51 protein-coding genes and 1 tRNA gene (2 of these 52 running past the window's edge) are annotated in these 57,671 nt (G+C 42.9%); 19 read left to right on the forward strand and 33 right to left on the reverse strand.

All coding sequences use genetic code 11. The features are described 5' to 3' along the window. On the reverse strand, nucleotides 1-860 hold the 5' portion of the coding sequence (gene tyrS / locus ACROAE_RS02465; RefSeq protein WP_432399340.1) for a tyrosine--tRNA ligase. It extends 337 nt beyond the left edge of the window; 860 of the gene's 1,197 nt are visible here — the first part of the coding sequence; its start codon is at nucleotides 858-860; the stop codon falls past the left edge of the window. Nucleotides 861-985: 125 nt separating this feature from the next. On the opposite strand from tyrS, the gene ACROAE_RS02470 reads away from it, so the two are divergent. The 4 genes from ACROAE_RS02470 (at nucleotide 986) to ACROAE_RS02485 (ending at nucleotide 4,651) form a co-directional block, all read left to right on the forward strand. Beyond that, on the forward strand, nucleotides 986-2,527 hold the full coding sequence (locus ACROAE_RS02470) for a peptidoglycan DD-metalloendopeptidase family protein (protein ID WP_432399341.1): 1,542 nt from the start codon (nucleotides 986-988) through the stop codon (nucleotides 2,525-2,527). A 41-nt stretch (nucleotides 2,528-2,568) separates the two neighbouring features. Then, nucleotides 2,569-3,684: an anhydro-N-acetylmuramic acid kinase gene (locus ACROAE_RS02475; RefSeq protein WP_432399342.1), complete on the forward strand. Its 1,116-nt coding sequence runs from the start codon at nucleotides 2,569-2,571 to the stop codon at nucleotides 3,682-3,684. Nucleotides 3,685-3,776: 92 nt separating this feature from the next. After that, nucleotides 3,777-4,163 carry a DUF2750 domain-containing protein gene (locus ACROAE_RS02480; RefSeq protein WP_432399343.1) on the forward strand — a complete coding sequence of 129 codons (387 nt, stop codon included), beginning with the start codon at nucleotides 3,777-3,779 and terminating at the stop codon, nucleotides 4,161-4,163. Nucleotides 4,164-4,189: 26 nt separating this feature from the next. Continuing rightward, on the forward strand, nucleotides 4,190-4,651 hold the full coding sequence (locus tag ACROAE_RS02485) for a hypothetical protein (protein ID WP_432399344.1): 462 nt from the start codon (nucleotides 4,190-4,192) through the stop codon (nucleotides 4,649-4,651). A 90-nt stretch (nucleotides 4,652-4,741) separates the two neighbouring features. Here the strand turns inward: ACROAE_RS02485 and erpA are convergent, their stop codons facing one another. Both erpA and ACROAE_RS02495 read right to left on the reverse strand, forming a co-directional pair. Further along, entirely contained in the window at nucleotides 4,742-5,092 is a 351-nt protein-coding gene (gene erpA, locus ACROAE_RS02490) for an iron-sulfur cluster insertion protein ErpA (RefSeq protein ID WP_160053015.1), read from the reverse strand. 24 nt (nucleotides 5,093-5,116) lie between these two features. Then, nucleotides 5,117-5,887 carry a DUF6776 family protein gene (locus ACROAE_RS02495; protein ID WP_432399345.1) on the reverse strand — a complete coding sequence of 257 codons (771 nt, stop codon included), beginning with the start codon at nucleotides 5,885-5,887 and terminating at the stop codon, nucleotides 5,117-5,119. Nucleotides 5,888-5,939: 52 nt separating this feature from the next. Here ACROAE_RS02495 and ACROAE_RS02500 point away from each other — a divergent pair, with 52 nt between their 5' ends. The 4 genes from ACROAE_RS02500 (at nucleotide 5,940) to nhaD (ending at nucleotide 11,822) form a co-directional block, all read left to right on the forward strand. Next, on the forward strand, nucleotides 5,940-7,679 hold the full coding sequence (locus tag ACROAE_RS02500; protein WP_432399346.1) for a chloride channel protein: 1,740 nt from the start codon (nucleotides 5,940-5,942) through the stop codon (nucleotides 7,677-7,679). Nucleotides 7,680-7,919: 240 nt separating this feature from the next. After that, nucleotides 7,920-8,939 carry an aspartate carbamoyltransferase gene (locus tag ACROAE_RS02505; RefSeq protein ID WP_432399347.1) on the forward strand — a complete coding sequence of 340 codons (1,020 nt, stop codon included), beginning with the start codon at nucleotides 7,920-7,922 and terminating at the stop codon, nucleotides 8,937-8,939. A 26-nt stretch (nucleotides 8,940-8,965) separates the two neighbouring features. Then, nucleotides 8,966-10,252, forward strand: a complete 1,287-nt coding sequence (gene hemL / locus ACROAE_RS02510; RefSeq protein WP_432399348.1) for a glutamate-1-semialdehyde 2,1-aminomutase — start codon at nucleotides 8,966-8,968, stop codon at nucleotides 10,250-10,252. A gap of 322 nt (nucleotides 10,253-10,574) precedes the next feature. After that, nucleotides 10,575-11,822, forward strand: a complete 1,248-nt coding sequence (gene nhaD, locus ACROAE_RS02515) for a sodium:proton antiporter NhaD (protein ID WP_432399349.1) — start codon at nucleotides 10,575-10,577, stop codon at nucleotides 11,820-11,822. A gap of 120 nt (nucleotides 11,823-11,942) precedes the next feature. On the opposite strand, the gene ACROAE_RS02520 is transcribed toward nhaD, so the two are convergent. Both ACROAE_RS02520 and ACROAE_RS02525 read right to left on the reverse strand, forming a co-directional pair. After that, nucleotides 11,943-13,040 (reverse strand): general secretion pathway protein GspB, encoded by a 1,098-nt coding sequence (locus ACROAE_RS02520; protein WP_432399350.1) that lies wholly within the window; start codon nucleotides 13,038-13,040, stop codon nucleotides 11,943-11,945. After that, nucleotides 13,040-14,692, reverse strand: a complete 1,653-nt coding sequence (locus tag ACROAE_RS02525; protein ID WP_432399351.1) for an AAA family ATPase — start codon at nucleotides 14,690-14,692, stop codon at nucleotides 13,040-13,042. The genes ACROAE_RS02520 and ACROAE_RS02525 overlap by 1 nt, the downstream gene beginning before the upstream one ends. Before the next feature lie 130 nt (nucleotides 14,693-14,822). On the opposite strand from ACROAE_RS02525, the gene ACROAE_RS02530 reads away from it, so the two are divergent. Then, a complete protein-coding gene (locus tag ACROAE_RS02530) occupies nucleotides 14,823-16,055 on the forward strand; it encodes a multifunctional CCA addition/repair protein (RefSeq protein ID WP_432399352.1) in 1,233 nt (410 codons plus the stop codon). A 279-nt stretch (nucleotides 16,056-16,334) separates the two neighbouring features. Further along, nucleotides 16,335-16,601, forward strand: a complete 267-nt coding sequence (locus tag ACROAE_RS02535) for an Lpp/OprI family alanine-zipper lipoprotein (RefSeq protein ID WP_124017059.1) — start codon at nucleotides 16,335-16,337, stop codon at nucleotides 16,599-16,601. 476 nt (nucleotides 16,602-17,077) lie between these two features. On the opposite strand, the gene ACROAE_RS02540 is transcribed toward ACROAE_RS02535, so the two are convergent. From ACROAE_RS02540 to folB, 4 genes are all read right to left on the reverse strand, one after another. Next, nucleotides 17,078-17,914 carry a putative RNA methyltransferase gene (locus tag ACROAE_RS02540; RefSeq protein WP_432399353.1) on the reverse strand — a complete coding sequence of 279 codons (837 nt, stop codon included), beginning with the start codon at nucleotides 17,912-17,914 and terminating at the stop codon, nucleotides 17,078-17,080. A 103-nt stretch (nucleotides 17,915-18,017) separates the two neighbouring features. Next, the gene (locus ACROAE_RS02545; protein WP_432399354.1) at nucleotides 18,018-18,815 is read right to left on the reverse strand and encodes an undecaprenyl-diphosphate phosphatase; all 798 of its coding nucleotides are present in this window, start codon (nucleotides 18,813-18,815) and stop codon (nucleotides 18,018-18,020) included. Between the two features lie 25 nt (nucleotides 18,816-18,840). Beyond that, nucleotides 18,841-19,365 (reverse strand): 2-amino-4-hydroxy-6-hydroxymethyldihydropteridine diphosphokinase, encoded by a 525-nt coding sequence (gene folK / locus ACROAE_RS02550; RefSeq protein ID WP_432399355.1) that lies wholly within the window; start codon nucleotides 19,363-19,365, stop codon nucleotides 18,841-18,843. A 39-nt stretch (nucleotides 19,366-19,404) separates the two neighbouring features. Beyond that, the gene (gene folB, locus ACROAE_RS02555; RefSeq protein WP_432399356.1) at nucleotides 19,405-19,758 is read right to left on the reverse strand and encodes a dihydroneopterin aldolase; all 354 of its coding nucleotides are present in this window, start codon (nucleotides 19,756-19,758) and stop codon (nucleotides 19,405-19,407) included. Nucleotides 19,759-20,024: 266 nt separating this feature from the next. Here folB and plsY point away from each other — a divergent pair, with 266 nt between their 5' ends. Further along, nucleotides 20,025-20,654, forward strand: coding sequence for a glycerol-3-phosphate 1-O-acyltransferase PlsY (gene plsY, locus ACROAE_RS02560; protein ID WP_432399357.1), 630 nt, complete (start codon nucleotides 20,025-20,027; stop codon nucleotides 20,652-20,654). A gap of 24 nt (nucleotides 20,655-20,678) precedes the next feature. Here the strand turns inward: plsY and tsaD are convergent, their stop codons facing one another. Continuing rightward, a complete protein-coding gene (gene tsaD, locus ACROAE_RS02565) occupies nucleotides 20,679-21,695 on the reverse strand; it encodes a tRNA (adenosine(37)-N6)-threonylcarbamoyltransferase complex transferase subunit TsaD (RefSeq protein ID WP_432399358.1) in 1,017 nt (338 codons plus the stop codon). A gap of 333 nt (nucleotides 21,696-22,028) precedes the next feature. Between tsaD and rpsU the strand changes: the two genes are divergently transcribed. From rpsU to ACROAE_RS02590, 5 genes are all read left to right on the forward strand, one after another. Continuing rightward, a complete protein-coding gene (gene rpsU, locus ACROAE_RS02570; protein ID WP_006080725.1) occupies nucleotides 22,029-22,244 on the forward strand; it encodes a 30S ribosomal protein S21 in 216 nt (71 codons plus the stop codon). A gap of 7 nt (nucleotides 22,245-22,251) precedes the next feature. Beyond that, nucleotides 22,252-22,695: a GatB/YqeY domain-containing protein gene (locus ACROAE_RS02575; RefSeq protein WP_432399359.1), complete on the forward strand. Its 444-nt coding sequence runs from the start codon at nucleotides 22,252-22,254 to the stop codon at nucleotides 22,693-22,695. Between the two features lie 88 nt (nucleotides 22,696-22,783). Further along, on the forward strand, nucleotides 22,784-24,511 hold the full coding sequence (gene dnaG, locus ACROAE_RS02580; protein WP_432399360.1) for a DNA primase: 1,728 nt from the start codon (nucleotides 22,784-22,786) through the stop codon (nucleotides 24,509-24,511). 150 nt (nucleotides 24,512-24,661) lie between these two features. Further along, a complete protein-coding gene (rpoD, locus tag ACROAE_RS02585) occupies nucleotides 24,662-26,500 on the forward strand; it encodes an RNA polymerase sigma factor RpoD (protein ID WP_432399361.1) in 1,839 nt (612 codons plus the stop codon). A gap of 329 nt (nucleotides 26,501-26,829) precedes the next feature. Beyond that, nucleotides 26,830-26,906 (forward strand) — tRNA-Ile (locus ACROAE_RS02590). A gap of 156 nt (nucleotides 26,907-27,062) precedes the next feature. On the opposite strand, the gene ACROAE_RS02595 is transcribed toward ACROAE_RS02590, so the two are convergent. The 14 genes from ACROAE_RS02595 to ACROAE_RS02660 form a co-directional block, all read right to left on the reverse strand. Further along, entirely contained in the window at nucleotides 27,063-27,785 is a 723-nt protein-coding gene (locus tag ACROAE_RS02595; protein WP_432399362.1) for a DUF599 domain-containing protein, read from the reverse strand. Between the two features lie 338 nt (nucleotides 27,786-28,123). Further along, the gene (locus ACROAE_RS02600; protein ID WP_432399363.1) at nucleotides 28,124-28,783 is read right to left on the reverse strand and encodes an RluA family pseudouridine synthase; all 660 of its coding nucleotides are present in this window, start codon (nucleotides 28,781-28,783) and stop codon (nucleotides 28,124-28,126) included. 89 nt (nucleotides 28,784-28,872) lie between these two features. Next, nucleotides 28,873-30,990, reverse strand: a complete 2,118-nt coding sequence (locus tag ACROAE_RS02605) for a methyl-accepting chemotaxis protein (RefSeq protein WP_432399364.1) — start codon at nucleotides 30,988-30,990, stop codon at nucleotides 28,873-28,875. Between the two features lie 124 nt (nucleotides 30,991-31,114). Next, nucleotides 31,115-32,392 carry a 4-aminobutyrate--2-oxoglutarate transaminase gene (gene gabT / locus ACROAE_RS02610; protein ID WP_432399365.1) on the reverse strand — a complete coding sequence of 426 codons (1,278 nt, stop codon included), beginning with the start codon at nucleotides 32,390-32,392 and terminating at the stop codon, nucleotides 31,115-31,117. A gap of 11 nt (nucleotides 32,393-32,403) precedes the next feature. Continuing rightward, the gene (gene gabD, locus ACROAE_RS02615; protein WP_432399366.1) at nucleotides 32,404-33,852 is read right to left on the reverse strand and encodes an NADP-dependent succinate-semialdehyde dehydrogenase; all 1,449 of its coding nucleotides are present in this window, start codon (nucleotides 33,850-33,852) and stop codon (nucleotides 32,404-32,406) included. 70 nt (nucleotides 33,853-33,922) lie between these two features. Then, nucleotides 33,923-35,209, reverse strand: coding sequence for an NAD(P)/FAD-dependent oxidoreductase (locus tag ACROAE_RS02620; protein ID WP_432399367.1), 1,287 nt, complete (start codon nucleotides 35,207-35,209; stop codon nucleotides 33,923-33,925). A 187-nt stretch (nucleotides 35,210-35,396) separates the two neighbouring features. Next, complete coding sequence (locus ACROAE_RS02625) at nucleotides 35,397-36,212, reverse strand: ABC transporter permease subunit (RefSeq protein WP_432399368.1); 816 nt, start codon at nucleotides 36,210-36,212, stop codon at nucleotides 35,397-35,399. Next, nucleotides 36,209-37,108 (reverse strand): ABC transporter permease subunit, encoded by a 900-nt coding sequence (locus ACROAE_RS02630; RefSeq protein WP_432399369.1) that lies wholly within the window; start codon nucleotides 37,106-37,108, stop codon nucleotides 36,209-36,211. The genes ACROAE_RS02625 and ACROAE_RS02630 overlap by 4 nt, the downstream gene beginning before the upstream one ends. Beyond that, nucleotides 37,105-38,241 (reverse strand): polyamine ABC transporter ATP-binding protein, encoded by a 1,137-nt coding sequence (gene potA / locus ACROAE_RS02635; protein ID WP_432399370.1) that lies wholly within the window; start codon nucleotides 38,239-38,241, stop codon nucleotides 37,105-37,107. Before potA ends, ACROAE_RS02630 begins: the two co-directional genes overlap by 4 nt. A 152-nt stretch (nucleotides 38,242-38,393) precedes the next feature. Next, nucleotides 38,394-39,494, reverse strand: coding sequence for a polyamine ABC transporter substrate-binding protein (locus tag ACROAE_RS02640; RefSeq protein ID WP_432399371.1), 1,101 nt, complete (start codon nucleotides 39,492-39,494; stop codon nucleotides 38,394-38,396). 259 nt (nucleotides 39,495-39,753) lie between these two features. Further along, entirely contained in the window at nucleotides 39,754-41,139 is a 1,386-nt protein-coding gene (locus ACROAE_RS02645) for an aspartate aminotransferase family protein (RefSeq protein WP_432399372.1), read from the reverse strand. 132 nt (nucleotides 41,140-41,271) lie between these two features. Next, on the reverse strand, nucleotides 41,272-42,627 hold the full coding sequence (locus ACROAE_RS02650; protein WP_432399373.1) for a glutamine synthetase family protein: 1,356 nt from the start codon (nucleotides 42,625-42,627) through the stop codon (nucleotides 41,272-41,274). Nucleotides 42,628-42,629: 2 nt separating this feature from the next. Beyond that, on the reverse strand, nucleotides 42,630-43,394 hold the full coding sequence (locus ACROAE_RS02655; RefSeq protein ID WP_432399374.1) for a gamma-glutamyl-gamma-aminobutyrate hydrolase family protein: 765 nt from the start codon (nucleotides 43,392-43,394) through the stop codon (nucleotides 42,630-42,632). Between the two features lie 549 nt (nucleotides 43,395-43,943). Next, on the reverse strand, nucleotides 43,944-44,492 hold the full coding sequence (locus ACROAE_RS02660) for a cupin domain-containing protein (protein WP_432399375.1): 549 nt from the start codon (nucleotides 44,490-44,492) through the stop codon (nucleotides 43,944-43,946). 229 nt (nucleotides 44,493-44,721) lie between these two features. Between ACROAE_RS02660 and ACROAE_RS02665 the strand changes: the two genes are divergently transcribed. Then, nucleotides 44,722-46,029 (forward strand): NAD(P)/FAD-dependent oxidoreductase, encoded by a 1,308-nt coding sequence (locus tag ACROAE_RS02665; RefSeq protein WP_432399376.1) that lies wholly within the window; start codon nucleotides 44,722-44,724, stop codon nucleotides 46,027-46,029. 1,790 nt (nucleotides 46,030-47,819) lie between these two features. On the opposite strand, the gene ACROAE_RS02670 is transcribed toward ACROAE_RS02665, so the two are convergent. Further along, nucleotides 47,820-48,260 carry a PACE efflux transporter gene (locus ACROAE_RS02670; protein ID WP_432399377.1) on the reverse strand — a complete coding sequence of 147 codons (441 nt, stop codon included), beginning with the start codon at nucleotides 48,258-48,260 and terminating at the stop codon, nucleotides 47,820-47,822. 142 nt (nucleotides 48,261-48,402) lie between these two features. Between ACROAE_RS02670 and ACROAE_RS02675 the strand changes: the two genes are divergently transcribed. After that, nucleotides 48,403-49,317: a LysR family transcriptional regulator gene (locus ACROAE_RS02675; protein ID WP_432399378.1), complete on the forward strand. Its 915-nt coding sequence runs from the start codon at nucleotides 48,403-48,405 to the stop codon at nucleotides 49,315-49,317. Between the two features lie 113 nt (nucleotides 49,318-49,430). Here ACROAE_RS02675 and ACROAE_RS02680 read toward each other — a convergent pair whose 3' ends face one another. The 8 genes from ACROAE_RS02680 to ACROAE_RS02715 form a co-directional block, all read right to left on the reverse strand. Further along, the gene (locus tag ACROAE_RS02680) at nucleotides 49,431-49,784 is read right to left on the reverse strand and encodes a 2OG-Fe(II) oxygenase (RefSeq protein ID WP_432399379.1); all 354 of its coding nucleotides are present in this window, start codon (nucleotides 49,782-49,784) and stop codon (nucleotides 49,431-49,433) included. A 507-nt stretch (nucleotides 49,785-50,291) separates the two neighbouring features. Further along, nucleotides 50,292-50,693, reverse strand: coding sequence for a hypothetical protein (locus tag ACROAE_RS02685; protein ID WP_432399380.1), 402 nt, complete (start codon nucleotides 50,691-50,693; stop codon nucleotides 50,292-50,294). A gap of 216 nt (nucleotides 50,694-50,909) precedes the next feature. Beyond that, nucleotides 50,910-51,329 carry a hypothetical protein gene (locus ACROAE_RS02690; protein ID WP_432399381.1) on the reverse strand — a complete coding sequence of 140 codons (420 nt, stop codon included), beginning with the start codon at nucleotides 51,327-51,329 and terminating at the stop codon, nucleotides 50,910-50,912. A gap of 295 nt (nucleotides 51,330-51,624) precedes the next feature. Continuing rightward, a complete protein-coding gene (locus ACROAE_RS02695) occupies nucleotides 51,625-52,182 on the reverse strand; it encodes a hypothetical protein (RefSeq protein WP_432399382.1) in 558 nt (185 codons plus the stop codon). A 134-nt stretch (nucleotides 52,183-52,316) separates the two neighbouring features. Next, on the reverse strand, nucleotides 52,317-52,580 hold the full coding sequence (locus ACROAE_RS02700) for a hypothetical protein (RefSeq protein WP_432399383.1): 264 nt from the start codon (nucleotides 52,578-52,580) through the stop codon (nucleotides 52,317-52,319). A 1,070-nt stretch (nucleotides 52,581-53,650) separates the two neighbouring features. Then, nucleotides 53,651-54,484 carry a sulfurtransferase gene (locus tag ACROAE_RS02705; RefSeq protein ID WP_432399384.1) on the reverse strand — a complete coding sequence of 278 codons (834 nt, stop codon included), beginning with the start codon at nucleotides 54,482-54,484 and terminating at the stop codon, nucleotides 53,651-53,653. Nucleotides 54,485-54,541: 57 nt separating this feature from the next. Continuing rightward, the gene (locus ACROAE_RS02710) at nucleotides 54,542-54,949 is read right to left on the reverse strand and encodes a VanZ family protein (protein WP_432399385.1); all 408 of its coding nucleotides are present in this window, start codon (nucleotides 54,947-54,949) and stop codon (nucleotides 54,542-54,544) included. Nucleotides 54,950-55,099: 150 nt separating this feature from the next. After that, nucleotides 55,100-56,596: an aldehyde dehydrogenase gene (locus ACROAE_RS02715; RefSeq protein WP_432399386.1), complete on the reverse strand. Its 1,497-nt coding sequence runs from the start codon at nucleotides 56,594-56,596 to the stop codon at nucleotides 55,100-55,102. A gap of 304 nt (nucleotides 56,597-56,900) precedes the next feature. On the opposite strand from ACROAE_RS02715, the gene ACROAE_RS02720 reads away from it, so the two are divergent. After that, nucleotides 56,901-57,671: the 5' portion of an aspartate aminotransferase family protein gene (locus ACROAE_RS02720; protein ID WP_432399387.1), read on the forward strand. The gene runs 582 nt beyond the window's last position; the window shows 771 of its 1,353 coding nt (coding positions 1-771); it begins with the start codon at nucleotides 56,901-56,903; its stop codon lies beyond the right edge, outside the window.

Here is a 57,671-nt window from a genome sequence, read left to right on the forward strand (position 1 = left end):
ATGTCGCGTGGATTAGTGCCGTTTTCAACGTCTAACTTAAACTGTGCAAGTTCTTCAAGAGGACGGAAAGATAACAGCTCAAGGTAGCGCCACATTAAATCATCTGAAATCGACATAATTTTGCCGAACATTTCATTAGCAGGCTCACTCACGCCTATATAGTTGTGCGCCGACTTAGACATTTTCTTAACGCCGTCGAGTCCTTCAAGCAGTGGCATCATGATCACAGTTTGTGGTTTTTGCCCTTCTGCTTTTTGCAGCTCACGCCCCATCAATAGATTAAACTTTTGATCTGTACCGCCTAATTCAACATCGGCCTTTAACGCAACAGAGTCGTAGCCTTGCAGTAATGGGTACATAAATTCGTGGATAGCAATGGCCTGGCCAGATGAATAACGCTTTTTAAAATCGTCACGTTCCATCATACGAGCAACGGTTTGTTGCGATGCTAGACGGATCATCCCAGCGGCGCCTAATGGTTCTAACCAGCTAGAGTTAAACTCGATACGTGTTTTAGCCGGGTCTAAAATTTTATAAACCTGCTCTTTATAGGTTTCAGCGTTAGCAAGCACTTGCTCACGAGTTAATGGAGGACGGGTACTGTTTTTACCGCTAGGATCACCGACCATGCCCGTAAAATCGCCAATCAAGAAAATCACTTCGTGACCGAGTTCTTGAAAAGTGCGCATTTTGTTTAAAATAACCGTGTGACCTAAGTGAATATCTGGAGCGGTAGGATCAGCACCTAGTTTGATGCGTAATGGGCGCCCTTCTTTCAGTTTCTCAAGCAAATCCGCTTCAAGTAATATCTCATCGGTACCGCGCTTAATCTCTGCCAATACTTGATCTAAATTCGCCATCTCTACTGCAACTCCCAGGGCTTGCACAAAAAATAAAGAGGTCTATGTTACTTGTTAGCCACGGCAAATGAAAGAGTGTACACTTAGCAGATAACAACACTAGAGAGAAATTGGTACCTGAGTCAATGGCAAAGCTTCTAACTTTATTCACATTGTTGCCAAAAGCACATCAAATCACACTGTCATTATTAGTGATGTTAACCACTATTATTCTGATGTTTCCATCGGAAGATGCTCAAGCATCTAAACAAACCCAATTAGTGAGCAAATCAACAGATAAAAACACCACAGAAAACGATACTCGTTATTCTGCACCGCTGGCCTTTAGAACGCCTACAGCCCCTACAGATGACAAAGATGTTGAGCAAGAAGAGATTGCCGACAATATCTTTGATAACAGTACATTATCACCACAAAATGTGAACGAACATGAGGCGGTATCTGAAACCGCTGACGACGAGGCATTTGCACAACACCTCGCGATGCTGCAAACCCGCCCAGAGGGCGTCGATGGAGTACTCAATGATATTGATAACCAACTCGCCAAGCAAAAAGCAAAAATAAAACAGCAAGCGAGCAACGATGATTACACCGTTGAATATTATGAAGTCGCAAAAGGTGACACTTTAGGGGGGTTATTCAGCCGTGCTGGGTTAACCGCTAAAGATGTGTATGACATTACTCAACTGCCTTTAGCGAAAAAGAATTTGCTTACCATTATGCCGGGTGAAGAAATTGCCATCAGCAAAAATGATTTAGGTGAGTTAAAAGAACTGAGCTACCGCATGGATAAAGTGTCTACTTTAGTGATCAGTCATAACAATGATCGATACAAAGAAGTGGTAAACACCAAAGAAGTGCAAAGTCGTACCTCGTTTATTACCGCCACCATTAAAAGCAATTTTTGGAATGCCGCCGCAGACGCAGGCTTGTCAGGAAATCACATAATGGAACTGGCCAACATTTTTGGCTGGGATGTCGACTTTGCTTTAGATATTCGCAAAGGCGATCATTTTTCATTATTGTTTGACCAAGAATATGCCGACGGCCAATTTTTACGTAACGGCAATATCTTAGCTGCTGAGTTTATTAACCAGGGCGAACGATATACTGCAGTGCGTTATACCGACGGTGAATATTATTCAGAAAATGGCAACAGCATGCGTAAAGCGTTTTTACGCTCGCCAGTCGACTTTAAGTATGTCAGTTCTAACTTCAACCCACGCCGTTTACACCCGGTAACAGGTCAAATCAAGGCCCATCGTGGTGTTGATTATGTTGCAGCAATCGGCACACCGATTAAAGCCGCCGGTAAAGGCAAAGTGATTGAGTCTGGGTATAACCAATTTAATGGTAACTATGTGTTCATTAAACACAACGAAACCTACACCACCAAATATTTGCATTTAACCAAACGCAAAGTAAATCGTGGTGAAACGGTAAAGCAAGGTCAAGTGATTGGTACTTTAGGTAAAACAGGTCGAGTAACTGGCGCCCATTTACATTATGAGTTTATTGTTAACGGTGTACATCGCAATCCACGCACCATAGATTTACCTAAATCAATGCCCATTAACCGCAGCGAAAAAGGCAAGTTTTCGTCTTTAAGTAAACAGTTAATGGCGCAATTAAAATCAAATCAACAGCAGCAATTGGCAAGCAATTAATTTGCTTGCCTTGCTCGCGACTTCAGTACAGAGAGTATTTCATGTCTAAGCCAGAATATTTTATCGGCCTGATGTCGGGCACCAGCATGGACGGCGTCGATGCCGTGTTAGTTGATTTTACAGCTGAGCAACCCAAATTAATTGCCGGCCATACTGAAGCAATTCCGGGCCATTTGTTAAAAGGCTTACAGCACTTATGCCAAGCTGCAACCGATGATGAAATAAATCGCTTAGGTCGCCTTGATCGCAGTGTCGGTAAATTATTTGCCCAAGCCGTGAATAACTTACTGGCAAAAACCGATATCACCGCAGAGCAAGTTATCGCAATAGGATCGCATGGACAAACTGTGCGTCACATGCCTAATTTAGAAATGGGCTTTACCCTGCAAATTGGTGACCCCAATACCATCGCTGTTGAAACCAACATCGATGTCATTGCCGATTTTAGACGCAAAGATATTGCGCTGGGTGGCCAAGGTGCACCGCTAGTACCCGCATTTCATCAGCAAGTCTTTGCTAAACAAGGGCAAACGCGAGTCATTTTAAATATAGGTGGTATCGCTAACATTACTTACTTGCCAGGCAACAGCGACGATGTTCTCGGTTTTGATACCGGCCCAGGCAATACCCTAATTGATTACTTTGTTAACCAGAGTTTAGGCCACGCATTTGATGAAAATGGCGCGTGGGCAGCCTCAGGTGAAACTCATCCAGAATTTCTTAAACAGCTGTTATCACATTCTTATTTTTCTTTATCTGCGCCTAAGAGCACAGGCAGAGAACTGTTTAACCAGGCATGGCTTGAGCAACAATTAGCAGATTATAGCCACTTAGACCAGGAAGATATCCAATCAACCTTACTCGACCTAACCTGCCACAGCATTGCCAATGATATTAATAAGCTGTCGACGACTGGCGAGTTGTTTGTTTGTGGCGGCGGCGCATTGAATACCGAGTTAATGCAACGCTTAGCGCGATTAGTCCCAGGCTATAAAATGGACACCACTGCGGGTTTAGGCGTAGATGCCAAATGGGTTGAGGGCATTGCCTTTGCCTGGCTAGCTATGCGTCATCACAACGACTTACCAGCAAACTTACCGGCAGTCACTGGCGCATCGCGCGCTGCCGTACTGGGTGGTCGTTTTAGAGCAAGATAACTTTTTCAATGCGGGCCTCAATGTTATGATGACCGCAAATTTGCCAAATCGATTGGGTTTAGCAAAGCCTTTACTAATTAATGAGAGTCAATATGAGCAACAAAGTTAAAAGTGTATCTGAGTTAATGAATCTTACGCCAGAAGGCCGTTACGATTATATGGTTGAGCAAGTTAAAACAGAACAAACCATATGGACTCTGCAAGATCAAGATGGTTGCGTCATGCTAACCACCGAAGATGAAGATTGCATCCCGATGTGGCCATCGGAAGAAACTGCCGCACTTTGGGCGGTTGACGAATGGAATGAGTGCGAACCATTGGCGATTCCATTGTCAGAATTCCAAGAACGCTGGGTGAGCGGTATGGAAGATGACGATTTATTTATTGCGGTATTCCCCGTTCAAGAAGACTTAGGCGTGGTTGTTCCACCCTATGAAGTTAACGAACGTTTAACGCCAAAGTCGCAAGCTAAGCATTAATCAGCACACAAATTGAATAGAGCATAATGACCCAAGAATCAACTCAGCCAGTCACCACTACTGATGCGGCCAAACCAAGCATACCAAAGCGACTAGTCGCGTTAATGTTGGTTTATGTCATTACCTCGGTTGGCGGTCTAATTGCTGCTCAATCAATGTCAGAACTCAGTGCGATGTTATGCGTATTAACACTGATGTTAGTGCTCGGCATTATGGGCCGGCAAAAAGCGGCTTTGTATTTATTGCGGGTTTACAGTCTGCTTCAACTCATGCTTTGCAGTATGCTACCGATTATTATGTACGACCCTGATAACCTTGACGCTGGGCCTACCACCGTGGATTTTGGTGCGTTCCAAACTGTGGTGCCAGACTGGATTCTTTATAGCATGCTTATCGCTGTGGGGATGCTACAAGTGTGGATAAGCTTTAATACCAAGGTCAAAGCATGGTTTAAGTCGCGCATTAACTTCAATATTATTAGCGGTTAATCTTCTCGCTAAAATGGTACAAAAAAGCCGTCTCTCGACGGCTTTTTTATTATAGGTTTGTTACCCAACAAGAAGTTTCGGATATAACGATTACACCGAGAAACTCGCACCACAACCACAGGTTGTCGTTGCATTCGGGTTTTTAACAAAAAAACGAGAACCTTCAAGGCCTGATGTATAATCCACTTCGCCACCCATAAGGTATTGAAGACTCATTGGATCAACAACAAGTTGTACGCCTTGCTTTTCAATAGTGAAGTCACCTTCGTTGACTTTTTCATCGAACGTAAAGCCATACTGAAAACCAGAGCAACCACCACCTGTAACGTATACACGTAGTTTTAATTCAGGATTCTGTTCTTCTTCTAACAGCCCTTTTACCTTAGTTGCTGCAGCATCGGTAAATTGGATCGGCATTGCTGCATCAGTTTGTTCAGTCATTACTACCTCTTACTTCGGTGTCTACTAAGAATTATCCTTTACCTGACTATTTTGTTCAAGTATTACCCGCAGTTCTTTTTCACCCATCAATAGCTCAGGCACATTATAGGTTTGCTCAATAGCACCGCCTTTAACGCCGCGACTCGCATTCACCTTCACTTTAACGGCTATCCTTTGCAGGCTAAACCCTACAGGTAGAACAATATCGCTGTCCATAATTTGAAAATAACTAAATTCAAAATCTAACTTTTTGTTCAATAACTTATTTAATGACAGTGAACTGGACTTGCCATCTTGGCTTCCTATTAACGTCACCTCTGCACTGGCCTTCACTTTCGCTTTGCGTTTTTGTAACTGAGTGAGCACGATTCGTAATTGAAATTGCTCGGCACTCACACCTTGCACTAGCTCTACTGTATTAATGGCAACGCCTTCAACGTCGGCATCGGTCACCATCACACTGCGATAAAATGCGAGTTCTTTTTCTAACGCTTTTTGCTGAGTCAGTTGTTGGCTAAACATATCTTGCATTTCTTTATTGGCATTTTCAGCAATACTTAATGCCATATTACGGCTGGCTAAGACTTGAGCTTGCTCGTCAAGTTGCTGTAATAATTTACGCTTGCCACTGGCACTATTGGGCGTTGCCTCTGGAGCAAACGACAGCCAAAGATTAAAACTGACGGCGCCCAATAGAAATGACACCAGCACTAAGCTGAGTAAGTATTTGCTCGATGTCCTATTTTTACGTTCTAAAACTTGCAGTCTGTCTAACCAACGGTGATAATTTAACATTAGGTAACAACCTTTTAAAGAATTCGAATGCCAATGAGCCTAGAGCTAAACAGTGCAATTTAAGATAAATAAAGTCGCTATTATTCACGCCAAAAGAGCGGCGCGCAAATATCTGCACAATGAATTTAGAGATAAACTGTCTCAAGCCAAAATTAGTGTACAACTTTGTGCACTGGCTCTGCTGTTTGCAATAATAGCTTCAGTGGTCATTATTCTGTTTCGCTTAAGCCTAGTTTGGGCAGAACAATATCTGCTTTCGGACACGAATACTATCAGTTCAACATTAACGGACTGGCGAAGTTATCTGCCGTTGATTGGCGCGGCATTAATTTGGTTATTGTCATTACTAGGCTCAAAGCGTTACCGCCGTATGGGCATTGCCTATGTTCTGCATCGATTTAAGTTACATTATGGCAAAGTGCCACTGCAATCTGCTGCTGGGCAATTTTTTCAGGCCTTAATTGCCCTCATGAGTAACTTCTCTGTCGGTAAAGAAGGCCCGGCGATCCACCTTGGCGCAGTAAGCGCCAGTGTGATGGCAGAGAAATTCAGCCTGCCAGATAATAGTGTGCGTATTATGTGTGCAAGCGGCATAGCCGCAGGGATTGCTGCAACCTTTAACGCGCCACTCGCGGCCGTATTATTTGTATTTGAAGTCATCGTACGCGAATACAAAATCCATTATTTTTTCCCGATTATGTTATCGGCCATTTGCGGCGCAGTATCGAGCCAATTGGTGTTTGGTAACGTGCATGAATACGAGCTGATTAATGTCATCCGTATTCCACTAGACCACTATCCCATTTTGCTTATCGGCGGTGTGGTGCTGGGCTGCATTGCGGCACTGTTTAACTTTTCACTGTTAACCGTAACAGCAAGAGGTCAAAAGTGGCCGCTAATTTACCGATTACTTATTGCCGCGACGATCACCACATTGATTGGCTTAGTGATGCCACAAGCGTTAGGTTCTGGTGACTTTGCTATTCATGAAGCCATTAGCGAACACCCTAGCCTGCTGTTTTTAATTGGCTTACTGCTGGCAAAAATGCTGGCCACAATCGCCGCCATTGGTTTTGGCGTACCCGGTGGATTAATTGGCCCACTTTATGGTATTGGGGCGTTAGTGGGCGCTATTTTGGCTATTTTAAGTAGTTTGTTATTTCCCTCGATTGCGCCTTATGTTGGCTTGTATACCGTCATTGGCATGACCGCAATGATGGGCGTTTGTTTAAGCGCGCCATTAGCTGCTCTGGTGGCCTTACTCGAACTGAGTAATGACACATCCATTATTTTACCGGCGATGTTTATTACCATCCCGGCATTTTTGGTGGCTTACCAGGGTTTTAACACTAGCTCTATTTTCTTAAAACAATTAGACATTATGGGGCTGGGGTACAAGGTTGCACCATTGAACCAGGGCTTACAAAAGAAAGGGGTAAGGGTATTAATGGACCGCCGCTTTGTGATTGTTAACGATGACGATGAACTGCTGCTTGAAGTATTAAAGCGCGCCGAGGGAAGACCTGTACTGGTGCGAAATGGCGAAGGTCAAATAGAAATGTTACGCCTCGAAATGCAGTCTTTTGAAGACTCAACCACCCTGTCTCGTCACCCTATGCCAGGATTGCCAGACAGTGCCACACTCAACGAAGCCTATGAAGCTTTAGCGGCAAAACGTTCAGGTGAAGTGTATATTTATCGAGACAGCCCCAATAATCCCAATGGCCAAAAAGTAGTTGGGGTAATTAGCTGGACAAACTTATTGCAAGAAATCCGTTCAGGGCAAATTTAAAGGTGTTTTATTAACCTACTGCGCCAGAATATACCGTGAATACACCGCCAATAAACGTCACTGATTTGTTCTATTTCGCAGTAAGTGAATCTCGACCAGCATATTTATCTGCTGTTTATTTTCTGCTACAATTTTGCCTCAGCCACATGATAAAAAAAACCGATAAATACCCTATAAATAACGGTAAAATAGCACGCTGTTTTGGTGACTATTTTACCCTACACTCTGGAAATCAGGCTGATGATGCAGTTCGAAGGTTCACATATCCTTTCCGTAAGCCAGTTAGATCTGGATTCAATAAACACTATTTTTAACGTCGCTAATAAAATGACCCCTTACGCATTGCGTGAAAAACGCACCAAGGTGTTAGAGGGCGCTATTTTAGGTAACCTGTTTTTTGAACCTAGTACCCGTACTCGCGTCAGCTTTGGCTGTGCATTTAATTTACTGGGTGGCCATGTTCGTGAAACCACCGGAATGGCATCGTCGTCATTATCAAAAGGCGAATCGCTCTATGATACCGCCAGAGTGCTGTCGACTTATTCTGATGTGATTGCCATGCGCCATCCCGATGCTTATTCAGTTAAAGAGTTTGCAGAAGGCAGCCGAGTGCCAGTCATTAATGGTGGCGACGGCCCAAATGAGCACCCTACTCAAGCCTTGCTTGACTTGTTTACCATTAAAAAAGAGCTCAGCCACGCAGGCATGGGCATCGACGGTATGCACATTGCCATGGTAGGTGATTTAAAATATGGCCGAACAGTTCACTCTTTATCGCGCTTACTTTGTATGCATAAAGACATTAAGTTCACATTGATTTCACCCAGTGAGCTAGCAATGCCTGACTATGTGATCGCCGACATTGAAAATGCTGGCCATAAGATCACAATAACAGAGCAACTTGAAGGTAATTTACATCATGCCGACATTTTGTATTTGACCCGCATTCAAGAAGAGCGTTTTCCGTCACAAGAAGAAGCGAACAAGTATCGCGGCAAATTTCGCTTAAATCACAATATTTACACGCAGCACTGCAAGTCTAATACTGTGATTATGCACCCGTTACCACGAGATTCGCGCGCACAAGCAAACGAGCTCGACAATGATTTAAACAGCCATCCAAGTTTGGCTATTTTTAGACAAGCCGACAACGGCTTACTTATCCGTATGGCACTCTTTGCATTAACACTTGGAGTTGAAAATCAACTCGAAAAGTATGAGTGCCCAGTAAACTGGTATTCACGTAAAGCCGATAGATAATTGGCACACTATATTAAGGATTAGACATGACCCGTTCCGAAGTATTATTTGAACAGGCTAAAAAGACCATTCCAGGTGGCGTTAACTCACCCGTTCGTGCCTTTAATGGTGTTGGTGGTTCGCCGTTATTTATCGAAAAAGCCGATGGTGCTTATATTTTCGATGCTGACGGTAAAAAATATATCGACTACGTTGGTTCATGGGGACCGATGATTTTAGGCCATAATCACCCTAAAATTCGTCAAGCTGTATTAACGGCTGTAGAAAATGGTTTGTCATTTGGTGCACCAACTGAATTAGAAGTCAGAATGGCTGAAAAAGTCATCTCGATGGTGCCATCAATGGAGCAGGTCCGTATGGTGAGCTCAGGTACCGAAGCGACCATGAGCGCCATTCGTTTAGCCCGCGGCTTTACTAATCGCGACAACATTTTAAAGTTTGAAGGTTGTTACCACGGCCATGCAGACTGTTTGTTAGTTAAAGCAGGTTCTGGTGCATTAACGCTTGGTCAGCCAAGCTCGCCAGGTATCCCTGAAGACTTTGCTAAACACACGTTAACAGCAACCTACAACGACCTTGATTCTGTGCGTGCTATTTTCGAACAACACCCAGACGATATCGCTTGTATCATCCTTGAGCCTGTTGCTGGCAACATGAACTGCATTCCACCTGTAGACGGTTTCTTACAAGGCCTACGAGCGATTTGTGATGAATTCAATGCGTTACTCATCATCGATGAAGTCATGACAGGTTTCCGTGTGTCTATGAGCGGTGCACAAGGCTTCTATGGCGTAACGCCAGACTTAACGACACTAGGTAAAGTGATTGGCGGCGGCATGCCTGTCGGTGCTTTTGGTGGCCGTAAAGACATCATGCAATATATTGCTCCAACGGGTCCAGTTTACCAAGCGGGTACTTTATCGGGTAACCCAATTGCAATGACTGCAGGTTTAGCGCAACTGGAGGCATTATGTGAGCCTGGTTTATATGAGGCGCTTGCCGATAAAACCAAACGTGTTGCACAAGGCTTTAAAGCGGCTGCAGACAAGCACGGTATTCCGTTAAGCATTACTTATGCTGGCGGCATGTTTGGTTTCTTCTTTACTGAAGACACTGCACCAATGACCTCGTTTGCTCAAGTCACTCAATGTAACATGGAGCATTTCCGTCATTTTTACCATGCAATGTTAGATGAAGGCATATATTTAGCGCCTAGCGCTTATGAAGCAGGCTTCTTATCTATGGCTCATGGCGATGAAGAAATTGAATACACATTAGCCGCTGTTGACCGTATTTTTGCTGCTATGAAGTAAATCATGCTAAGGCTTAACGCCATTTTACGTTAAGCGCATAGTTGATAACAAAAATAGGATAAACAACTAAGTTGTTTATCCTATTTTTATTTGTGTTAACAAATTCCTATCCCCTTTTCCCGTGTTCATTATTTTATCCACGACTTTGGTCGATAATTAACGAAAAAAACTGTGATCTATATTGCGAAAACGTCCGTGGTGTGATGTGATCGCACCGCCAAAAACAAGCTTAATTGAACCTTAAAACACGGTTTGTATTAAGTGAGCAGAAATTCACGGTAATGAGCTTAATTACCTACAACACAAAGTTGGAATTGCAGTCATGCTACATACCTTTCTTATCTCGCTTGCAGTGCTTGCACTGTTAAGTATCGTGCTCGAAGAAGTTACCCATATTAATAAAGCAAAAACCACCTTGTTCCTTGGCTGCGTTGCCTGGATCACCCTCTTTATGGCCTCTGGTAGTCCAGAAAACAGTAAATTGGTAGGTGAAGAACTCAATGAAAACTTATTAGAAATTGCCACTCTGTGGTTGTTTTTAATGTCGACTATGACCTTTGTGGCATACCTTAATGCTAAGGGTATGATCCAGGTATTAGTGCAGAAAATCTTCCCACAACAAGTGTCAGTGCGCATGCTGATGTTGCAAGTGGGTATGTTTTCGTTGGTGCTATCAACCTTTTGTGACAACGTAACGGCCACCTTAGTGTCTTTGGGATTGCTCACCACGTTCAATTTAGACAGCCAAATGCGTCGCCGTATGGCAGTGTTGATTATTTTTGCGGTTAACTCTGGTGGTGTTGCGCTTATTACTGGTGATGTGACCACCTTAATGATTTTCTTAGCCGGCAAAGTGCATATCTCTGAGTTACTGATTTTGTTCATACCTGCAGGGATAAGTGTTGGTTTACTGGCGGTATTATTTTCACTTAAAGCCGAAGGCCGTGTGAGTACCACACCTGTTGAACAAAATTACAATACGGTCGATATCGTTATTGGCTGCATTTTCTTCGCGACCATTATTTTAACCATGGTACTTAACGTATTGTTTGGTATTCCACCAGTATTAACCTTCTTATTCGGTTTGTCAGTGATGTTCTTAGTGGGCCGCACGAACAAGAGTAACAGCGAAGAAGTACAGGTACTTGAATACATACGTCAGGTTGAATTTGATACCTTATTATTCTTCCTAGGGATCTTATTATTGGTCGGCATGCTGAAAGAAATTGGCACACTTAACCTGCTAACCGATGTGTACGGAATGTACAATCCAAGTATTTCTAACTTCTTTACAGGTATGGGCTCAGCACTATTAGACAACGTGCCATTAACGGCGGCGTTATTGAAAGCCGATCCTGTGTTAACCACGGCGCAGTGGTTAAGCTTAACCTACGCTGTCGGAGTCGGTGGGTCATTACTTATCATCGGTTCTGCGTCGGGTATTATCGCCATGAGCAAAGTAGAAGAGCTAACATTTGTAAGCTACTTAAAATATGTACCAGCTTTACTATTATGTTATTGCATAGGTTATGGCTTAACTTTGTTTTTAGCTAACCATATCCATAGCTAAAACAGCATAAGCAGCACTTCAATACCCAACAAAGGCGCATTCAGCGCCTTTGTTGTTTTTAAACTTGTTGATATTCGCTATTTAGCTTGAGTAGCCTGAACTCATGATAAGTAATATCGGCTATATCGCTGGTACTCTAAATTGCTCGCCATTAATATCCAGTACGATATCACGAGGACGAATTTCAATAATCGTCAGTTTATTTTGAATCATGTTCCCCTGTTGTAACTCGACACCATCGACATTTAACCAACGGTTATTGGGCTCCGATGAATACACATGCGCATTAATAGTAAACTCTGGTACTTGTAACTGCACACTCGCAGGTAAGTCGCCATACTTAGGGATCTGTTGATTACTCGATTTTGGGATAGGATCAAGCTTTGGCTCTGTCACTTGTTGATTAACTGATTGTTCAAACTCAACATCTTTAAGTGCAACTTCAAACGCTGCCAGTAAGTTATTACGCTCATCGACTGAAGGGGCTTTAACCGAAGCAAAGTCGACTTCTTGGGCTGCGGTATTAACCTGCATTCGTAACGCCTCAAGTTCGGCTAATCCTCGTCTGTTAGCATTGGCGCCTAGTATTATTTGCTCTTGCTGACGAGCCTGTTGCTGAGCTAATTGTTGTTGAGCTTGTTGTTGTCGATCTTGAAGCTGTTGATCTTGAAGCTGCTGCAACTCACGATTAGCGACATCATTGTCATTAAAACGATTATCTTGATTATCATTTGATGCCACGGTGTTTGGCTGTGAATAAGCCTCTGTTATCTCAGTATCATTAACATAACCATTATTGTTATTAGCATATGGAGATGCCGCTGATGCGTTAGAAAATTGATTAAACGGTTTGGCTATCGGCAGCGCCACTTTACCCGCTAAACGGATCTGGTCATTGGTTTGAGAAGCTGCGTCATTATTGTTGTTCACTGATGTGGACTTAATGATTGGAGCCCCTGGCTGACTTACTCCCACAGTTTTTTCAGGTTCAACCTGTACATCAACCTTTGATAGAGGTGGTGACGGTACTAACAACACGCTCATCCCCCACGCAGCACCTATACCTAATATTATTGCACCTGCAAGTAAACTGTATGGATTCAACTTCCTCGCAGGGCGTGATGGCGAGGAATAATGAGCGCCAGGTGTAGACATTAAGTCTGCTACATCGACTTGCTGCTGTTTATTACGATTAACAGCATCTAATAAAATAGACATTAACGGCGTACCTCGGCGGCGGCTAACCTTGGACCTTGCTGACTCAAATATAAATTAAGTTGTATCAGTGTTTGGCTGCCGGCAATGCCATCTGGCTTTAATCCATGCTGACGCTGAAATTGCATTAATTGCTGCTCTAAATCACTGTCAAACTGAGTTAATAAACGAGCTCGACGCTGATCCACCATGGCTAAACTATTTTCAAGCCATTGCACTTGCGCCAAACTTGAAGACTGACCAATCTCACGAGGCAACACACTGTCGGGTTGCCATAAAATTTCAAACGTGCCGCTAAAGTGTCGGTCAAACCAATCTTTATTTACCCAAAACTGCTGCTCGCCTAGTTGCAATAAAATCTGCTCAGCTTGACGCTCAACAATCACCCCGTAAAACACATTGGCTTGTGCATCTTGCAGGTAAACAACCGCGGGGTAATTTAAGCGCATAATGCTGTGCCAATTACCTTGCTGCTGGTAACAGGCTAACTCTTGCTGTTGCGCGGCCTGACAAGCAGATAACCCCATAATGGGCTGCTTATTCCATAAACCAAATAAACCGGCAAATGCATTATCGATACTGCTGCTTTGTAACATCGCCTGACGTAAAATTTGCTGCTCTGCATTAACCGCAGGCAGGGTTTGTACTGGCTGCTGTACTACTACTGCTGCTGGCCGCGTATTGTCGATACCTGATGTAGCGGCATTAGCAGAAACAGGAGGCAATATTGCCGCTGTATTGATGTTTTCATCAATGGTAGAGCGATTAAACAGATAAAAAGATAAACCAAACGCCAACACCAGTGCGGCAGCAGCAACAAAAGGCCAGCGCTTATCTGAAGACACATCAATATCGCCTAACACTTCAACCGCAGCCTGATTGACCATTTTGTGATCAATCGGTACTTTCGCCTGGCCATATCCCGCCATTAATGCACGTTCGCACAATAAATTGGTTAAACGCGGGATACCGCCAGAATGTTTATGCAATGCAGCTATCGCTTTGCGCGTAAATAACGGCTCATGGCGGCCAGCCACTTGTAATCGATGCAATACGTATAATCCGATCTCATCTTTATTCAGTGGTAATAAATGATAGCGGGCAGTAATACGCTGTGCTAATTGACGTAAATCTTGGCGTTTCAGTAATTGTTGTAATTCAGGCTGCCCAATCAAAATCACTTGCAGCAACTTTTTAGTGTTGGTTTCTAAATTCGTTAATAAACGCAGTTGCTCTAAGACTTCGGAGCGTAAGTGCTGCGCTTCATCAATAATCAATACCGTGTTGCGTCCGTTTTTATGATTATTAAGCAAATACATGCTAATCAAATCTGTAAGCTGCTTTAACGTAGGGTTGTCGCCATAGATAATTTCCAGCTCGTCACATAATGTGGCTAACAGCTCTAGCTCGGTCAAAGAAGGGTTAAGAATAAAAGCGGTGTCTGTGTTGTCGGGTATTTGTTGCAACAAACAACGCGACACGGTAGTTTTTCCGGTACCGACTTCACCGGTTAACAATACAAACCCACCGGTTTCACCCAGGCCATAAGTTAAGTGAGCCAACGCTTCACGATGACGGTCGCTTAAGAACATATAATGAGGGTTAGGCGCAATTGAAAACGGATTATCATTTAATCCATAGAAGGCTTTATACATTCGACCAAAAATCCTTATTTGAAACTGACGGCTCACGTTAATGCTTGTGTGTTTGCTTGTCAAAAGTTAGCCGTAAAAATCTAACTCTGATAATATTTAAGCCACTTATTATTACACGTTGTGGTACGCCATGAAGATTTATTTAGTCGGCGGGGCCGTGCGCGACACCCTTCTTAATCAAACTGTTGTTGATAAAGATTACGTGGTGGTCGGTAGCAGTGTCGAAGAAATGCTTGAACAGGGTTATCAACAAGTCGGTAAAGACTTTCCTGTATTTTTGCACCCCAAAACTCAACAAGAATATGCCTTGGCCAGAACGGAGCGAAAAACCGGTAATGGTTACCAGGGGTTTAGTTGCGATGCCAACAAACAAGTGACTCTTGAAGAAGACTTATTGCGCCGAGACTTAACCATTAATGCCATCGCGCAAGACGAGCAAGGCACATTGTATGACCCTTACCAGGGCATAGCAGACATTGAGGCTAAAACCTTACGCCATGTGTCACAGGCATTTGTCGAAGATCCACTTCGTGTTTTGCGCGTTGCACGTTTTGCTGCTCGATTTAATCATTTAGGCTTTACTGTCGCGTCAGAAACTATGCAGTTAATGACCGATATTGCTAATAGTGGTGAACTCGAACATCTTACACCAGAGCGTGTATGGCAAGAATGCGACAAAGCGTTAGGCAGCCAAAGTCCGCAGATATTTTTTGAGGTGCTAAAACAATGCCAAGCCCTTGTGGTGTTATTTCCTGAAATAGATGCATTATTTGGCGTACCACAACCTGAAAAATGGCATCCCGAAATCGACAGCGGTATTCATACGCTAATGGTGTTAGAACAGACAAGTTTATTAAGTCGTAATAAAGCGGTCCGTTTTGCAGCGCTAGTGCATGATTTAGGTAAAGCCCTTACCCCAAAGCAAGACTGGCCGAAACATTATGGCCATGGGCAAAAAGGCTTAACTGCCATTAAAAAGTTATGTGCCCGTATCAAAGTGCCAAATGACTATCGTGATTTAGCACTATTAGTGAGCGACCAACACCAAAATATTCATAATGCCTTTGAACTTAGAGCAGAGACTATCGTCAAATTGTTTGATAAAGCAGATTTTTGGCGTAAACCACAACGTCTCACCGATTTATTGTTATGTTGCCACGGTGACATAAGAGGCCGCACTGGGTTTGAACACGCTTTATATCCGCAAGCAGAATATTTACAGCAATGTTATCAGCTCGCAACACAGGTAGATGTTCAGTCAATTATTGCGGAGGGCCATCAAGGTGCACAAATAAAAAACCAATTACAGCTTAAACGCATTCAACGTGTTAATGACTTTAAATTACAATTGGTTAAAATCTAACAATTATGCTACAAAAGAGTGTGAGAACGTTTATGATAAAAAGCGAAAAAATGCAATTTTTAGCAGTGAATAAGCAATAAATCACTAAGATTTATATAAAATCGATAAATAAATGTCCTTTTAAGCTTGTAGACTTGCAATTTTCATTTATTTCGCTATTTTAAGTAAATATTCTTTTGTTTGCCTATAGCAAATAAAAAAAACTGTGACATAATTACGCCGTTGCAAAGGCACACGCCGTTGCACTATTTAACAACCTATATATTAAGGGATTTACCCATGAACAAGAAAGTACTGATGATTGCTGGTGTTGCGATGACTGCTTTATTAGGTGGTTGTGCTAACACTACTGCTTTAGAAGAAAGCGTAGCAAACCTAGGTAACAAAGTTGATCAACTATCAGCAGAAGTTGGTTCTTTAAAGTCTGAGCAAAGCAAGCTATCTGCCGATGTTAAAGGCGCTAAAGCTGCTTCTATGGACGCACAAGCCGAAGCTAAACGTGCTAACGACCGTTTAGACAACATGGCTTCTTCTTACAAAAAGTAAGAATTGCTATTAAAAATTAGCTTATATTAATAGGTTGATTATTAGGGCTTGATTGTTGATTTACTACCTAGGTAGCTTTCAACGTCAAGCCTTAATTATTTGTGCAATATAAAGAATCAAGCAGTATCAAGCAGTATCAAGCAGTATCAAGCAGTAAATCTAAACACCTCCGACAACTCTACATCCCCTACCAATCCACACCCGTTCAGTTAGTATTTCCCCAATGTATTTTCAACCATTTAATCTTTCTAAACAATCCTATAGAAATCTGACTATCCGCGATTAATTCTTAGTCTATGACCACTCTCGTATCAGGCGACTACCATATCAGGCTACTATCATATCAGGCCGCGAAACGCTTTAGCCCTTATATCATTCCGCATTAATAAGTGATGACTCAGCGAGAGTTTAAAAGGGCTTAAATAAGGCGCATGACTGAATGAATGTTTGTTATCACTTGTCATCAGGTTAGACTTTTATAAGCGCTTCTTGAGCGTAATGATCTGCCAATCAAACTCAAGTTCAGATATCGCAGTCGCTTTGATTTGGTGCTTTAACTCATCATTAGCCCGCCAGCCAAACACCGACATTTCTAACAACGTGAGCGCTTGCTCGCCTGTTACAGATTGAGTAAAACTCACTTGCTGCTGTGATTCAATTTCAAGCTCATTAGGTAAATTAAGCTGTAACGGCTTTTCAACCAAATCTGGATACACTTGTTGCTTAATTTGCCACAAATGGCGCACGCCGGGCTGTAACATCAAAATTCGGCCATCATCCTTTAATACTCTAATACACTCTTTGCCTTTTAAGAGTGAATCGAACACGGTAACGACATCCATTGATTGAGTCGCAAAAGGCAGTTTCTTCAGCGCGGCTAAAATTAATTTTGCTGGGGTTTGCGCTTTAGCCGCTGCAAATATTGCATTCTCGGCGTCAGTAATCCCCCAATGTTCACACGCAACACCAGCCTCTACAACGGCAGGCACTAGCTGGCGCAAGTAATAGCCGTCGGCACACTGGTAGTCCAGATGCTCAAAAGCCTGCTCACTGGTGGCATTTAATACGCTTAACAACGCTGTTTGTAATTGGGTTATAAGCGGTGTGAATAGCCCTGACTCCAACAAAAAATGACGACCGCGCATTTGCTGGCGCGACAACACTTGAGGTTTAGTTTTGGTATTACTCAGTAACGGCCAATAACCTTGTGCATGTTTATCAAAATGGTGTTTATTGTCACAATAAAAACCCATTGAAGCTTGATGTTGATTTATCGGTGCAGCGCACACTGGGCATAATAGCGGTAGAGTCATAGTAAACCTTAACTCGAGATAACAAACAGTTACCCATAATGAAAACAAAAAACGGGTATTGCTACCCGTTTATAAAGTGTGTAATTAATTTTTAGCCATCGTCTTAAAGATAGAGCATACCAAGCAATAAGCCGCCTAATAATAAACGGTAAATCACAAATGGGGTCATGCCGATTTTGCTAATAAACTTTAAAAAGTAATGAATGCACAAGTATGCCGCAATAAACGACACCACAATGCCTAATCCAAGTGCTTGATAATCAATAGCCGCAGGGCTTTCAACTAAATCTTTAGTGACCAGTAAGGCCGCACCAAAGCTCACAGGTATCGACATTAAAAACGAGAAACGCGCCGCAGCTTCGCGGGTTAACCCCAGCATTAACGCTGCAGTCATTGTTGCACCAGAACGTGATGTTCCGGGGATCAGTGCCATCGCTTGAGCTAAACCGATAAGCAGGGCTTTTTTCCAGCCCATTTGAAACTCGTTTAATTGCGCTTTTGACATGCGGTCTGCCAACCACAGTAATAAACCAAACACGATGGTCGTAATGGCAATCACTAAGGTATTTCTGAAATGGGTTTCAATAAATTCTTTCGCCGTAAAACCGACGATTACGGCGGGGATCGTCGCTAAAATTATCCACCAAGCCAATTTACTCTCCTGGCTTTGCTTACCCGTAAAACTACTAAACCATGATGTAGTTAAGGTCACAATGTCATGACGAAAGTAAATCACTACCGCAAATAACGAGCCTGTATTGACCGCGACATCAAATGAAAGCCCTTGATCAGACCAGCCAAAAAGCTGTGAGGGTAAAATTAAATGCGCCGAGCTAGAAATGGGTAAAAACTCAGTCAAACCTTGAATTAATGCCAGCAAAATAACTTGAAACGTGTCCATATTTTTCCTTGTGGGGAGTCACTTTTTAGAGGGTTGATAACGTAATGTTTAGTTGTAATTCTGCTGGAAAATCAAACGCGATAGGCCACAGACTTTGACAGTGTTTGTCATATGCTTGCCAAAGAGAATGATAATTTTTTTGCACAACCGGGTGATGTAAATCTGGCGCTATTTCAGCTAATGGCCACAATACAAAGGCATTAAATAAGATTTCACCTCGCGGGAGCTCAACTGGCAAGTTGCATATTGTGTCATCGTATAGCAGTAAATCAATATCTAAGCTTCGCGGACTAAACTTCTTCTCGCTTTTAATGCGGCCATTGGCCTGTTCAATCTGTTTAAACGTTGCGACCACATCTGCAATGCTCAAATCTGTATCTGCAGCGGCAACCATGTTTAAAAAATTGGTGCCTTTAAAACCGACAGCTTCGCTTTCAAATACCCGCGATAACTGTAAAGCGCCAAAATACTGCTGCAAGTCAAGCAAGCCGGCTTTAAGGTGTTGCTCAGGAGAAATATTGGTCCCTAAGCTGATATAAATACGTGCCATTGACTAACCCAAATGCTAATACGGTAAAAAGAAAAACACTTATATACGTCCACGTTCAATCTCAACGCCGACGGAAGCGGCATGTGGGACAGCACCAGGCTTCATCACCACCACTTTAACCCAAGGTACGTTAAACTCATCTTGCAAGCACTGTGCAATCATTTCGGCAACGGTTTCGATTAATTCAATTGGCTTTTCAGTGATTAACGCTGTTAGGCGATTCGATACGGTTTCATAACATAACGCATGTTCGTACTCGTCACTGGCAGCGGCAAGACGATTGTCCCACGCCATATCTAAATCAATTAGCAGAGTTTGGTGAAGCTTTTTTTCCCATTCATAAATACCGATTACGGTTTCTATGGCTAACTGACGTATAAGCACTTTATCCATGCAACTATCCACCTTAAAGACTTAAAAAGACCCGGAGATCATCCTAATCAAACTTTATTACCGATTATATGCTTAATAATACACATTTGGTCTTTTTCCTAATGAATTAAAACAGTAGGATAAGCGCTGTTGTGCAATTAACATCATTTGAATCAACTCATCTGAACCAACAATGTTAACGTGAAGACAGTGTCAGTGGATACTGAAAAATATCTGCCTTGCAAACGAATGCGCGATGATACCCTAAGAAGAGTAAGGAAACCAATTTGAACACCGTTATTGTCACAATATTGATGATCATCGCCGCGTACCTAGCAGGCTCGATCTCAAGTGCCGTATTGGTTTGTAAAATAAGAGGTTTACCCGACCCTAGAACCAGCGGATCAGGCAATCCAGGTGCCACAAACGTATTGCGGATCGGCGGAGTGAGCTCTGCAATTTTAGTCCTCTTTTTCGATATGCTCAAAGGTGCACTGCCCTCTTACCTGGGCTATAAAATAGGTCTTGATGCCGCATCACTCGGATTTATTGCAGTAAGTGCCTGTCTTGGTCACATATTCCCGCTGTTTTTTGGCTTTAAAGGCGGTAAAGGTGTAGCAACCGCATTTGGTGCAATGGCGCCCATTGGTGGCGATTTAGCCTTGTGCCTAATCGTTACCTGGATTGTGTTTGTGCTTATTACGCGTTACTCATCGGTTGCGGCCATGGCAGCAGCAACACTCGCGCCTTTTTATACCTGGTGGTTAGATGATAGATTTATTCTGCCTGTTGCGATGCTTTCTACGTTGATTTTAATTCGTCACAAAGACAACATCGCCCGCTTACGTATTGGTGAAGAAAGTAAAGTTTCTCGAAAAAGATCCATAAAAAAACCTAACTCATCTAAAAAAAGTTAGGTCTTCGTGACTCACTGTTAACGTTTAATCTACCGCTGGCAATGTGTCTAAAGGCCAACGAGGTTGCCCTTTAACAGACAAAGGTTCAGTCTGCCCAGCACGTAAACGCTGCAATCCGGCATAAGCAATCATCGCACCGTTATCGGTACAAAACTCACCGCGTGGGTAATATACTTTACCGCCTAAATTGGTCATCATTTCAGCTAATGACTCTCGTAAACGTGTGTTGGCGCTCACGCCGCCGGCTATCACTAACCGCTTATAACCCGTTTGTTTTAGAGCACGCTTGCATTTAATGGCCAATGTATCGACAACGGCCTCTTCAAATGCGCGAGCAATGTTTGCCCGGGTTTGATGATCGTTAGGCTCTGCTGCAATCGTGTTCGCGGTAAAGGTTTTTAAACCAGAAAAGCTGAAATCTAATCCCGGTCTATCTGTCATTGGTCGCGGGAATTTATACCCTGCAGGCTCACCTTGTTGCGCTAATTTAGCTAAGCGTGGTCCACCGGGATAATCCAGTCCCATCAGCTTAGCCGTTTTATCAAAGGCTTCACCTGCAGCGTCATCAACCGACTCCCCTAATACTTGATAACGACCAATGCCTTCAACTTGCACCAACATAGAATGACCGCCTGACACTAACAGTGCGATAAACGGAAATTCTGGCACATCATCTTCTAACATAGGCGCCAATAAATGGCCTTCCATGTGATGCACACCCACGGCAGGTTTATTCCACGCATAAGCCAAAGAGCGACCTACACATGCCCCCACAAGCAATGCACCAATCAACCCAGGGCCTTTGGTGTATGCCACGCCATCAATGTCATCTAAACTTGAATTGGCTTGTGCTAGAGCCTGCTTAATCAAAGGCACAATTTTACGTACATGATCACGAGATGCGAGCTCAGGCACCACACCACCATAATCGGCGTGCAATTTAACTTGGCTGTATAGCACATGCGACATTAAGCCTAATTTATCGTCATACACTGCAATACCAGTTTCATCACAGGATGTCTCTATACCAATAACCCGCATAATCTCTCGTCTTCATCAAAAATATGGCCGCCAATTCTACCCGTGTCGAGGTAAATACTCCAATGTTTCAGTATTTAACCTGCAAGAGATTTGATTAAATTTCGCTAACATATTAAAAATGAGTGCCTTACACCCAACGCAAAGAGAAAATCAATCAGGGGTTTACAAATGGTCGCTGCTCGGTGTAAAATTCCGCACCATTTTAAATAGCCTTTGGATTGAGTTGAGACACTGCTGTTTAATGTGCTGGCATTTGTTTTTAAACTCATGACAGACAGTGTTGAACTGTAGACTTAGCCAACCAACATAACTACACCTAAGGGGTGATGGCGTATGCCAATTATTAAAGTACGTGAAAACGAACCATTCGACGTAGCTCTTCGTCGTTTCAAGCGCTCTTGTGAAAAAGCTGGTATTTTAGCTGACGTGCGTGCTCGTGAATTCTACGAGAAGCCAACAACTGCTCGTAAGCGTGCAAAAGCTGCTGCAGTTAAGCGTTTAGCTAAAAAGCTTTCTCGCGAAAACGCACGTCGCGTACGTTTATATTAATCTCATTATGAACTTAACCGATCAGCTAATAGACCAAATGAATAACGCCATGCGTGCTAGAGAAAAAGTGCGCTTGGGGACAATTCGTATGGCACTTGCCGCCATTAAACAGATTGAAGTGGATACCCGCGAAACTCTGACTGATGAACAAGCGATAGCTGTATTAACCAAAATGGTCAAACAACGTCGCGACTCTATTGTTCAATATGAAGCAGCAGGTCGTCCGGAGTTAGCAGCTGTTGAAGCAGAAGAGATTCAAGTTATTGAAACTTTTTTACCGAAACAACTTACAGAAGATGAAGTCGCAACGATTATCGATGCAACTATCGCGGAAGTCGGTGCTGCAACCATGGCGGATATGGGTAAAGTAATGGGAGCATTAAAATCGAAAGTTCAAGGCCGTGCAGATTTAGGTGCCATTGGTACCATGATACGCGCTAAATTGAAGTAATCGCTTTTTAATGTTGAATAAGCCGTGCACTTGCACGGCTTGTTTGTTTAAATCAGTTGATAAAGTAAATTCGAGAACATAGCAATCAATGGCGATACCTCGTGATTTTATCAATGAGCTTATAGCTCGCATTGACATAGTCGATCTTATTGATCGCAAAGTTCCTTTGAAAAAAGCCGGTAAAAATCATTCGGCTTGTTGTCCTTTTCATAGTGAAAAATCACCCTCTTTTACCGTCAGCAGAGACAAACAATTTTATCATTGTTTCGGATGTGGCGCCCACGGCAATGCAATTGACTTTGTCATGGAGTACGATCGTCTCGAATTTGTTGATGCCATTGAAGAACTTGCCGGTCAACTCGGAATCCCAGTACCTAGAGAACAAGGTACAGGAAAAAGACCCGACCAAGGATTAAGCCGCGATTTATATGAACTGATGGAAGAAGCAAATCTTTTTTATCAGAGTCAATTACGGCAACACACAGATAAACAAAAAGTGGTTGATTACCTCGCATTTCGTGGTCTATCCGACGAGGTAGTTGAACAATTTGGTATTGGCTTTGCGCCAGACGGCTGGGACGGTTTACTGGGCCGTTATCGCCAAAACCAAGCAGCACAAGATAAATTGCTTACAGCAGGCATGCTAATCGCTAACGATAACGGCAAACGTTATGACCGTTTTCGCGACAGATTGATGTTCCCGATCCGTGATCGTAGAGGTCGCGTAGTCGGATTTGGAGGAAGAGTTTTGGGCGACGGCACCCCAAAGTACTTGAATTCTCCAGAAACGCCCATATTTCATAAGGGTAATGAGCTTTATGGTTTGTATGAGCTCAAACAAAAACATCGCGACCCACAACATGTATTAATTGTAGAAGGATACATGGATGTCGTTGCCCTGGCACAATTTGGGGTAGATTACGCAGTAGCGTCATTAGGCACTTCAACCACAGCTGAACAATTTCAACTGCTAGTGCGTAGTGCAAAACAAGTCATTTGTTGTTACGACGGTGACCGAGCTGGACGAGAAGCCGCATGGCGTGCACTCGAAACAGCTTTGCCCCTACTGAAACCCGGTGACCAAGTTAAATTTATGTTTTTGCCACAAGGCGAAGACCCTGACACCATGGTCAGAAAAATTGGCAAAGACGCATTTGAAGCATTAATGCAAAAAGCCATGTTATTACCAGAGTTTTTGTTTGATACATTAAGTAGCAATCATGGCTCCGATAAAGGGGCATTAGCCAAGCAAGCCATTGCGCTAATTGAAAAGGTACAAGATACCGTCCTACAGAATTTGTTGTTAGAAAACCTAGCACACAAGTTGGGCATGAACAGTGCCGATGATTTAAAGAAAAAACTCGGTTTTGCTGTTAACAAAGTAAAACCACTCAATGCAAAAGGCTTACAAGGCCGTGGTACACCATTAAGGTTAGCCATTGCCCTACTGGTTCAAAACCCTAGCCTCGGCTTTGGTTTAGCCATTCAGCCTGCATTAGAGCGACTGCAAATGCCCGGTATCGCATTACTAGGACACTTGCTAGACATGACTCGAGAGCAATCGTTAAACAGCGCACAACTACTTGAACTGCATAGAGAGCATGAACAAAAAAGCACTCTAACAAAGTTAGCCCACTGGGATCATCAAGTGGCGGATGAAAACGTATTGCCAGAGTTTAAACAAACCTTGATATGGTTGAACAATCAATATATTGAACAACTATACCAAGAGCTAAGCCTTAAACAGACTTTAACGAAAGTTGAAAAAGTTCAGCTAACAAAGTTAGTTGCGATAATGAAAGGCATTGCAAAATAATACGCAATTATTGATGAATAATCTGCGTACAAAACCGTGCCATGGACTAGCTAAGATTAGTCTGCACAGTTATAATTGACGATTTGCGCGCCACTTAGCATAGCTAAATGGCCTATCGTTTTATCAGTTACCCAAACTTGGATGATATCTATGGATCACACTCCGCAGTCGCAACTCAAACTGTTGCTCGCTAAAGGTAAAGAGCAAGGTTACTTAACCTATGCTGAAGTGAACGACCACTTACCAGCAGACATGGTCGATTCTGATCAGATTGAAGATATTATCCAGATGATAAATGACATGGGTATCCGCGTTTTTGAAGAAGCGCCAGATGCCGATGACATGATGATGTCGGAAGACAACACAGACGAAGATGCTGCAGAAGAAGCTGCGGCAGCACTTGCAACCGTTGAAAGTGAGTTAGGCCGTACCACAGACCCTGTACGTATGTACATGCGTGAAATGGGTACAGTAGAGCTACTTACTCGCGAAGGCGAAATTGTTATTGCCAAGCGTATCGAAGAAGGTATTAACACAGTACAAAGTTCTGTGAGTGAATACCCTCAAGCTATCGCAATGATCTTAGAGCAATTCGACCAGTATGAAGCTGAAGAATTGCGCTTGTCTGATATTATCTCTGGATTTATCAATCCTGACGACGATGACGTCGCCCCTACCGCCACCAATATTGGTTCAGAAGTCGCGAATACCGATAATGACGATGATGATGACGATGACGATGATGACGATGACGAAGAAGAGGAAGAAGGCAACAAAGGTCCAGATCCTGAAGAAGCCAAAGAGAAGTTTACTCAATTAAGAGAAGCTTACGAAAAAAGCTTAGGCATTATTGCTGAAAAAGGTCGTGACCACCCTGAAGCCATCGGTTCGTTATTTGTTATCGGTGAATTATTTAAAGAGTTCCGCCTTGTTCCTAAACAGTTTGACCGTTTAGTGAAAAGCATGCGCAACATGATGGATCGCGTACGTGTTCAAGAACGTCTAGTGATCAAACTTTGTGTTGAACAAGCTAAAATGCCGAAGAAAAACTTCATCAAAGCATTTACTGGCAACGAAACTAATTTAGATTGGTTTAAAAAAGAAAAAGAAAGCAGCAAGCCATACGCAGAAGGTCTTCGTATGATTGAAGACGACGTCACGCGTTGTGTCACTAAGCTTGGTGCCATCGAACAAGAAACAGATTTAACCATCGCAGGCATTAAAGACATTAACCGTCGCATGTCTATCGGTGAAGCGAAAGCTCGTCGTGCGAAGAAAGAAATGGTTGAAGCTAACTTACGTTTGGTTATCTCTATTGCTAAAAAGTACACCAACCGTGGTTTACAATTCTTGGACTTAATCCAGGAAGGTAACATTGGTTTGATGAAAGCGGTTGATAAGTTTGAATACCGTCGTGGTTATAAGTTCTCAACTTATGCGACTTGGTGGATCCGTCAGGCGATTACTCGCTCGATTGCTGACCAAGCACGTACGATCCGTATTCCAGTACACATGATCGAAACCATCAACAAGCTGAACCGTATTTCACGTCAAATGCTTCAAGAAATGGGCCGCGAGCCGTCTCCTGAAGAATTAGCTGAACGTATGATGATGCCTGAAGATAAGATCCGTAAGGTACTTAAAATCGCTAAAGAGCCAATCTCAATGGAAACCCCAATCGGTGACGATGAAGATTCGCATTTGGGTGATTTTATCGAGGATACGACTCTCGAGCTACCATTAGACTCAGCCACAAGCGAAAGTCTAAAGAACGCCACACACGAAGTGCTAGCAGGCTTAACCGCCCGTGAAGCAAAAGTACTGCGTATGCGTTTCGGTATCGACATGAACACCGACCACACTCTTGAAGAAGTGGGCAAACAGTTTGACGTAACACGTGAGCGTATTCGTCAGATTGAAGCTAAAGCGTTACGTAAGTTACGCCACCCTTCTCGCTCAGAGATTTTGAAGTCTTTCCTAGACGAATAAACTTATTTGAGTCATCTGTGGTTAAAAACCTGCTTCGGCAGGTTTTTTTATGCCTCATATTTAGCGCATTAAATACTCATCCTGTTTTTCTACATAAACAACTCAATATCAATAGCTCAGTTCAATGTCACTCATTGCGCGCGTTCATGCCCTATGCCTTGAATTAATGGTTATCAAAGTTGCCGTTATTTGCCTTAAAAGCAACAAAACTGCTTAACAGATAACCAATTGAAACAAGATAAGTAAATAGTGCTCAAAACACGGGTGACAAGCGCCAACAAACTTCGTATACTTTCACCCGCTTTCGATAGTGACGACTATCGTAAGTCGGCCCCTTAGCTCAGTTGGTTAGAGCATACGACTCATAATCGTCAGGTCCCCAGTTCAAGTCTGGGAGGGGCCACCAATTCAGATAAGCCGTAGCAATGTTTCATTGCTACGGCTTTTTCGTTTCTAATGTTTAGGATGTTGATGAGCGACAAGTAGTAACGGTGAACCATCGAGATGATGTCACCACGCCATGCTTAACATGGCGTGGCATGATGCGAGTTAACGGCAAGCGTTATGCTTTATGAATATGTAAGGGGCTTTTTTCTAAATGCGTTTGTGCAGCGGTTATGGCCACCACAGCTTTAGAATTAAACTCTCGTTGATATAAGGTGTAAACCACAAATAAACTGGCCACGATAAACATCCATGGGTTCACAAACCAGCAAAGCGCTGCCATTGAATAATAATATGATCGCAGGCCATAATTGTAAGAATGAGCGGCTTGATCTTGTACTACAGCCATTTGCCTTGCGTACGCGATGAGATCTTTATCGGTGCCGGTTTTATCCAACGGCGCGGCGCCTATCATCACGTTAACAAAACCATATTGGCGCATTGACCAGGTAAATTGGAAAAAAGCCAAGACAAAAATCCCGACTAATAAACCAAGTTTAACCTGCACTAATGCATGATTAGGCGGGGCGGTAAATGGAATTGAAGCAATGACCGTTTCCAGCTTTTCGACTTGCGAGAATAAGGTCAGCACACCCGCTAAAACCAGTAAGGTCGTTGAAGCAAAAAAAGCAATATTTCGTTCAAGGTTAGCCAGTAATGCAGCCTCACCCACTCGGTTTTCTTTACCAATAACTTGCGACATCCACATAATTCGCTGTTGATGCATTACCCTAGCAATACAGTTGGTAGTCTTAGCTTTACGCCGAGCAAAACTGGTGTAACCAACCCAGGCAACTAAAAACACAATTAAGGCTAACGAATCGATCCAGGGCACGATCATGCTAATCATCTCAGACAAAAAATAATAGATTGATTATGCATCAGTTTTTACTCACCTTAAATCAGTTTTTGTCTAAAACCGTTCCGCGTAAATAAGTAATGACTAAGCGAGAGTGTAAAAGGGCTTAAACACGGCGCATGACTGAATGAATAGTGGTTATCTTTCGAAGTCATGTAACGCAGTGTAAGCCCTTTTAAAACTCGCCTGAAAGGAATGTTCCAGCCACTTTTACTCTGTGTTCTCGCTATTTGAAAGGGCACAACCATTACCGCATAGCGACGCCTTAATCAAAAACGGCTGGACGCATTCTGAGTGGTCAGTGATTAATGCGGATTAGTTTAAAATGGGCTTGGACAAATACAATTCATAGTCTCGAGGGTAATGGGATGAATAAAAGTGAGGCTAGTGGCATGCAAAAGTAATCGCGGTGCCATCTGTTGTGACTGCTCATTACGATACAAATCACAACCCAGTATAGGATGGCCAATCTGCTGGCTATGAATACGTAACTGATGCGTACGGCCGGTAATGGGGCTAAATGTCACCTTGGTTGATAAACCGTGTGGGTGCCTTTCTATGACCTGGTAATGACTTTTAGCAGGCTTGCCTGTGTCATGGCAAATTTTCATTAACGGAAAATTATCGACATCTTTGGCGATGGGTAAATCAATCTCACCTTCTTCATCCGGTAACACACCGTGAAGTATTGCAGTATAAGTTTTGCTTATCGTGCGTTGCTGAAATTGTTGGGTCAATAAACCATTAACCTGTTTATTGAGCGCCACCAGCATAATACCTGAGGTGCCAAAATCGAGGCGATGCAATAAGGTCGCTGTAGGAAAGTCTTGCACTAAACGATAATGCACAGAATCTTTATTTAACGGATTTTTACCCGACAAACTCAACAACCCTGAAGGTTTGTTGATGAGCAGTAAGTGTTCATCTTGGTATAACACCTCAATAACACCGTGACAGGGTGGCGCAATAAATTCAGACATAACATTTTGATCATCAAATTATACGGCGATAATAATAGCAAAGGTGGCTCATTGGCCACCTTTGTATCATTAAAGTCTTTAAAAATGACTTAAGTACGCAAACGTCCTAACTGTTGATGTTGCTGACGAACAAGCTCTGCAAGACTATCACTGCTTTGTTGTGCTTCGTCGGCGAGTTGTGACAACTCAGAGGCCGAATCTGAAATACCGGTAATATTACGATTAACCTCTTCAGTGACCGCACTTTGCTCTTCAGCAGCGGTCGCAATGTGTGTCACCTGGCTCGATATCTCATCAATTTGCGACACGATGGCATTTAATGACTGCAACGCCAATTGTGTTTGCTCAACGGCTTTATTCGCGCCTTGAGCTCCTTTATCAATAATGTTCGAGGCATTTTTCACTTCTTTTTGCAGTGAATCAATTAAGGTACTAATTTCATCAGTCGACTTTTGAGTTCTCGATGCTAATGTTCTCACTTCGTCGGCAACCACAGCAAAACCACGGCCTTGCTCTCCAGCACGTGCAGCCTCAATAGCGGCGTTCAAAGCGAGTAAATTAGTTTGCTCTGCAATAGCACTAATCACCTCTAAAATACGACTAATATTGCCACTACTTTGCGACACTAAATTAACCGCTTGCTGCGCCTGGGCTGACTCTTTAGACATGCCCTCAACAAACACCATAGCTTGAGATAAACGCGACTCACCTTCTTTAACATTGATGGTCATCGACTCCGTTTCCATCGCCGTTTGCTCTGAGGCTTTAGCCACTTCTAAGGCGGTGGCACTCATTTGATTAACTGCAGTGACCACACTTTCAATCTCATTATATTGTCGATTAACACTTTCACGGGTGTGCTTAGCGATCTCAGCTGACTTAATACTTTCTTGTTGCGAGCTGTCTGCAAGTATTTTAAGTTCAGAAATTAAATGGCGTAATTTAGCAATAAAACGATTAAACCCACCGCCTAACGCTATCAATTCCGCATGGGCGTCTACATCTATCGTTTGGGTTAAATCGCCTTCGGCACTGGCCAAGTTTTCGACCCGCGTTTGGATCATATTCAACGGCGCAATAATACTGCGAATCACCAAACTAATAATAATCACGGCGATAACGGTAACGGCGATGCCAATCATTAATAACAAGCCACCTAATGACATTTCCATTTCGGTCATTGAATCGTTCATATGATTAACGGCCATAAAGGCCTGACTTTTGGGCACTTCAATAATCAATGACCATGTTGCATTGGCAATAGGGATGGCAATAGGATAGCCAACTGCAATGCTGTCTGGCTCATTAACAAAACCAGAGGTGTTATTTAATGCTAATAACTTTTTGGCCAATTCGGGCTTAACCGACTCACTCAATGGCCGAGCGAATTTAGTATAATGGCTTGCGGCCACCACAAAGCCTTTTTGGCTAACCAGAGTGACTTTAGCCTGGCCCTGGTATAAGCTTTTTGACAGTTCCATAATCATGGATTGGAATATCGGTAAGTTAATATCTACACCAACGATACCTTTAAATTGATTATCGACGACGACCGCTGAGGTTAACGATGTCATCAATACTTGATTGCCCGGAGTGATTTCGTATAAATATGGCTCCATCAAACAAGGCTTTTTACTGTCTTTAGCACATAAATACCATTCGGCTTCGCGTACGCCAAATTCGTTTAACGTACTGATATATTTATCTTCTGCATTTGCCACAGATTGCTGCTTTACGGACCCGTCTGTACCACGAGTGTTATAAACCTCTAATGTGCCAGCATTGACCACACTATGACTACTGCCGCCTAAATAACTATCATCGAGATAGTCATAGCCGTTAGGTTCAAAGTGAACATACATAGATGATATCTGTTCATTTTTTTGCAATACAGCGGCTAAAGACGACTCTACACGTTCGCGACTTAAAGGATCTTTTTGAGCAGTTTGCTCTAACAAGCCAGCAAATGAATACGGAATACGATACGCCTCGTTAATAAAGCCAGCGACACGCTCACCATACTCACCCGCTCTGGCAGATAATTTGTCGTTGATTTCTTGCTGTAAAGCCACTTCCACTTCGGCTGCTAAGCTATTATTTTTATCTTTTAGCACGACCCATAAACTGGATGACAGCACAACTACGGTGGCAATAAACAATGCCGAGGTGATCCATAACAACTTTACTTTGATGGATAATGCTTTCATTCAATTTTAACTCCCAGTGTTTACACGACTTTTTAAGTGTAGTCCGCTTTTAAGAACATAACGTAAAACCCAAAAAAAATCCCGCTAAAAGCGGGATTTAATTGAACATTTATTAAACAGCATTCTACGATTTAAACACGGCTTGAAATGTACCATCCATAATGGCTAAACCAGCATCAATTTGCGCATCAGGAGCCGTTAGCGGCACTAACACACGAATAACATTACCGTAGGTGCCACAAGACAATAAAATAAGCCCACGACTTCGTGCTTCAGCCAAAATCTTAGCACTATATTGTGGTGCCGGTACGCCATCGTCCATCAGTTCAATGGCTATCATGGCGCCTAAACCACGCACATCTGCAATTTGCGGGTATTTAGCCTGCATATCGGTTAATGCCGTTTTAAGCCGATTACCCACGTCATTAGCGCGAGTTAATAACTGTTCTTCTTCAAACACTTCAATAACTGCGAGCGCTGCTGCACAGGCAATAGGGCTACCACCATAAGTGCCGCCTAAGCCGCCTGCGGTTACTGCATCCATGACGTCTGCTTTACCAGTAATACCAGACAGTGGAAAACCACCGGCGATAGACTTAGCAAAGGTGGTAATGTCAGCGGCCACACCCATTTGTTCCATCGCAAAGAAAGTCCCTGTACGACCCGCGCCAGTTTGTACTTCGTCTGCAATAAGCACAATGCCATGGTTGTCGCACAATTCACGTAAGCGCTTCATAAACGATGGTGTAACGGCGTAAAATCCGCCCTCGCCTTGTACAGGCTCTAATATAATCGCCGCGATATCAGCAGGCTCTGCATCATTCTTAAAAATACGCTCAATTGATGCCATTGCATCATCTTCAGACACACCATGCATTTCACACGGAAATTCAGCGCGGAACACATTGGCTGACATTAAGCCCATGCCTTTGCTGTACGGTGCGACTTTACCCGTTAATGCGAGTGCAGCGATGGTTCGACCATGATAGCCAGAAGTAAATGCAATAACCCCGGCTCGTTTTGTATACGCACGCGCTACTTTTACCGCATTCTCGACCGCTTCTGAACCACTGGTGAATAACGCGGTTTTCTTGTCGAAGTCGCCAGGGACTAGATGGTTAAGTTTTTCACATACCGCAATATAGCTTTCGTAGCCTAACACCATAAAACAGGTATGCGAGAAGGCATCTAACTGCGCAGCTACCGCAGCTTTAACTTTAGGGTGTAAATGGCCTGTATTGAGCACCGCAATACCACCCGCAAAATCAATGTATTCTCGACCTTCAACATCCCATACCGTGGCGTTTTCAGCACGTTCAGTAAAAATAGGGTGGATTTGTCCTACACCTTGAGCCACTGCCGCTTGGCGACGCGCCATTAGTCCATCATTTGTTTTAGTCATAGCCCGCTCTCTTAAACTGACATGCAGATATATTTCATTTCAAGGTATTCATCGATACCAAACTTAGAACCTTCACGGCCTAATCCAGACGATTTAATGCCACCAAAAGGCGCCACTTCTGTCGAGATTAATCCGGTATTAACTCCCACCATGCCATACTCAAGCGCTTCAGCGACTTTGTAGACTAGCGAAATGTCGCGGCCATAAAAATACGCCGCTAAACCAAATTCAGTGTCGTTAGCTTGTTTAATGACATCATCAACGGTATCGAATTTAAATAACGGTGCTAATGGGCCAAATGTTTCTTCTTTAGCCACCAGCATCGACTTATCAACATCACGTAAAATGGTGGGTTCAAAAAACAATCCGCCCAAGCTATGCACTTTACCACCCGCTACAATACTGGCACCTTTTGAGAGTGCATCCGCTAAATGGCTTTGTACTTTGGTCACAGCAGCTTCATTAATCAATGGACCGATATTGACCCCATCATCTGCGCCGTTACCCACATTGAGCTTAGCGACAGCAGCAGCAAATTTTTGGGTAAATTGCTCATACACGCCGGCTTGAACATAAATGCGGTTGGCACACACGCAGGTTTGGCCTGCATTACGGTATTTTGCAATCATGGCGCCTTCGACTGCGGCGTCGATATCGGCGTCGTCAAACACGATAAACGGTGCATTACCGCCAAGTTCAAGTGAGAGTTTTTTAAGTGTCGGGGCGCATTGCTCCATTAACTTAATGCCCACCGCGGTTGAACCGGTAAACGATAATTTACGCACTATAGGGCTATCGCATAAGGTATTACCAATGGCAATAGCATCACCCGTCACCACACTAAATACCCCCGCAGGAATACCTGCGCGATGAGCCAGTTCTGCTAACGCTAATGCGGTAAACGGCGTTTGCGGTGCAGGTTTAACCACCATAGTACAACCCGCAGCAAGTGCCGGCGCAGCTTTACGGGTGATCATCGCGGCAGGGAAGTTCCACGGTGTAATCGCCGCGGTAACCCCTACAGGTTGTTTAATTACCGTCAGTCTTTTATCTGCTTGATGTCCAGGAATAGTATCGCCATAAATACGCTTGGCTTCCTCGGCAAACCATTCGATAAACGAGGCGGCATAAGTCACTTCGCCTCTGGCTTCAGCCAATGGTTTACCTTGCTCTGTGGTCATCATCAACGCGAGATCGTCTGCATTTTCATGCATTAACTCAAACCAACGGCGTAACTTTTGGCTACGCTCTTTGGCAGTAAGCGCGCGCCATGCAGGTAACGCCTTATTGGCGGCTGTAATCGCGGCTTGGGTTTCAACGGCGCCCATCACAGGCACATGGCCAATAAGTTCTTGGGTTGCGGGATTGTTTATAGCAACCTTTTCACCACTGTCGGCGTCTATCCAAACACCATCGATATAACATTGCTCATGCAATAAGCTTGGATCATTTAAAATCACAACGCTCTCCTACTCATTCGATAAAATACTGTGTCTTTGTAAATAATGTTTATTCGGTTACACGCAATAACTAAATGCCAAATTTGTCACGCATGGTGTAATACCAGGCGCCTAATGCACTAAAGGGTACTCTCAGCGCATGGCCACCTGGGAACGGGTAATGTGGTAAAGCCGCAAACGCATCAAAGCGAGTCGCTTGGTTATTCAGCATTTCGGCAATTAACTTGCCAGCTAAATGAGTATAGGTAACCCCATGACCACTACAGCCTTGCGAATAATAAATGTTGTGTCCAATACGGCCGACTTGTGGCAAACGTGACAACGTCATTAAAAAGTTACCCGTCCAGGCGTAATCCACTTTAACGCCTTTTAATTGCGGAAACGTATTTAACAACTTAGGCATAATCAAGGCTTCAACGTTGGCCGGATCACGTGCGCCATAAACAACACCACCACCAAAGACAAGTCGCTTGTCGCCGGTAAGACGGTAATAATCTAACAGGTAGTTACAGTCTTCTACGCAATAATCTTGCGGTAATAAACTGGCCGCCATTTCATCAGACAGTGGTTCTGTTGTAATAACCTGAGTACCACAAGGCATTGATTTGGCTTGTAGCTCTGGGAGTAATTTACCCAAATAGGCATTACCCGCCACAACCACAAACTTACATTTAACCTGGCCTTGTGCAGTGTGCACAACTGGCGACTCACCGTCTTCAACGTTAATCACCGCTGAGTCTTCAAAAATTTGTCCGCCGAGCGATTCAACAGCACGGGCTTCGCCTAATGCTAAATTAAGCGGGTGAATGTGGCCGCCACTTTTATCGAGCAAGCCGCCTACGTATAAATCAGTATTGACCACATTACGAATGCCGTCTTTGTCGAGCATCTCTAAATGATTGTTATGCCCATGTGCTTCCCAGAGCTTTTTCTGCGACTGTAAATGGCCCATTTGCTTGGCGTTCATTGCCGCAAAGACACCGCCATCTTTTAAGTCACAATCGATATTGTATTTGGCAATACGCTCACGAATAATTTGGCCACCTTCAAACGCCATTTGACCAAATAATTTGCCTTGTTCTTTACCAACGATCTTTTCGATACTGTCGATGTCGCGACTAAAAGAATTGACGATTTGTCCGCCGTTTCGACCCGATGCGCCCCAGCCAATTCGGGCCGCTTCTAAGATAACCACTTTCATGCCGCTTTCTAATAAATGCAGCGCCGATGACAGCCCGGTATATCCCGCACCAATGATACAAACATCAGTTTCTATTGAAGATTCTAAACGAGGGCGTTCGACTTTATCATTAGCCGACGCAGCATAATATGAACTAGCGTGAGGTGTGGCGGACATAGCGCTTCCTTTATGGGTTCAAAACGAAATACAACTAGTTCATCGTACACTTAAGCATATTTAAAAACTAGCATTTAAAACGTAATTATTGACACTTTGTAGAATATATTTAACACCCTACGGTTCATAGCGTTAAAAAAAAGCCACACTCAAAAAGCGTGGCTTTCGTGCAATCAAATAACCAATGTTACTCCATCGCTTCTTTCGATTTTTTCTCGGCACGCCGCGCCAGGTACCACGACAAGAATGCCACCAATGACACACTTAAGATGATAATCGTAGCCAGCGCGTTAATTTTAGGCGATACCCCTAAACGTACTGACGAGAACACCACCATAGGTAATGTGGTTGAGCCAGGGCCAGAGGCAAAGCTAGCGATAACTAAGTCATCTAGCGACAAGCTAAATGACAAGAACCAACCGGCAATTAACGCCGGTGAAATCATCGGTACGGTAATTAAAAAGAAGGTTTTTAAGCGCGTAGCACCTAAGTCCATAGCGGCTTCTTCAATCGATAGGTCAAGTTCACGTAGCCTTGATGACACAACCACTGCCACATAAGCCGCACAGAACGTTGAATGGGCAATCCAAACGGTTAACATGCCCCTTTCTGCTGGCCAACCAAACAAATCAGCCATTTCAACAAACAGTAGTAGCAACGACAAACCGGTGATCACCTCAGGCATAACCAGTGGCGCAGTGATCATGTTAGACAATGTTAGCTTTGCCCACGAGCGGCGAAAACGCGTCATCACAAATGCGGCCATAGTACCAATCACTACCGCCATAGTCGCACTGTAAAAGGCGATACGTAAACTGGTCCATACCGCTCCAAGGATCTGATCATCTTGAAAAAGCTCACCGTACCATTTTGGCGAAAACCCACTCCAAACGGTAACCAGTTTCGATTCGTTAAATGAATAGATAACCAAAATAAACATCGGCGCATATAAAAACAGTAAGCCGACCCACAGCATCACTTTAGAGAAACTTAGCTTCTTCATACATCGTTCTCCATATTACGTGACTGATAACGGTGGAATAAGGTTATCGGAATAATCAACAGCGCTAGCATCACAATCGCAAGTGACGAAGCCACTGGCCAATCGCGGTTATTAAAGAACTCTTGCCACAACACTTTACCAATCATGAGTGAATCTGGGCCGCCCAATAATTCAGGGATAACAAACTCACCTACAGCAGGAATAAACACCAACATTGAACCGGCAACTACGCCACCCATTGACAATGGCAAGGTGATTTTCCAAAACGTGTTAATACTGCTAGAACCCAAATCAGATGCGGCCTCAATTAAACTTAAGTCCAATTTCACTAATGTGGCGTACAAGGGCAAAATCATAAACGGCAAGTAGGCGTAAATAATCCCTATGTATACGGCAAAGTTAGTATTGAGCATTTGGATAGGTTCAGAAATCACCCCTAACCACATTAAGGCGTTATTGATTAAACCGTTGTTACTTAAAATCCCCATCCAGGCATAAATACGAATCAGGAATGAAGTCCATGACGGCAACATCACCAGTAACAAAAACACCGTTTGTAAACGTGCCGGCGCTCTAGCAATAGCGTAAGCCATCGGAAAGCCTAAAATTAGGCAGCCCACAGTCGCCACAAACGCCATTTTTAATGAGGTGAGATACGCCATGTAATACATTGAGTCTTGCAGTAACAATAAATAGTTACCAAAATTCAGTGCAATATTGAGCATCTCATCAGCATAACTGAATGTGGCTTCATAAGGCGGGATCGCAATTGCCGCTGACGAAAAGCTCAACTTTAATACAATCGCAAACGGCAGTGCGAAGAACATCAATAACCAGAGGTAAGGCACCCCCATGGTTAAATAACGACCTTTAATTATTTTCAGTGGATTCTTCATGAGTTTAATACAACCCCGCTGCTGTCTTCCCAACTGATGTACACCTCATCTTCCCACGTTGGGTGGTCAGCGCGGCGTTCGCGGTTAATCATTGAGCATTGTACAATTTGCTTGTTTTTGAGCTTGATATAATAAACAGACAATCCGCCAAGGTAGGCAATATCGTGTACTACGCCATGTGCCCAGTTGTATTCACTTTCTGGTTTTTGGCGAGTAATAATGGTTTTTTCAGGACGCAGGGCCAAAAAGATATTTTTATTCTCAAGGCTGGTTGAAATACCATGGCCGATATAAAACTCACGGTCCAGAGTAGTTGACTTAATAATGGCGTGGTCGACTTCATCGGCAATAATCTCACCTTCAAATAAGTTCACAGTACCAATAAATTCTGCCACTAGGCGGCTAGCAGGAGACTCGTAAATATCCATTGGACTGCCAGTTTGCGCAATCCAGCCTTCATGCATAATTGAGATACGGCCCGCCATGGTCATGGCTTCTTCTTGGTCGTGAGTTACCATCACGCACGTTACGCCTACGGCTTCTAAAATATCAACCACTTCTAACTGCATTTGGGTACGCAGTTTTTTATCTAATGCGCCCATTGGCTCATCGAGCAATAACAATTTAGGGCGTTTAGCAAGCGAACGAGCCAAGGCGACACGTTGGCGTTGACCACCCGATAACTGATGCGGTTTACGTTTACCGTATTTTTCCATGTGCACCAGTTTAAGCATTTCTTTTACACGTACTTCAATGTCCGCTTTTGGCATTTTGTCTTGCTTAAGACCAAAAGCAATATTTTGCTCAACGGTCATGTGCGGAAATAATGCATAGGATTGAAACATCATGTTAATAGGACGTTCGTACGGCGGCATGTCGGTAATGTCGACACCATCTAAGAAAATACGGCCTTCAGTCGGTTTTTCAAAGCCAGCTAACATGCGCAGCAATGTTGACTTACCAGAGCCTGAGCCACCTAATAGGGCAAAAATCTCACCTTGATTAATCGTCAATGACACATCGTCAACGGCACGCACATCATCAAACAGCTTGCTTACACGTTCAATCTTAAGCAGGACTTTTTCTTGCGTCTTTGTGGTTGGTTTATTGGTGACGCCCGAGGTGTTTCCCATAATACTGCTCCGCCTTTTGGAGTATGTGTACCATAACAATCTACGTTGTTATGCGCACACTTAACCATTTTGTAAAGAGGCTAAATTAGCCAAATAAAGTTTACAAATAACTGTAAAAAGTAGGGCGAGTGACCTCGCCCTAGTGCTTCAGTTTATTGACCTGATTTCACTTTTGTCCAAGCGCGGGTAACCACACGTTGAATTTTTAATGGACGAACATCACCAATGTATAACTTATCAATTACCGACTGAGGTGGGTAAATGGCTGGGTCGTTACGAATGGCTTCATCAACAAGCGCTTGCGCTGGAACGTTAGCGTTGGCATAAGCAACATAGTTACTGATTGGCGCAATAACTTCAGGACGCATTAAGTAGTTAATTAACTTATGAGCGTTATCGACGTTAGTGGCATCTTGTGGGATGGCTAACATGTCAAACCATAGGTTGGCACCTTCTTTAGGGATAGAGTAACCAATTTTGTTACCGTTACCGGCTTCATCAGCACGCGCAGCAGCCTGGAATACGTCACCCGAGAAACCAAACGCGACACAAATGTCACCGTTGGCTAAATCAGAAATGTAGCGTGAAGAATGGAAGTAAGTCACATAAGGACGCACTTTGGCTAATACTTCCGCGGCTTTTTCATAATCAGCAGCATTTTTGCTGTTAGGGTCTAGACCTAAATAAATAAGCGCTTGTGGCAACATATCGTCAGCAGAATCAAGCATAGAGAAGCCACATGAACCGATTTTTTCAGCGTATTTTGGATTAAAAATAAGCTCTAAAGAGTCAAATGGTGCATCTTCACCTAAAACGGCTTTAACTTTATCGATGTTGTAACCAATACCATTGGTACCCCATAAATAAGGCACTGCATGCTCATTGTTTGGATCGGCTTTTTGTAACTGTTTCATTAAATCGGGTTTTAAGTTGGCATAATTAGTCAACTTAGTGCGATCAAGCTTTTGAAAAGCCCCGGCAATCACTTGCTTAGCCAAAAAGTGGTTTGACGGCACAACAATATCGTAACCGCTGCGGCCAGATAATAATTTTGCTTCGAGCACTTCGTTGCTATCAAATACGTCATAAATGACTTTAATGCCAGTTTCTTTTTCGAAATTAGCTAATGTATCTTCGGCGATGTAATCTGACCAATTATACATTTTGACCACTTCCTCGGCCTGAATAGCAGTGCTTGAAAACACACTTGCAGTAATGAGGGCCAATGTGGATAGTTTGTTTAGTAGCTTCATACTTTCTCCCTTTTGGATAATGGTCAGTTATTGCTGACATTAGTTTTTTTCGCTAGCTATACCAGCGTGTAAAATCTTCTTTCTATTGAAAGAAATTATCCAATGCTACAACTTAACTATGCATCGGTATGATTACAGTAACGGCATGCGCTCCCATAATTTTGCGGATTTTATCAAAATCATTTTCGATTACTAGAGCGTAAAAATGTTTTTGGGTAAAAAATCACTATTTTACAATATTCATTCACAATAATTGGCGTTATTTGCCTTGAATGAACTGGTAAGTATCGTTTAATGCTTGGGTTGCCATGGCCACTAACGCATCGATTTCACTGTGGCTGATGGTTAATGGTGGTGAAATGATCATGGTGTCGCCAACAGAGCGCATCACCAGGCCATGCTTAATACACGCGTCGCGGCAAACCGTGCCCGCGCCAACGCTAGCATCAAATCGTTGATGAGTGGTTTTATCTTGCACCAGCTCAATGGCGGCGACCAACCCAATACCGCGCACCTCACCCACTAAAGGATGCTCGGCTAATTGTTGTAAAGCCGACTGCAAATAGGGTGAGGTATCTGTTGCAACTCGCTCTACTAGTTGCTCTTGCTCAATAATACGGATGTTTTCTAGTGCCGCTGCGGCAGCAACAGGATGACCGGAATAGGTAAAACCGTGGGTAAACTCGCCACAATCTTGCTTAATCACATCTGCTACTCTGTCTGACACAATCACGCCGCCCATTGGCACATAACCCGAGGTCATGCCCTTAGCAATCGAAATCAAATCAGGCTGTAAATCAAAGTATTCAGCGGCAAACCATTTACCGGTACGGCCAAAACCGCTGATCACTTCGTCAAGAATGAATAAAATATCGTATTTAGCCAAAATACGCTTAATTTCTGGCCAATAAGTAGAGGGAGGAATAATGACCCCACCCGCACCTTGAAACGGCTCGGCAATAAAGGCCGCGACATTGTCTTCGCCTAACTCAAGAATTTTTGCTTCAAGTGCTTGCGCGGTTTGTAAGCCAAAGGCTTCTGGCGTTAACCCCTTACCTTCGCCGTACCAATACGGCTGGGCAATATGTACGACACCAGGAATAGGTAAATCACCTTGCTCATGCATACCCGACATGCCACCTAAACTGGCACCCGCAACGGTAGAACCGTGATAAGCATTCACACGACTAATAATGGTTTTCTTATTAGGTTTACCTTTAAGGTCCCAGTAACGGCGCACCATGCGTAAGTTGGTGTCGTTCGACTCAGAGCCAGACCCGGTAAAAAACACATTGTTCATGTGGGCAGGTGCTAATGAAGCAATTTTTTGCGCTAATTCAATCGCTGGAGGGTGTGAACATTGAAAAAAGCTGTTGTAAAAGGGCAGTTGTTGCATTTGCTTAGCGACGGCATCAACAATAGATTGACGACCATAACCCACGTTGACACACCATAATCCCGCCATTGCGTCGAGCAATTTATGGCCCATGATGTCCCATAAATAAACCCCATCAGCACGCTCAATAACACGGGTACCTTTTTCGGCTAAGCCTTTTGAATCTGTAAACGGATGGATAAAATGTTGCTTATCTGCCGCTTGTAAATTATCGAGCTTTTGCTGCTGGCTTACTAATGGGGTCGACATACTTGTATCCTTTAAAGCAGCTAGCAAACACAAGGCATCGACTAGCTGTTTATTGACTACCAGAACCATCATCATTAATGATGGTTCTTTTACGTTTAATCATGCGAATAACTTACTTGTTGTATACCGTAACTATACGGTTAACAACAAGAACTCACGTTCCCATGAACTCACAACACGACGGAAGTTTTCAAGCTCAGCTTGTTTTACCGCCACAAATGCAGTGGTGAACGACTGGCCTAAATATTCAATACACGCTTCACTTTCTTGCATTGCCATTAGCGCTTCTTCTAATGTCACTGGTAAGTAGTTTTCGTTATTGGTACGGCTTTCGTTCGCACGGCCTGTCACTGGCGTCGACGGACGTAAGTTTTTATCCATACCAATAAAGCCACATAATAAGCTCGCGGCAATTGCAAGGTAACAGTTTGAGTCTGCACCAGGGATACGGTTTTCGATACGACGGTTTTGCGGCGACGACTCAGGAATACGTAAACCACAAGTGCGGTTTTCAACGCCCCACTCTAAGTTTACTGGTGCTGATGTACCCGGTAAAAAACGACGGAACGAGTTAGCATTAGGCGCCATTAGTGGTAACAACTCAGGAATATACGTTTGCAAACCGGCAATGTAATTTAAAAATAACTGGCTTTGAGTCCCATCTTCTTTGGTGAAGATGTTTTTGCCGGTTTTCTTGTCGATCACACTCTGGTGAATATGCATGGCACTGCCAGGCTCGTCGGTTACCGGTTTAGCCATAAACGTCGCACACACATCATGCTTTAAGGCGGCTTCTCTTAAAGTACGTTTAAATACAAATACTTGGTCAGCGAGTGCCAATGGGTTGCCATGGCTGAAGTTGATTTCCATTTGCGCTGGACCATCTTCGTGGATCAAGGTATCAATATCTAAACCTTGCGCTTCACACCAATCGTACATGTCTTCAAACAGTGGATCGTATTCGTTAGCAGCATCGATAGAGAAAGACTGACGGCCAGCTTCAGGACGACCAGAACGGCCAATAGGTGGCTTTAATGGTAAATCATGATCGTCTGAACGCTTAGTGAGATAAAATTCCATTTCTGGGGCAATAACAGGTTCCCAACCTTTATCTTCATAAAGTTTAAGAACCTTTTTTAACACGTTACGAGATGACAACTCAATTGGGTTACCCATGCGATCATAACAATCGTGAATAACTTGCGCAGTTGCTTCAACCGTCCACGGCAACATGAAAACAGCGTTTTCGTCTGGTACACACACAAAATCGATATCTGCATCATCAAGTAATGAATAGAAAATCTCATCATTAATATAGTCACCGGTGACCGTTTGCAACAACACACTTTCAGGAAGTCGCATCCCTTTCTCGTCGATAAATTTAGCAACCGGCGCAATTTTTCCGCGTGCAATCCCAGTAAGATCACTAATAACACATTCTACTTCGGTAATTTTATTGTCTTTCAAAAAAGCGATTAACTTATCCATTTTTATCTCTCTTGTGTTGCCGCATGTTGTCTGCAAGCTTGTCCGAATGCCTCGAAAATTGCAGTATAGAATGCATTTTCGGTTACTTTCCATTCTGGATGCCACTGGACACCTAATGCAAAATTTTTCGCATTTTTCACTGAAAATGCTTCGATTAATCCGTCCGGAGCAAATGCTTCTGGCTGTAACCCATCACCTAGGCGCTCCACGCCTTGAGTATGAACAGAGTTGACCTCTGCAGTGTCACAGCCCCATGCATCGTGAAGAAGCCCGCCGGTAACCAAATTAACTTGATGTGATAAGCCATATTGCACATCAAGTGGTGCATGCTTATCTTCTCTATGTTCAATAAATGTGCCAACTTCATGCAATTTTTGATGCAGACTGCCACCATACACAACGTTCATTTCTTGAAAGCCGCGGCAAATACCCAATACAGGAATACCTGCTTCAATAGCCGCTTTAATTAACGGTAATGTGGTTGCATCGCGCTTGGCATCATGGTGTGTGCCAGCCTCACTAGGCTTGCCCTGATAATGATGGGGTTCAACGTTAGACGGAGAGCCTGTAAACAAAATGCCATCGAGGCGAGAAAGCAGATCTTTTGTTGGTAATTCAATACCTAAAGACGGGATAACCAAAGGAAAACCTTTGGCGCCATTAACCACACTTAACAAATATTTTTCGCCTACGATATTAAATGGATGTAGGCCAATTTGTTGATTGCATGCTATTACCCCTATGAGGGGAAGACTTGATTGAGACATATCTCACCTTTGGCAAATATTGTGATGAACTTATTGTTTACGTGTTCATTTTTTCACACACTACACGGATTTTTTTAGCTAGGCAAGAGGATAACTGATGATAAAAATAACTTTTCAAAAAATAAAAACAAAACATAATTAAAACAATCTGATAACTTTAAATCTACCACTGAGTCCAAAAAGTAAAACGGGGATAGAATTCGCTAACAACCGAGGTCAATTGCGCCAAAATGGGGAGTGCATTGCACAAAAAAGGTGAATTTATTGCTTTATATTATTTACACAAGATAGAAAATACTGATAGGAATACCAACATAAATAAACACAATCTCTGCCAAATCACCTAACAGAAAGTCATTCGGACAAAAACAAAAGGCATGATTGGATACAGCGTTATCTAGACGGGCTATCGAGCATTTAGTCGGTGCTTAAGCTGTAAACTACACCGTTAAAAAATGTACTGATCGCCCGCTGATATGGCCAAAGCAAAGTGATGAGCGACAGTAAAAATGTTGCTAATCATTAAAAGGTTCATCTTAAAACAAGCCGTTAAAAGTCGGCAGGGGTTGTGGCGCTCACTAAACGGCAGGGTTCATCAAACGGGTTACGAAAACGATGCGGTTGTTCACTATTAAAATAATAGCTATCGCCTTTTTCTAGAATAAACACTTCCTCACCAACGGTCACTTCGAGTCTACCCTCGACCACTATCCCGCCCTCTTCGCCTTCATGCTGTAACATTTCAGCGCCAGTGTCAGAGTTAACCGGATACGTTTCGCTCATTAATGACATCGCACGGCTAGGATAATCACGGCCAATTAACTTATACACTAAATCGCCAGTGCCAATATCGAGCAACTCATTGGCACGATAAACCACTTTTTGATCACCGATAGAGCCATCATCAATTGAGAAAAAATCCACTAACGACATGGGTATTCCAGCCAATACCTTTTTAAGTGAGCTCACTGACGGGCTAACACTGTTTTTTTCAATCATTGAAATTGTGCTGTTGGTCACCCCTGCACGCTTGGCTAACTCACGTTGTGAGAGACCTTTCAATTTGCGAACAGCTTTTAGGCTTGCACCAATGTCCAAATTCGTTCTCCTAGTTAGTGTGGATCAATTCCGACGTTAAGTGTTGTAGATTATTAACACATATACAACACACAATATTAATTAATCACGATAACACGCTTAAATCAAAGGAATTGTATTTTACATCAAATGAGTGTTAAATAAAATGCACACTTAGAGAGCGTTTACGCTTAATCGCCATTTGTTTAAAAGCTATTGGGAGCACGTAAATCAATAGCTTGGAGTCAGCATGCCAACTAAATCGCCTATCCACAGTCAACAGTACCCAGACTCCTTTTATGTTGCCACAGCAAAAGAGTTATTCGACTACCCAACATTAACCGAAAACATTGATGTTGACGTGTGTATTATCGGCGGTGGGTTTAGCGGAATTAATACTGCAATAGAGCTAAGACAACGCGGTTACAGCGTAGCTTTATTAGAGGCCAAACGTATTGGTTGGGGCGCATCGGGACGTAATGGCGGTGAACTAATCCGCGGAATAGGCCATGATGCAACCCAGTTTCGTAATGAAATAGGCAGCGAAGGGGTAAAATCCATTCAGCAAATGGGCTTTGAGGCTGTTGATATTGTGATTGAGCGTATTGCCGAGCACAACATTGAATGCGACCTGCAAATGGGTTATTGCGACCTCGCGGTAAAACCACGGCACATGGACGATTTAGCAGCAGAATATCAGGATCTTAAATCTCAAGGTTATCAAAAACCGATCACACTGCTTGATCGTAGCCAAATTGGCAAAGTGATTGGATCAGACTTTTACCAGGGTGCACTTGTTGATATGGGCAGCGGCCATTTACACCCGCTCAATTTAGCCTTAGGCGAAGCCCGAGTCGCACGAGAACTCGGCGCTCAGTTATTTGAACACAGCGCCGCAGAAAAAATCATTAAAGGTGACAAACCCAAAGTTATCACCGCACAAGGCCAGGTGACTTGCAATTATTTAGTCGTGGCAGGCAATGGTTATATTGGCAATACACTCAACCCTTATTTAGGCGGAAAAGTTTTACCCACAGGCACTTACTTACTTGCCACAGAGCCATTAACCGAACAGCAATGTGCCAGTATCATCCCGCAAAACATGGCTTTTGCCGACATGCGCGTAGCATTAGATTATTTTCATTTATCTGCAGACCGCCGTTTATTATTCGGTGGTTTATGTACTTATTCTGGTAAAGACCCAAAAGACATTGAAGCCGAATTAAGACCCAATCTTGAAAAAGTATTTCCACAACTTAAGGGAATCAAAATTGATTATGAATGGGGCGGCATGATGGGCATCGGCGCTAACCGTATGCCACAAATTGGTCGATTACCCGACGCAGCCAATATCTATTTTGCCCAGGCATATGCTGGTCATGGTGTTAACGCCACCCACATGGCCGCAAGATTGATTGCCGAAGCGATTAGCCAACAGTCACAACGCATTGATGTGTTTAATGACATAAAGCACATGACTTTCCCAGGCGGCCCCATGTTCAGATCGCCCATGCTAGCGGCTGGGATGCTGTACCACAGAATGAAGGATTTGCTATAGGTTGCGGGATTTACTGTGGGTTGGCAAAGGGGTCAACCTTTGTTTTTTTATGGCCTGCGGCCACACCAGACTTTTCAAACTTCGTTTGAAGTAAGATCGCAAGGTTCCACCCTGCACTGGCCAAATACTGCGTCATTCCGGCAATGCTTTTGAGCCGGAATCCAGGTGTTTGTTTTGCTTTGTGCTTTTTACTTTATGGCCTGCGGCCACTAACGTCGTGGCGCTTCGCCCACACCAGACCAAGAGGAAACCAACGGCTGTTCCCTCTTGGATCTCCCAGCCGCCACATCAAAATCATCTGAGAAGCGATAATTTCGCGACGTGGTTGAATCCAGCTTCTGACCGCGTTTGTAACCGTCTTCGGTCTTATTCGAAAATGCTAACGCTTCAGATGGGAGTCTGATGTGAATGGATTCACAAATGTCGTGGTGGCATGGATGCCAAGGAACGACCCTTCCCCTCCAAAGCTAGCTGGCTCTGATAGGCAGGATGCCTGAATGCCTTGAAGCACATGGATGTGCGTGAAAGGCCATGGCTAGCTCACGTCATTTTCTTCAACGGCCTCAACTTCAGAGTTTAATTTGGGCATTTAAAGCTCTTCTCGTCGTCCCGGCAATGCTTTTAAGCCGGGATCCAGGTGTTTCTTTATGCCTTGTGATTTTGACCTATAACCACAAATGTTGTGGTGGCATGCTCAGCTCACGTATTCTTTTGTAAAGAGTCTTCAACGGCCTCAAGTTCAGAGTTGAATTTGGGCATTTGAAAGCTCTTCTCGTCGTCCCGGCAGTGCTTTTAAGCCGGGATCCAGGTGTTTCTTTATGCCTTGTGATTTTGACCTATAACCACAAATGTTGTGGTGGCATGCTCAGATCACGTATTCTTTTATAAATAGTCTTCAACACCCTCAAGTTCAGAGTTGAATTTAGGCATTTGAAGCTAAGGCCAAATCATTTTGGACAAACTGGTTAATACTCTTCTCCTCGTCCCGGCAATGCTTTTAAGCCGGGACCCAGGTGTTTCTTTATGCCTTGTGATTTTGACCTATAACCACAAATGTTGTGGTGGCATGCTCAGATCACGTATTCTTTTGTAAAGAGTCTTCAACAACCTCAAGTTCAGAGTTGAATTTGGGCATTTAAAGCTCTTCTCGTCGTCCCGGCAGTGCTTTTAAGCCGGGATCCAGGTGTTTCTTTGTGCCTTGTGATTTTAACCTATAACCACAAATGTGTGGTGGCATGCTCAGATCACGTATTCTTTATAAATAGTCTTCAACGGCCTCAAGTTTAGAGTTGAATTTAGGCATTTGAAGCTAAGGCCAAATAATTTTTGGACAAAACGGGCTAACACTCTTCTCGTCGTCCCGGCAGTGCTTTTAAGCCGGGATCCAGGTGTTTCTTTATGCCTTGTGATTTTGACCTATAACCACAAATGTTGTGGCGGTATGCTCAGTTAACGTATTCTTTTATAAATAATCTTCAACGGCCTCAAGTTCAGAGTTGAATTTAGGCATTTAAAGCTCTTCTCGTCGTCCCGGCAGTGCTTTTTAGCCGGGATCCAGGTGTTTCTTTGTGCCTTGTGATTTTGACCTATAACCACAAATGTTGTGGTGGCATGCTCAGTTCACGTATTCTTTTATAAAGAGTCTTCAACACCCTCAAGTTCAGAGTTTAATTTAGGTATTTAAAAGCTAAGACCAAATCGTTTTTGGACAAAAGCGTTTTATAAAAGCCATTGTTTTAATTTACTTTTTACAAAATTTACTCTGTCCCTATGAATTTTCTCGTTAACGACTATGACATATGTGTAGTTAATTTTGTCTGACGTTTAAACATGATATGAGCGCGAATATGATCGTATGCATAGTTATAAATATAAGCGTAAATGGTAATAAATACCGTCACACTAATGTCTAACCAAAAAGCCTCAAACAGTGATATTTTAAGAATGAAAGCCATCACAGGTATTGTTAGCATCAATAGCCCACTTTCAAAAAGTGTAATATATAACACCCGCTGTTTTACGGTTCTTTGTTCACGAGACTCGGTATAAAACTTATCGAAAATGATATTGAAAATAAAATTCCAGCCCATGGCAATCGTCGCGATAGCTATCATAGTTCCTGAAAGGGACATCAATTCATGTTCGGTAAATATCATCAAACCGACTATTGAACCAACAACGGCAAGAAATTCAAACAAAACAGCATGGAATATACGCTCTAACGTAGACATAACAACCTCAACTCAATTAAAAAGCACCAAATACGGGTTTAATTCGAACGAGATTATGGCAATTAGAAACAGCTAACAAAAGTTAACAGCTATCACACTTCGTGATACCTTTATTCCAATAGGTCAAAAAAACAAGGTTGCTATGTATAGTTTTGAACAGCTGAAAATATTTATCACGGTATGTGAAACAGGCTCGTTTTCGGCAGCAGCACGAAAGCTTAAACGCGCTCAATCAGGGATTAGCAGTGCGATCTCAAATTTAGAAATCAGTATTAACCAAACCTTATTTGATCGCAGCGGCAATACACCGACCCTCACGAATGAAGGCGAAGCATTACTGCCTGTCGTAAAGGCAATCCTGCTGCAACAGCTGCATTTTGAGCAAAAGATTGCCTCGCTTGAATTACAGCACGAGCATGAGTTGGTTATCGCGATTGAAGAGAGTTTAATTAGTCCTGCATTATTGGCACATTTGGCGATTCTTGCTGATGAATTCCCTATTACCAATATTGAAATAATTGCCGAGTCCACTTTAGACATTGGCAAGCTTGTAGAAGATGGCAGCGCACATATTGGGATTGTGTATGCCGACGGAAAAATCCATCATCAAGTTGATTTCACTACTATTGGTTATACACGCTTTATCACGGTAGCTGCACCAAATCACCCACTATCCAGTAAGCAAAAAATTAAAGATATCGACCTACGCCACCACCGCCAAGTGGTGTTAAGGGCAACCGAGGGTCAAGAGCTCTGGTTCAGTTACGGTATTAGCTCTCAGCATTGGTATGCCAATAATCACACCATCATTAATGAGTTAACTCAGCAAGGAGTTGGTTGGTCTATTTTACCTGAGGAAATGGTGCAACCCGCTATTGATACAGGAAAGCTCATCAAGCTCGATATAGATTACGAGCCTAACGGTTGGATTAATACCCTTGATTGCCTCTCCAGTCGTCGACATGTTTTAGGCCCTGTTTACGAACGCGCCATGGCCTTGTTGAAAGAGTATATGAATCAGCAAAACCTCCATAACAGCTTTCATATTGATCATTAGTTTGAAACGTTTATTGATCAAATTTAAGAGAGTAGCAATGGACTAAAGGAGCTTGCTGACTACGAAACTTGCCCGATAACAATCACATCAAACATCGCAGTCTATCGTATTAGCTAGGTGTTTTTGACCCAACCAATGCTAAGTAAATATCTATTACCTTTTACAATTTTTGAAACTTGATGTTCACTTACATCTGGTCTAAATAGTTTAATCCGCTTTGTTTCATAAATTGGATTAGAGCAAATAAACTCACCACCTATATCTGCATTTTTGATTACTATATTTAATCGATAATGTTTACCCGATACAACTTTATCCGTATGCGGAGCGATTTCACTCCCTTCAGGAAATTTGAGCAGATAAGTATCGAATTTTACAGGCCTAGTTGCTCCACAAAGTAGCATTTTATCGTAACCCGATTTTTGCCTGCCTCGTTCCCAACGAAATAGTTTACTCAGATAAGACATACAGACTCTCGAAATCCTTGTGAGGTAGAAACAAGTTAACCATAATTTTTACCGTGGGTTAGAAAAAGGGTCAACCTTTGTTCATTTATGGCCTACGGCCACCAACGTCGTGGCGCTTCGCCCACATCACATCCATGGCCAGCTCACGTATTCTTTTATAAATAATCTTCAACGGCCTCAAGTTCAGAGCTGAATTTGGGCATTTGAAAGCTAAGAACAACTCGTTTATGGACAAAAGCGGGTTAAAAGTTACCTTTTTATTAAAGTTTACCCTGACCCCACTAAATTTTTGACCCCACTAAATTTAAAGAAAGCAGGATTATATTCACTAAGAGATGGATGGATCGCAGTTCATTATCCTAACCAAAAAGTGAGTTAGGAGTTCTAAATGAACCGCCCTCGGCAACATGCTCCTGCGTTGCTCTATCTCCTGAATCCGTTCAGTCGTGTGCGGAGCCGCATGCAGGGTGATGTGGGAGCTGGAGGCTAGATACCTTCGGCACCCGATTATATTGCGCTTACGCTCAACTCTCTTTTATGACGCAATTGAACACCAAGTAGCGTACCTAATAAAACAGCTATGACATGTAGCAAAGCTGGAATTAAAAATATCAAAGGCTCGATTGGTATTTCTAAGAAAATGTATAGTAAGACACTCACACTTAGATTCATAAACCAATAAACTGCCGCAACTAAAACTGCTTGTTTATACGGACTAGTTGTTTGCTTATAGCCTAAGTAAAAATACGCAATTAGAGAGATTACAAAACCTAGGACGTGAAGAGTAAAAATGAATGGCATACTTTGAGTCGCTTCACCAGAGCCAACAATCAGCGTAGCAATCGCAGATAAAACAACCAATAATAAATACAAGCCTACTGAAAAGAGCACAATCCTAGAGTATTTCACGATAATCCTTTAGCAATATAACGAGACTGTAGAATAACTCTAACAGCCAAATACAATTAAAAAACGTGCTCCTGAAATCAATCCTAGGCGCTTTTAAGACACTAGGTAATGCATTTGGAACCCATAAAATAGGCTATATTTTCTTAACAAAGAGTAATTCTACAGCCTCAACGCCAAAAGCAACGGCGGCGAAGCCGTCACGTTTGCCTTGCCTTGTTAGGCATTTTCAACTTCAGCAGTAACTTGATAATTATTGATAAAATAGATTGATCTAGCTGCGCCAACAAATAGTAATAGTTTGAATATGACAATGACACCTGGGAATTTTTCTAGATCAATATACATAATCACGATACCAAATAATTGGTGTACAGCTAGAGCTATTGGAGCCCAAAGCTTACGTTTATAGAGGTAGAAAGTGAAAATACTCATAAGGACTACATCTACTAGAAGCCATGGATCCAAGAGATAATTCAAAGTTTCATCTGTACTTGCCTGAAAGAATCCAAAAATAGCAAATGCTGCGGTGATCGCTATGACAAATATAGAAACCCACGTAGTCGTTTTTATTATGTGGTTTGCTGATTCGATATTATTCGGACCTTGTATTACAGCTTCGAAAAATTTCTGTGACATGTGGGATTTCCTATTGCCTAACGAGCCTGTAGAATTACTATTTTAGAAAAACAGTCTCAATATTTATTAAAAAATTAAGCCTCAAATTGCGTTGCTACGTGAAATCTGAGGAAATATTCCACTAGAAAGTGAGTTTGACGGGCTGTATGAACACAAAAATCACCTGCTATTTTTTACTTTAGAGTAATTCTACAGCCTCGACGCCTCATTAAGAGGAAATTTATAGTTGGCTAAAATAAGAGACGAAGGAGCAAAAGCCAACTGTTTTTTGTCCTTTTGAGCACCTTGTTATAAGCTAAATACTCAATACTACAACTTCTACTTTACCATGTTTATCATAAGGTTGAATTTGCATTTTTATTTGATGGTCATTGGTTAACTCTAACGAACTCTCAGAAGCTTTATATTTTCTATAAACGACATTAACAGCATTAATACCTAGAACCATCTTCCTTTCCAAGCGGAGAACTAAACCAAATGAAGTTGTAGCACCACCATTTGTTCTGTAAAGAATATAATTTTGATCACCAACCTTTAATCTATTTATTTCCTCGAAAGAATAATCCACACCTTTAGTTTTTATGTCCGAGTAATCCAGCTTGGCAAGAGTAAATGTTAAATAACAAGGAATAGCTAAACAAACCGAAATAATAATACCTATTACCTTAACCGATTTAGAGTCCCTTAACGTAGACCAAAAAAATGCAGAAATAGGTAAACTTATGGCTAACACCATAACAAAGAAATAATTGTATTTAGCATCAACAAACCTAAGTTCCCATGGAAAATCGATCATATTAAGGCAAGTTATCAAAGTAACAATAATTAGAAATATATTTGAGACTTGTTTCATGTGACCAAAACCTGAGTAGCGTATAACGCCCTGTTAATAAGTGAACCGAGTGCTGGCGGGCGATTTGCTCAGCAAATGGCATGACAACCTTGGTGAATCTGGATTTAGCAGCTTGTTATAAGGCTTATCCACTATCATTGGTAACCAAGTTCTCTTATTACTTCTTGTTTATCAATGCTAACTCTAAGTTGTACCGACTTCCCTCCACCAGGAGTGCTATTTAGCAAGTCACCTTTATGAGTAGCACGAATGGAAACATATTCATTAGATGGTTCTGTGAGTTCATAGTGTTCAATATCAACGATATAATCGCCACACTTCCAGCCTTTAACATTCATCAAATATTCTTTAGCTATTTCTATAGCCTCTGATTGATTTGCCTCTGATGGAAAAGCCATTTTTAAGCACATTAGAAAAATATAAATACGCGGTAAATGCATCAGAAGTTCGGTACCTTATAACGTTTTAGTATTTATGCGTTGCGCTGTTTGAAAGGCATAAATCGCTTGTTGGACTTGGCCGATGCCTAGTCCATATTAATTTGCATGCTTCATGCTATAGGAATTTGCTTTTTTTGATGCTGGCTCTGGGATACAGAGCAGTTTTAGTCTGTTGATATTGAGTAGCAGGTAAGTTTTTCATTGAAATTCCTTTTCATCATATTTTTCTATCTTACATCTTTAAGCCTAACGGTTTCAATGAGGATTATGTACTCGAATTTAATTGGGTCAGGGTAAACTTTTATAACAAGATAAGTTCTAAGTCACTATTGGCCTAACACGTAGTGTGCTTTAAAGATCCAAATTCACTCTGAACTTAATTCTACTCTGAACTTGAGGCCGTTGAAGAAAATAGCGTGAGCTAGCCATGGATGGCGGGCTAGCTTTAGAGGGGAAGGGACGCCCCATCTGAAGCGTTAGCATTTTCGAATAAGGTCGAAGAACACTAAGATGAAGTTAAAAGCTGGATCTGACCACGTCGCGAAATTATCGCTTTTCAGATAATTTTGATGTGGCGGCTGGGAGATCCAAGAGGGAACAGCCGTTGGTTTCCTCTTGGTCTGGTGTGGGTGAAGCGCCACGACGTTAGTGGCCGCAGGCCATAAGTACAAAAGTACAAAGCAAAACAAACACCTGGATTCCGGCTAAAAAACATTGCCGGAATGACACAGTATTTGGCCCGTGCAGGGTGGAACCTTGCGATCTTAATCTGGTGTGGGCGAAGCGCCACGACGTTAGTGGCCGTAGGCCATAAAGTAAAAAGCACAAAGTAAAACAAACACCTGGATTCCGGCTCAAAGCATTGCCGGAATGACGCAGTATTTGGCCCGTGCAGGGTGGAACCTTGCGATCTTAAGCGTTAGTGGCCGCAGGCCATAAGTACAAAGCAACACCTGGATTCCCGATTAACAGATTTTCGGGAATGACAGTGAATATAAGCATTCCCGAGATAACGATAATATTGAACCCTACTCTATTGGCAGTGCTGCATCTCCGCCCCATACCGCCCATGAACCATCGTATAATGCGGCTTGATGATGGCCTGCAACATAGGAGGCTAAAATCAAAATACAGGCGGTGATACCAGAGCCGCAACTGAATACGCGCTGGGCATTATTGCTGGTATCAAGCTTGGCAAAAATCGTGTGTAGCTCTTTAGTCGATTTCATTTTAAAGCCGTTTAACACCTGGGCAAACGGCAAGTTTAATGACCCAGGAATATGACCACTGCGCATGCCAACGCGTGGCTCGGGTGAAGTACCATTAAATCGCCCTGCAGCGCGGGCATCAATAATATCCACATTGGCATGGCCAAGGTGAGTTAACACAAATTCGGTGTCGCATACTTTATGTTGTAAAAAACGCCCTTTTATATCGCCAGCCTGAGTTGGACTCGCAAATTGGCGCACGGTGTCTTTACCTTCTGCACGCCACTGCGGTAAGCCGCCATCAAGCACAAATACTTTTTCGACCCCCATGGCTTTTAATGTCCACCAGGCACGTGGCGATGAATAAATACCTTGGTCATCGTAAATAACCACAGTGCTGTTATGAGTGATACCTAGGATTTGTGCGGCATCTGTAAATTGCTCTGGGGTTGGCATTGCGTGGGTTTGCGGTGAATGGTGATCAAATAATAGCTTATCAATTTGGCATGATATTGCACCGGGGATGACATATAGCTCATCGTAAACCAGTGGTTCTTTGCCCAGCACAACTTCCATGCTGGCATCGAGTATGACTAAATCGGGATCTTCAAGATGTAACGCCAGCCAATCTGTGGTCACTAAAGGAGAATTCACATTATACCTCACTATGTTCACTATATGGTTAAACCAATGGATGCTAGCTCAAGCGTTTTATTGCCGCTGTTTATCAATATAACGCTGAGTTAAGCAGCTTAAATAACTGAATAAAGTAATACCTACAGCATCGGCGACTAAGTCGATAATGTCTAATGTTCTTGATGGAATAAAGCCCTGGCTGATTTCTTCACTCAAGACGAATATTGACACTAGCACAGCACCGTAATAAAGCGGAATACGTCCGAGCGAAAAGTGTCGACTCTGTAACGCTAAATTGGCTACATAAGTTAATAAACCAAATAACAACATATGGCCAACTTTATCGCCATAAGGAATATGACGGATTAAGTCGAAAAAAATACTGTTGCCGCCAGTGTTAGCTAAATAAATGATCCATAAAATAAAACCGAAAAAACCAGCGCCAACAAAGATGGCTAATCGAGAATATAGAGTATGAGTCATGTCGCTTCATCCATGTATGACAGTGGAATTTGTAAGTAATTTTCGAGATTTTAGTGTACGCGAAGAGAACAAAAAGAGGCGTTAATTTTACTTAATAAAAAAGCCCTTTATTGCTAAAGGGCTTTGTTTACATCACAGAGATAATTACCGTTATAAAGCAATCCAGGTGGCTTTTAATTCGGTGTATTTATCAAATGCATGTAATGACTTATCGCGGCCATTGCCTGACTGCTTATAACCACCAAAGGGTGCGGTCATGTCGCCGCCATCGTAGTGATTAATCCACACCATACCACTGCGCAATGCTTTAGCGGTTTTATGTGCCTTGCTTAAGTTTGAGGTCCAAACCCCTGCGGCTAAACCGTAAATGGTGTCGTTAGCAATCTTAATCGCTTCTTCCATACCATCAAATTCGATTACCGATAATACTGGGCCAAAAATCTCTTCGCTGGCGATGCGCATGTCATTTTTAACATTACTGAAAATCGTTGGCTGCACATACATACCGCCCGTTTCTGCCATCACTTGCTTACCACCTGTCATTAATGTGGCACCTTGCTCACTACCGGTTTTAATGTAGTTAAGCACATTAGTCAGTTGTTGTTGGTCAACCATCGCGCCACAGGTGGTCGCAGGGTCTAGTGGATGACCCGGTTGCCAGCCTTGCATTTCTTCAATGATAAGCTGAATTAATTCATCTTTTACGCCAGACTCAACCAATAAACGCGATCCTGCGGTGCAGACTTCACCCTGGTTAAAAGCAATGGCGACGGCTGCGGCTTCTGCAGCGGCTTTTAAATCTGGCGCATCGTTAAACACAATATTAGGGCTCTTGCCACCCGCTTCTAACCACACGCGTTTCATGTTCGACTCGCCGGCATAAATCATCAGCTGTTTAGCAATTTTGGTTGAACCGGTAAACACCAACGTATCGACGTCCATGTGCAAGGCTAATGCTTTGCCCACGGTATGACCAAAACCAGGCAGTACGTTTAATACGCCTGCTGGAATACCCGCTTCGAGGGCTAATTGCGCCATACGAATAGCGGTTAATGGTGACTTTTCAGACGGTTTTAAAATGACACTATTACCCGTTGCAAGCGATGGTCCAAGCTTCCAGCAGGCCATAATCATTGGGAAGTTCCACGGTACAATCGCCGCGACAACACCTACCGCTTCGCGGGTGATCATGCCGATTTCGTTGTGTGCGGTTGGGGCAATTTCATCGTAAATTTTATCAATGGCTTCACCAGACCAGCGAATTGCGCGTGCTGCGCCAACCACATCTACACCTTTTGAGTGTTGAATAGGTTTACCCATGTCTAACGTTTCAAGTAATGCCATTTCATCAGCGTTGGCTTCAAGTAAATCGGCAAACTTAATCATCACCTCTTTACGTTTAACCGGCGGTAAATTTGCCCAGGTACCGGCTTCAAATACTTCACGTGCATTGGCAACAGCCGCATTTGCATCGACTAAGTCACAGCTAGCCACTTTAACTAATACGCGGCCATCGATTGGGCTAATACAATCAAAGGTGTCGCCAGACGCGGCTGATTGATATTTACCATTGATAAAGGCATTTCCGTTAATTTGCAAACTGGCTGCCAGTGCTTCCCAATCGCTACGACTTGTTGGAGTACTCATTGTGACCTCGAAATAATAAATGGATTGATAAGCATCGCGCCATGTGATGCCAAATAAGGATTTTTGTGTCGTTGCTTAATGAAAAATCGACACGGTTACATTACTGAATATTGTCACCTGATGATGCTTAACAGCAAGCTGTTTTCAATATATTTTACAAAACAGGTACATTTAGTTTAAATAAATGCACAAAACGCTTTAACGTTCATTATTTTTGACATAGCATAGCAAATATTCGTCACTCATAATTTAACCATTATGAGATGAAACAACAACCCACTTGTTACCAATGCAGAGTCGAAATATGAGCGAATATCAGCACAAAGGAACTGGCGATTTATCGCAAACATGGCCAAATATGGATCATTATTGGATGCCGTTTACTGCCAATAAACAATTCAAAACCAATCCACGGCTATTAGTGTCGGCGCAAGGAATGTATTACACCGACATTGCAGGTAACAAGGTGCTCGATGCGACTGCGGGGTTATGGTGCTGTAATGCCGGCCATGGCAGAGCGGAAATATCCGAGGCCGTCAGTAAGCAAATTAACCAAATGGACTATGCCCCCTCGTTTCAAATGGGTCATCCACTGGCGTTTGAGTTAGCCCATAAATTGAGTCAAATGAGCCCTGACGGATTAGACCATGTATTTTTTACCAATTCAGGCTCTGAATCAGTTGATACCGCCCTCAAAATGGCCCTTTGCTATCATCGTGCCAATGGCCAAGCGAGTCGCACACGCTTTATTGGCCGCGAACTGGGCTATCACGGCGTCGGCTTTGGCGGTATTTCTGTTGGCGGCATTAGTAATAATCGTAAAACCTTTAGCCAACAGCTGTTACAAGGTGTTGATCATCTTCCCCACACACTCGACATTGCTAATAATGCCTTTAGTCATGGTCTGCCGCCACACGGTTTAGACAAGGCTGAAGTGCTTGAACAATTGATTACCTTACACGGCGCCGAAAACATTGCCGCCGTCATCGTTGAACCTATGTCTGGCTCTGCTGGGGTTATTTTACCGCCACAGGGATACCTTAAACGGTTGCGAGAAATCACCCAGAAATACGGT

Source organism: Shewanella sp. MF05960, assembly GCF_050849305.1.
GTDB lineage: Bacteria > Pseudomonadota > Gammaproteobacteria > Enterobacterales > Shewanellaceae > Shewanella.

What these genes read in the sequence shown, in the direction of transcription:
- ACROAE_RS02675 (WP_432399378.1), top strand. Translation starts at nt 48,403, where the DNA reads ATGTATAGTTTTGAACAGCTGAAAATATTTATCACGGTATGTGAAACA.
- ACROAE_RS02545 (WP_432399354.1), bottom strand. Translation starts at nt 18,815, where the DNA reads ATGGACACGTTTCAAGTTATTTTGCTGGCATTAATTCAAGGTTTGACT.
- erpA (WP_160053015.1), bottom strand. Translation starts at nt 5,092, where the DNA reads ATGACTGAACAAACTGATGCAGCAATGCCGATCCAATTTACCGATGCT.
- ACROAE_RS02630 (WP_432399369.1), bottom strand. Translation starts at nt 37,108, where the DNA reads ATGAAGAATCCACTGAAAATAATTAAAGGTCGTTATTTAACCATGGGG.
- ACROAE_RS02670 (WP_432399377.1), bottom strand. Translation starts at nt 48,260, where the DNA reads ATGTCTACGTTAGAGCGTATATTCCATGCTGTTTTGTTTGAATTTCTT.
- ACROAE_RS02710 (WP_432399385.1), bottom strand. Translation starts at nt 54,949, where the DNA reads ATGACTCATACTCTATATTCTCGATTAGCCATCTTTGTTGGCGCTGGT.
- ACROAE_RS02715 (WP_432399386.1), bottom strand. Translation starts at nt 56,596, where the DNA reads ATGAGTACTCCAACAAGTCGTAGCGATTGGGAAGCACTGGCAGCCAGT.
- ACROAE_RS02600 (WP_432399363.1), bottom strand. Translation starts at nt 28,783, where the DNA reads ATGTCTGAATTTATTGCGCCACCCTGTCACGGTGTTATTGAGGTGTTA.
- ACROAE_RS02690 (WP_432399381.1), bottom strand. Translation starts at nt 51,329, where the DNA reads ATGTCACAGAAATTTTTCGAAGCTGTAATACAAGGTCCGAATAATATC.
- ACROAE_RS02475 (WP_432399342.1), top strand. Translation starts at nt 2,569, where the DNA reads ATGTCTAAGCCAGAATATTTTATCGGCCTGATGTCGGGCACCAGCATG.
- ACROAE_RS02605 (WP_432399364.1), bottom strand. Translation starts at nt 30,990, where the DNA reads ATGAAAGCATTATCCATCAAAGTAAAGTTGTTATGGATCACCTCGGCA.
- rpoD (WP_432399361.1), top strand. Translation starts at nt 24,662, where the DNA reads ATGGATCACACTCCGCAGTCGCAACTCAAACTGTTGCTCGCTAAAGGT.
- ACROAE_RS02665 (WP_432399376.1), top strand. Translation starts at nt 44,722, where the DNA reads ATGCCAACTAAATCGCCTATCCACAGTCAACAGTACCCAGACTCCTTT.
- ACROAE_RS02645 (WP_432399372.1), bottom strand. Translation starts at nt 41,139, where the DNA reads ATGTCGACCCCATTAGTAAGCCAGCAGCAAAAGCTCGATAATTTACAA.
- ACROAE_RS02540 (WP_432399353.1), bottom strand. Translation starts at nt 17,914, where the DNA reads ATGACTCTACCGCTATTATGCCCAGTGTGCGCTGCACCGATAAATCAA.
- folB (WP_432399356.1), bottom strand. Translation starts at nt 19,758, where the DNA reads ATGGATAAAGTGCTTATACGTCAGTTAGCCATAGAAACCGTAATCGGT.
- ACROAE_RS02650 (WP_432399373.1), bottom strand. Translation starts at nt 42,627, where the DNA reads ATGGATAAGTTAATCGCTTTTTTGAAAGACAATAAAATTACCGAAGTA.
- ACROAE_RS02575 (WP_432399359.1), top strand. Translation starts at nt 22,252, where the DNA reads ATGAACTTAACCGATCAGCTAATAGACCAAATGAATAACGCCATGCGT.
- ACROAE_RS02595 (WP_432399362.1), bottom strand. Translation starts at nt 27,785, where the DNA reads ATGATCGTGCCCTGGATCGATTCGTTAGCCTTAATTGTGTTTTTAGTT.
- gabT (WP_432399365.1), bottom strand. Translation starts at nt 32,392, where the DNA reads ATGACTAAAACAAATGATGGACTAATGGCGCGTCGCCAAGCGGCAGTG.
- ACROAE_RS02530 (WP_432399352.1), top strand. Translation starts at nt 14,823, where the DNA reads ATGAAGATTTATTTAGTCGGCGGGGCCGTGCGCGACACCCTTCTTAAT.
- ACROAE_RS02655 (WP_432399374.1), bottom strand. Translation starts at nt 43,394, where the DNA reads ATGTCTCAATCAAGTCTTCCCCTCATAGGGGTAATAGCATGCAATCAA.
- ACROAE_RS02640 (WP_432399371.1), bottom strand. Translation starts at nt 39,494, where the DNA reads ATGAAGCTACTAAACAAACTATCCACATTGGCCCTCATTACTGCAAGT.
- ACROAE_RS02495 (WP_432399345.1), bottom strand. Translation starts at nt 5,887, where the DNA reads ATGTTAAATTATCACCGTTGGTTAGACAGACTGCAAGTTTTAGAACGT.
- nhaD (WP_432399349.1), top strand. Translation starts at nt 10,575, where the DNA reads ATGCTACATACCTTTCTTATCTCGCTTGCAGTGCTTGCACTGTTAAGT.
- ACROAE_RS02485 (WP_432399344.1), top strand. Translation starts at nt 4,190, where the DNA reads ATGACCCAAGAATCAACTCAGCCAGTCACCACTACTGATGCGGCCAAA.
- ACROAE_RS02620 (WP_432399367.1), bottom strand. Translation starts at nt 35,209, where the DNA reads ATGTCCGCCACACCTCACGCTAGTTCATATTATGCTGCGTCGGCTAAT.
- ACROAE_RS02625 (WP_432399368.1), bottom strand. Translation starts at nt 36,212, where the DNA reads ATGAAGAAGCTAAGTTTCTCTAAAGTGATGCTGTGGGTCGGCTTACTG.
- hemL (WP_432399348.1), top strand. Translation starts at nt 8,966, where the DNA reads ATGACCCGTTCCGAAGTATTATTTGAACAGGCTAAAAAGACCATTCCA.
- dnaG (WP_432399360.1), top strand. Translation starts at nt 22,784, where the DNA reads ATGGCGATACCTCGTGATTTTATCAATGAGCTTATAGCTCGCATTGAC.
- ACROAE_RS02535 (WP_124017059.1), top strand. Translation starts at nt 16,335, where the DNA reads ATGAACAAGAAAGTACTGATGATTGCTGGTGTTGCGATGACTGCTTTA.
- ACROAE_RS02505 (WP_432399347.1), top strand. Translation starts at nt 7,920, where the DNA reads ATGATGCAGTTCGAAGGTTCACATATCCTTTCCGTAAGCCAGTTAGAT.
- potA (WP_432399370.1), bottom strand. Translation starts at nt 38,241, where the DNA reads ATGGGAAACACCTCGGGCGTCACCAATAAACCAACCACAAAGACGCAA.
- ACROAE_RS02525 (WP_432399351.1), bottom strand. Translation starts at nt 14,692, where the DNA reads ATGTATAAAGCCTTCTATGGATTAAATGATAATCCGTTTTCAATTGCG.
- folK (WP_432399355.1), bottom strand. Translation starts at nt 19,365, where the DNA reads ATGGCACGTATTTATATCAGCTTAGGGACCAATATTTCTCCTGAGCAA.
- ACROAE_RS02480 (WP_432399343.1), top strand. Translation starts at nt 3,777, where the DNA reads ATGAGCAACAAAGTTAAAAGTGTATCTGAGTTAATGAATCTTACGCCA.
- tsaD (WP_432399358.1), bottom strand. Translation starts at nt 21,695, where the DNA reads ATGCGGGTTATTGGTATAGAGACATCCTGTGATGAAACTGGTATTGCA.
- ACROAE_RS02470 (WP_432399341.1), top strand. Translation starts at nt 986, where the DNA reads ATGGCAAAGCTTCTAACTTTATTCACATTGTTGCCAAAAGCACATCAA.
- ACROAE_RS02680 (WP_432399379.1), bottom strand. Translation starts at nt 49,784, where the DNA reads ATGTCTTATCTGAGTAAACTATTTCGTTGGGAACGAGGCAGGCAAAAA.
- ACROAE_RS02695 (WP_432399382.1), bottom strand. Translation starts at nt 52,182, where the DNA reads ATGAAACAAGTCTCAAATATATTTCTAATTATTGTTACTTTGATAACT.
- ACROAE_RS02520 (WP_432399350.1), bottom strand. Translation starts at nt 13,040, where the DNA reads ATGTCTATTTTATTAGATGCTGTTAATCGTAATAAACAGCAGCAAGTC.
- ACROAE_RS02700 (WP_432399383.1), bottom strand. Translation starts at nt 52,580, where the DNA reads ATGGCTTTTCCATCAGAGGCAAATCAATCAGAGGCTATAGAAATAGCT.
- rpsU (WP_006080725.1), top strand. Translation starts at nt 22,029, where the DNA reads ATGCCAATTATTAAAGTACGTGAAAACGAACCATTCGACGTAGCTCTT.